This window comes from Cytobacillus sp. BC1816, from assembly GCF_051353635.1.
Lineage (GTDB): Bacteria > Bacillota > Bacilli > Bacillales > Cytobacillaceae > Cytobacillus > Cytobacillus oceanisediminis_C.
This window is the reverse complement of the sequence record NZ_CP195611.1, coordinates 533679-590308: the sequence shown is the minus strand read 5'-3', so window position 1 is coordinate 590308 and position 56630 is coordinate 533679. Positions and strand designations below refer to the sequence as shown.

Here is a 56630-nt window from a genome sequence, read left to right as displayed (position 1 = left end):
TTAAAAGTCTATTAGAGCTGGAGAAAAAAAACTCGTCAGTTTGACGAGTTTCCTGGATTAGAATTTAATTAATACATCCCTAATGTTACTCCATTCATATATAAGAAGATTCAATTCAGCACCTGCAATAGTAATCTTTTCAGTTTTATATAAGACTGCACCATAATACTCATAGAAATGACGGGTTTTATTATCTTCCAGTACCTCAACAAAAATTCTATTGAAGCCAAGTTCTTCAAATTGCAGAAAAACCTTCCTTAATAGGCTCTTGCCAACTCCCTTACCTTGATATTCCTCCAGGAGGTAAATGGCAGTTAAGTCACCAGATTCCGGAACATGATTACTGCCTCTCTTGCCGCAATCAGCAAATCCGATGATTTCTCCATCGCTATTTTCCGCGACAAACACATAATTTCCCTCTTTTGTAATATTCCCATTCCATAAATCCGTACGCCTTTCATAAGATAAGTTACTTAAAAATGAATCAGGAATAATATTTTTATAGGTTGTTCTCCAGCTATCAACATGTACTTTCGCAATACCCTTTGAATCAGCTAAAACCGCTTTTCTAATGTTCATGAGCTTCACCTCTGAAAAAGGATAACGTTTATATTCCATAGAAACACAAATAATCCCTTTCCTGATTCAGGAAAAAATTCCAAACAAAAAAAGGAGCAGCAGCTGCTCCTTTCCAGATATTAGTTTCTAGGATCAACATAATCCGGATAATCGGTAATGATGGCGTCAACTTCCATTTTGAACAGGAAGTCGGCGGCTTCCTGGCTGCGCACTGTCCATGATCCAATTTGCATGCCAAGAGAGTGAACCTGATTTACTAATTCTTCGGTGACAATTCCATAGCTTGGATTAAACCAATCTGCATAAGCTGAAAATTCCTGTAAAGCTTCCGCTGTAGTATCCGCACGATTAGATGTCAGAACACCAATCGGAACTTTAGGCAGAAGCTGATCCATTGTTTTCATGGATTCAAAGTTAAAAGATTGGATAATGATTTTTTCATTTTGCGGTTTATCAAGATTTCGTTCTTTTAATTTATCCGCCACTTGTTCTTCAATGCCAGGGTAAAGCTCTGGAGCCTTCAATTCTATTAATATTCCAACCTTACCATGGTAGCGATCCAGAATCTCTTCAAATGTCGGAATTGGTTCCCCCGCAAATTGTTCCCCTTTCCAGCTGCCGGCATCGAGACTTCTTAAATAGTCAAACGTTAAATCCCCTACTTTTCCGGTTCCATCTGTTGTACGATCCACAGATGTATCGTGGATTACCACTAATTCGCCATCTTTGCTCCTTTGAACATCAATTTCGATATAATCAGCTTTCATGTCTACAGCCAGATCAAAGCCGGCTATCGTATTCTCCGGTGCATACCCTGTTGCACCTCGATGCGCTATATTATCCACTTGTTTCCTTTCTCCTATTGTCGGTTCTTCTGCGAACGCCTGGCTGATTGGGCTAAACAGCAGTGACAAAGCCACCCCTGTACCAATTAATAGTTTTTTGTTCATTCTCTCCATCTCCTATCTAAATATGTATTCAAACATATTTTAGATAAGGAATATTGAAATGGTGTGTGATTATTCTTATGGGTAAATAAAGATCATGTTAACAAAAATCGGCCATTTTCCTTACGATTTTTTACAAAACGGTTATTTGAAAATGAATAAAATTACCCTTTCACACCTTTCAGCGGGGAAAATTCCCCGCTGGTAAATGTTTTAATCCAAAGCCTTTATTGTCATCTCCGCCGTCTTTGCAATCAGGGCATTATCGTATTTGGCATCCTTTGAATCCCGGCTGGAAAGGATCGTCATGATAATCGGCTCCCTGTTTGGAGGCCAGACAATTGCAATGTCATTCCGGGTGCCAAAACCTGCAGCACCGCTCTTATCAGCCACCTCCCAGCCGCTTGGCACACCAGCACGAATTAATGGATCCCCAGTAACGTTCCCCCGCATCCAATCGGTTAAAAGGTTCCGCTTTTCTTCAGACAGAAAATCGCCAATCAAAACTTTTTGAAGACTTGCTGCTAGTGCTTTAGGTGTACTTGTATCCCGGACGTCCCCTGGCTCTGCCTCATTTAAATCTGTCTCGAAGCGCTCAGGCTTTGTGACAGTATCCCCCATTTCTTTCAAAGCTGCTTCGAATCCATCGGGGCCACCTAATTCCTCTAAAATTAAGTTGCCTGCGGTATTGTCGCTAAACCGGATTGCCGCTTCACAGAGTTCCCTTAAAGTCATGCCAGTCTTTACATGCTTTTCTGTAACCGGAGAATATGTAACCAGGTCTTCACTTGTGTATGTAATGATTTCATCCATTTCCTCCAGTGATCTTCTCTCCAGCAATATTGCAGCTGCCAACGGCTTGAATGTAGATGCGTAAGCAAATCTCTCATTAGACCTGTAAGCAATAGTCCTTTTCGTTCCTGTGTCATATGCATAAACGCCAAGCCGTGCGTCAAACTCCTTCTCCAGCTTTTTGAATTTTTGGTTGGTATTTACAGAAGTTTTTTTGGAGTTTTCTGCCGCACTGGCCTCTGATGGATGATTGCCATTTGCACATCCAGTCAGGGCAAGAAGCAGAACCAAACTGAATAACCGGACTGCTTTTAACATATTCCTACTAGTAATAGATTGATATCGTTTCCTCAATTTTATTACCTCTTTTCTTATTAATTTTGAACTTATATTTCACCATGTAGACTACAAGTGTAATACAATACTACATTTGTAGTCATCGTTTGTCAACCGCTGATAAAAACCCCTGATATTATGGTATTTCACAAGATCCCCCTGATTTGATAAAGTAAAAATAGGATGCTAGAATGGTTGGTATTCATTTTGTCTAAGGGATTAAAACTAGATGTCAAATATTGCGAGGAAGGTCTGAGGATGATCACAAGCTCACAGTCTTTACCTGTTTTTTTGGAATGTCTGCTGGTGTCTTCTTTTACAATCGGAGTCATTCTTCTGTTAAAAAACATTTTAAAAAAACATTTAACAGCACAAGCCCACTATAATCTTTGGTTTCTATTATTGCTTGCTTTACCACTGCCTCTTATTCCAATACAACTCATGACTTTTTCCGATTCATTTTCCTTTTGGAATATCAAGAGCAGCGTCCAACCTCAAACTGCACCAGCTGCGGAGAGTCCTTTAAGGCAAAATAATTGGATGGAAGACATAGCCGTTTCGGTGGAACGCTACGACTTAACATTATTAAATCATGTTCTATTCTATATCTGGATTTCGGTGGTGGCTGTTTTAGCTGTATTTACGCTGATCGCAAGGCTTAAAATCAGTAAAATAAAGAAACATACAAACAGCCTGAGAAATAGCAGGCTTTTATCATTATTCGAACACTGCAAACACAAACTGAAGATTTCCAGAAGTATTATTGTTGGAGAGTCCTCTCTCGTTAAAACCCCAATGACGTTTGGATTTTTTAAGACTTATGTGGTGCTTCCCCGCCATTTTGACAAGTGGCTTTCTGAAAAGGATATAGAATATATCTTTTTGCATGAACTGAACCACTATAAAAATAAAGATGCTGCAGTCAATTATTTAATCGTGATTTTTCAAATACTATATTGGTTTAATCCTCTAGTTTGGCTAGCTTTTAAGAGAATGAGGCTGGATCGGGAAATTGCCTGTGATGCGGCGGTTTTAAATTCTTTGGATGAGCAGGATTTTATGGAGTATGGAAACAGCATTATTCATTTTGCCCATAAAGCCTCAAGGGCAGTGACAGTCGATTTGGCAGACCATTTAAACGGGTCAAAGAAACAGATCAAAAGGAGAATCGAAAAAATTGCCTGTTTTAAGTCGGAATCAAAACTGCTGAGATGGAAAAGTGCGGCTATACTCATTTTTGCGGGGATATTTATTGCAGGCCAGGCTCCATTTATCTCTGTAATGGCTCATGAAAATAGCAGCTATAAATTTAAGGATGATAACATTATTTATGAGGATTTAGGTAATTATTTTGCAGGATATGATGGAAGCTTTGTATTGTATGATAAAGAAGCAGACCACTATCTTATTCATAATAAAAAACAAAGCACATTAAGGGTTTCACCAAATTCTACTTATAAAGTTTATAGTGCGCTTCTTGGTTTAGAGTCAGGCATCATAACGGATGAAAACTCCTTGGCCAAATGGAACGGACTTAAATATCCTATTGATTCCTGGAATGCGGATCAGGATTTAACTTCGGCAATGAAAAATTCCGTTACATGGTATTTTCAGACGTTAGACCGGCAAGTGCAGTCCGGTACGATTCAAACTTTTCTGGACACAATCAGGTACGGGAATCGCGATCTATCTGGTGGAATAGACGAATATTGGCTGGAATCTTCCCTTAAAATTTCTCCAGTGGAACAAGTTCAGCTGCTTAAAAAATTTTATGCCAACGAATTTGGTTTTAAAGAAAAGAATATCCAAACGGTGAAAGATTCCATTAAACTAGAAGGAAAAGAAGGGTCCCTCCTTTCAGGAAAAACAGGTACAGGCACTGTAAATGGAAAAACCATCAATGGATGGTTCATCGGGTATGTTGAGTTAGGGCAGGACACATATTTTTTTGCAACGAATATACAGAATGAAGATAACTCCAATGGAAGTAAAGCAGCTGAAATTACATTATCCATTTTGAAGAAAAAAGGTATTTATTAATTCGTTCATCTCATTAAAGAAGGAGGGCGGTAATATGACTGATAGGATTCCCAGCATTTCAGAATCCGAGTGGGAAGTCATGACAGTCCTTTGGCACGGCGCACCCAAAACAGCTAATGAAGTCATTCTATCCTTACAAGAGTGCACAGACTGGAAGCCCAAAACAATCCGAACTCTTCTGGACAGGCTTGTCCAGAAGAATGTAGTGGGCGTAAATAAAAACCAGAGAATCTATACCTTTTTCCCGTTATATTCACAGAATGAATGCCAGCAGGCAGAAGCTCAATCCTTTATCAAGCGAATCTATGGCGGAACGGTGAAATCCATGCTAGTCCAATTCATCCAGGAAGACTCCCTGTCTGATGAAGAAATTAACGAACTGCGGACGATTTTGGCAAAGAAACAAAAGAAGGATGAATAACCTTCATGCTAGACCCTCTTTAATTGCAGGGGTTTTAGCGCCACTTCTTTGACGCACCCAAAAACAGCGACAGCCCCTGCTTCATTTCCGCTTTAATAAAATGGGCCCACCAATCCCTACAAGCAGAATGATGCACGCCATAGCACAAGGATTTCATGTCCACTTAGACACTTAATGGACTGTCCAAGCCTTTGCACTATACTTTATAATTATAAAAACAAATACTAGCGAATGACTGCTGCGGGAGAGAACGTATTGTACGTCACCGAAGGGGCAAATCTATAGGAAAGATGAATCTCTCAGGTAAGAAGACTGCAGCCGGACGCTTCTCTGGAGAACGTATCCCGCACCCACGGGGCAGGCCTTCTAATATAGAATAGGTAAACCTCTAAAGGTACAAGGACAGAGATACTTGATTAGGGGGATTGTATGGTTTGGGATGTATTGAACGTAATTGGAACCATTGCATTTGCAATGAGTGGGGCAGTCGTTGCACTGGAAGTAAAATACGACATTATGGGCGCCTATGTTTTAGGATTAATTACAGCATTTGGCGGCGGGGCTATTAGGAACCTTTTGACCGGCATTCCGATCATAGAATTATGGCAGCAAACGACTCTTTTTATCGTTGCCCTTATTACCATCAGTATTGTCATCCTATTGCCAAGCAGCGCAGTTCAGCTTTTGACGAAATGGAGTATTTTTGACTCAATCGGCTTGTCAGCTTTTGCCGTTCAGGGAGCTATGTATGCACAATCAATTGATTTACCCTTATTTGCTGTTACGTTCTCAGCTGCCATAACAGGTGCCGGCGGAGGTATGATCCGCGATGTGCTGGCTCAGCGAAAGCCCATTGTTTTACGTGATGAAGTATATCTTTTATGGGCCATCTTTGCCGGGTTTATCATAGGCCTGGATTGGTTATCAAAGTCTTACCATTTTTATATTCTTTTTACTGTTACTTTAATTCTGCGAGGAATATCGCATCATTACAGCTGGAGATTGCCTATCAAATCTATTCAAAAACAATAAGAAGTTACAAGCAGAATTTCTTCAAACATAAAAAGCTCACATCAGCGTGAGCTTTTGTTTTCTTTCACATTGATATAATTGCAAACAACATATCCCACTGATTTTGCGGCAACTAACAACGAACCTTCATCTATATCAAATTTAGGGTGATGATTGAAGTAAGGTTCTTCTGTTCCCTTTGGCGTGCATCCAATATAAAAATAACAGCCAGGGACCTTCTCCAAATAATACGCAAAATCATCCGATGGTGTCATTTTAGGAAATTCCTTGATCTCGATAATGTCTTTATCCCCGGCCGCTGAAAGCGTATCTGCGACAAACCCTGTCAATTCAGGATCATTATACAGCGGCGGATAGTCGGGTTCATACTTTAGCTCACAGCTTACCCCAAATAACTCCTCAAGACCATTTACAATGCGGTGAATTTCTCTATTCATCACATCCTTTGTTTCATCATTGGAATAGCGTACATCCCCCTCAATTTCGATATGATCCTTGATCACATTAAAACTCCCTTTACCGTCAAATGAACCAATTGTCACTACACCGGCATGAAACGGATCCACTCTGCGGCTCACAACTGTTTGGATAGCTGTTACAAAATAAGCTCCTGCAACAATAGCATCGTTGGCCTTATGCGGAGAAGAACCGTGTCCGCCGCTTGCCTGTACTCTCAGTTTAAAATAAGCGCGGCCATTAAAGGAATATCCGCTGTGATAGCCAACAGTTCCAGCAGGGGCGATCGGCAAAACATGTATGCCAAAAATTGCATGGACATCATCGAGAAATCCTTCCTCAACGATGCTTTTTGCTCCGCCTGGAGGCTCTTCTTCCGCATGCTGATGGATTATTTTCACGGTTCCATGGATCTTATCTTTTAATAGGATCAAACAGTCAGCCAAAACCAAAAGGTATGCTGTATGTGCATCATGGCCGCAAGCATGCATGATACCTTCCTCTTTTGATTTAAACGGAACATCCAGTTCTTCTTTAATAGGAAGCGCATCAAAATCAGCCCGAAGTGCCACGGTCTTTCCCGGCTTTCCGCCTTCAATAGTGACAACAATGCCATATCCATTCCCTGCATTTGTTATAAGATCAACATCTTTCCCTCTGTAAAAATCAGCTATATAGGCTGCCGTTTTTTCCTCTTTAAATGAAAGCTCAGGATTCTGATGTAAATAACGGCGTATCTTAATCATCTCTTCTTCTCGTTCTTCAAGCATTTTCATTAATTCTTCAATCATTAAAATCATCTCCTATCCTACTTTGACCAGAATAGAACCTCACTAAACACAACAGTTTTTTGAGAAACTATTTATATCATACGTATACAGCTGACATTCTAAAACGACCGGGACAAGAAGGCTGCCAGGCATTTTAGAACGTGTGCACCATTGTCTTTATTAAAAAAGAAGGAGAGCACTTCAGCGCTCTCCTTATCCATTATTCTCGGTTTTATCGGCTTTTAACTGTTCACTATTTTTTTAGGATATTCTTCGCCATCTCCGTATCCTTCTTTTTCAATACTTTTCATTCTAAGAGGAGCGTAAAATAATACAGCAATTAGAACCAATCCAAGATAACCTATCAGCGGGTAGAAGTAGCTAACAAGATCAGTAAAACCTATGAAGCTTGCTGCAAATGCTACAATCATGGTTCCCGCGAATAACCTTTTAAAATGTGCGGTATCAACCTTGGAAAATCGGGCCACAAAAGAGAAAAACATGCTTATAGCTGTATTGAAGATCATTGCAAAGAGGACAACCGACATGATCGTACCTAATGCAGGTGAAATATTATTAACAATGGCCAGCATTGGCATATCCATACTGCCAACACTTTCAATCTTAGAGAAAATAGCCAGATGGCTAAGCAGAATAAGAACACCGAGCCCAAAACCTCCAACTAATCCACCTAACGCGGCAGTTTTACGTTTATTTTCAGCTCCACCCATCACAATGGCCATTGAAGCACCTACTGCCGTGTTAAAGGACACATAATTGATGGCAGAAATAAACCAGTTTGGCAGAGTTGTCGGAGTTTCCTTGGCTACATCATTCAAAGCAAGGAATGATCCATCAGCATTTATAAAACTATAGATAGATGTGATGATGACAAACAGGATTAGAAATGGGGTAATCCCACCGATGATAGCAACAACACGGTCAACCTTTAACATTCCCGTTAATAGAACAAGAATCGTCATCACACTTGTCCCAATTATGACAGGCAATCCAAATTGCTGATTTAAGTTTGACCCTGCACCTGCTATCATGACAACACCTACACCAAACAAAGTAAAAATAAGGATATAATCAATAATGAACCCTAGATATCGGCCACTTATCTTATAAATCACATGCTTATGTGAGGAAGTTTTCATGCTGCTCCCTAACCACACCAATATCATGCCGACATAAGCAAATAAAGCGCTTGCAACAATAGCAGCAAAAATACCCATAATGCCAAAACTGGTAAAATACTGAAGAACTTCCTGCCCCGATGCAAATCCAGCACCCACAATTACACCAATAAAAGCGCTTCCAATTTTTAAAATGTCTTTCATATAGTTCCTCCCTGAAGTTGTCTACTATGCTTAGTATATCAATTTAAGAACGAAGTCGATTTGTGAAAATATTAAAAAATCTAACAATTCAATTGTTAAACTCCCCAAATCATTTTCCAGATTTATACTAAAATTTTGACGCAACCTGGTTAGAAACTTCTTTCTATTAAGAGGTAAAAACTGAAGTTCCTCTTTTGCTGGCAAATAAAAAGCGTTAACCGCCTCTGGTCAACACTTTCTATAACTCCTTAATTTAATGATATCCTGGTACTCTATAGCCTATCGCACTGGGGAGGCTTCTTTTCTCCCTCTGCAAAATCGCAGCCATCTGCAACTGATTCCAGCCCGTAGTCTGGATTGCTAATCTCAATTAAATCTTCGTTTTGACCGTTGTTTTGCGTATTCTCAAGTTTTTCTTTATTATCTCTCATGACTTTCCTCCAAAGTTTTATTTAACAGTTTTCTCTAATAGGAATAATGTTATTCGTTTCGTGCGGAATCCATAGGGCCAGCTTATTCTCATCGCTGAACTTCAGCGCCTGATTCCTGCAGAAAGTCACCGTATAGAGAAGAATTAACAAACCAGCCATCTGTTGTAAAAAAAAACAGTTTGCTTTTTTTCAGTCAGTCACCTAGCTTTAAACAAATTGGGAATCACAGAAAAATAGTAACCGCGGAATAAACCAGCATCATACACATCACGAGCCGAAATAACTTGTCATAATGGATGAAAAACTTTTTAAATACCGAGCCAAACCCTGACCACAAAAGCAATGCTGACCACCCAAGAATAATGGCTAATGTTAAATAAAAAACAATGAATTGAAAAGAATGATAGAAAGGAAGTATAAAACCACTCATGACAGTTAAAAAGAACAAAATGCTTTTTACATTTATGATTTGAAAGATAAAACCTGATAAAAAGGATGATTTCACATCTCTAACTTGCTCCCCGGACCATTTAGGCAGACCTACCTGCCAGGCTAAGCAGAGCAGATATATAGCACCAGCTGTTTTTAAATAAGGCTCTATTACTGGAATTAAAGTATATAGACCTGCTGTGAATACACCGCTCAAGATCCCAAGTACAGCAAACCCTGCCAGGATACCCGCCGTGAACCTCCACGACCCTGCGAAGCCAAATCTCCTCGCTTCATTCATGATTAAGATATTGCTTGGACCAGGCGTAATGGATGTAATGATTACATACGATAGAAACGCTACTATACTCATAAACTCACCTTCTTTACTCATTTACGCTTTAACAGTTTTTATTGTATGATGACTTTATTTATAAATAAAATTGAAATTAAAAATATCATTATCATTTTTTTCGATACAAAAGGAGAGACGGCATGGAAATCAGACATCTAATAACCTTTCAGTCCATTGCAGAAATAGGCAGTTATACAGGAGCTGCTGCGAAGTTAGGGTATACCCAATCGACCCTAACCGCCCACATACAGTCACTTGAACAGGAGATTGGCGGGGAGATTTTTACTTATAGCAATAGAAAGCTGCAGCTTACTCCTTTAGGCAGGGATTTAATCCCTTTAGCTGAGGATCTTCTTTCTGCTCATGAACAGATTAAAACAATGCGAAGCAGCCGTGAAGTGAGCGGAATATTAAAAGTGGCTGCACCAGAGTCTTTAACCATCTCAAGGCTTGGACCTATCATAAGGGAGTTCTCATTAAAATATCCTCATGTCAAGTTAGTCTTAACCAATGGTACATGCGGACAAAACCAAAGTGATTTAATGAGCGGACGGGTAGATGCGGCATTCATGGTTTATCCCGAAATAAAACCTGAAAAATGCATTCACTATCCCTTGTATCAAGAAGAAGTTGTCCTTGTGAGCGGGAATAATGGACCTGACCATTTTGATGAATATAAAAACAGTCAGGCCAGCCCCTTTTATATCACAAATGAAGAAGGCTGCAGCTACCGGTCAATGTTTGAAAGATATCTTATAAAGCATAGCATCCAGCACTTTCAGACCATGGAACTATGGAGCATAGAAGCAATCAAGAAGATGGTCATGAGCGGACTTGGATTTTGCGCTTTGCCTTACATCACTGTTAAAGAAGATATAGAGAACGGAAAGTTAAAACTATTAACGCATTCGGAGGAGTTCGAACCCTTTTATTCTCATATGCTGATTAAAAAGAAAAAGTGGCTATCTCCTGCTGTAGAGGCTTTTATAGATCTGGTATTAAAATCTGTAAATGGACTGGACAAAGAACATTTGAACAAAAACAAAAAATAGAGTCAGATTCCTCCTTACACTGAAACATAAGAAAAGCCAAATCCACAATGGGAAATGGCTTTTCTATTTATGGATGCTAAGGAGTATTTAAAGCTCTATTTGTTTAATTACTTTAGCTGGATTTCCGCCAGCTACCACATTACCGGCACATTTTTCACAACAACCGCTCCTGATGCGATCACAGTATTATCTCCTGCTATTACACCTGGATTTATTACGGCACTTCCGCCAATCCATACATTGTTTCCAATCGTAATTGGCTTTGCATATTCTCTGCCTGAATTCCGTTCAGCAGGATAAAGCGGGTGTGTTGCCGAATAGATTTGCACTCCGGGTGCAAGCATGCAATTATCTCCAAAACGGACTTCACAGACATCTAAAATCGTGCAGTCGAAGTTCGCAAAAAAGTTTTCACCTACATGCGTATTATAGCCATAATCCAATCTGATAATTGGCTCCATATATACGTTTTTTCCAGTGGAGTTTTAATTTTAAAGGCCTTCTTTGAAAATTACCTAATTTGTGTGAGAGGCAGCATCTGCTGAGTTTTTAATCTCTTTCTTATTCAGCAGGCGGTTCAGTTTTTCAGAACTTAAGAACATTGCTGCAGCAAGCAGAACAATATATATCGGAAAAATCCCAATTGTTGAATGAGAGGCAATGAAGCCTAGAACAGGCGGCATAAAGGTACTGCCTGTATATGCAACAGCCATTTGATAGCCCATTATAGTCTGAGAATGCTTCTTCCCAAAACGCGCCGGTGTTTCGTGCAGCATACATGGAAAAATCGGTGCCAATCCTAATCCAATCAAAATAAAGCCTGCAAGCGCGAATGCGGATGAAAATGGCAGGAAAAGAAGGATGGCACCAGTAAGTGCAAGAATTTGTCCCAACCGAATAAGAGTACGATTATTCACTTTAAACGTAATGAAGCCAGTAATAAATCGGCCAATTGTAATGCCTGCGAAATAAAAGGAAACCCATTGGGCAGCAGCCGCTGCCGGCAGATCCTTCACACTTACCAGAAAGCTGCTTCCCCAAAGTCCCATAGTGGCTTCAGCACTGCAATAAAACAAGAAGGAAATTAAAGCTAATTTAACTCCTTTGATTTGGAGCGGTTTTACATTTTCCGCATGATCCAATCTCTCTTCTGATTCTTCTGCCTCTTCACTTAGACCTTTATTATTATTCTTCCCTTTATTCCATAAAGGCAAAGTCAGCAAAAGGATGATTGCCAGCACAAATTGTATTCCTGAAATGGCAAAATACCCCTTGCTCCAGGAGTTTCCCCCTGCAATATACTGGGCCATGATGATCGGGCCAATAGTGGCTCCGACTCCCCAGAAGCTGTGCAGCCAGCTCATATGATGTGCTTTGTAATGTGCAGCAACATAATCGTTTAGTCCTGCATCGATTGCTCCTGCCCCCAATCCGAGAGGTATGGCACATAGAAATAGCCAATAAACCGATGGAGCAAAATAAAAGCCAAGTAACGCGGCAGCAGTCATTAACGTACTGAAAAAAGATACCTTCCCAGTTCCAAACCGTTTGAGGATTTTTCCGCTGACTAAACTCGAGATGATTGTACCGCCAGCTATTGTCATAAAAAGCAATCCGGCAGTCTCAAGCGCGGCGCCTAAGTCTGCCTGCATGACAGGCCAGGCCGCCCCTAACACTGAATCTGGCAGTCCCAGGCTAATAAAAGCCAAATATATGATCACCAAAAGGATTGTTGCCATGCTTCAGCCTCACCTATTTTCTGATAAATTTTTCGGGCGAATCAAGCATAAGCGCCAGACCCAGACTCTGCAATCCGTATAAATAGTCCTGTTTCCAATCACTTATTGCCAGAACAGGGAGGTGTTCTGGCGGAATATATTTTGAGCTTGCTGCAGCAATTTTTTCTATTAGGGTCCCCTCCACTTCATCTTTGCAGAAGATGAACGTATGAGGATTAATGATAGCCGTAATCGAGGCTACTAATCTGCTGATAGCATCAACCTGATTATCTCTGGATATCAGCACCTCTTTATGACTGGTTCCATTTTCCAGAGCTTCGCGGAAGTTCCGGTCATCATATTGAGGAACGAATGAGATTTCCCCGGCAAAAAATGTGTTTCCCCGCACAACATCCCCGTTGATCATAAACCCTGCACCAGGACCATTTTGACCGGAATATAAATACACAAGGGATTGATGATTTTTTATCCCCTTAGAATGGTGATATCCAAGAACAGCAGCATTCATGTCGTTCTCAACAACAACTGGAATCGAAAAGAGATTCTCAAAATATCCTTTAATATCGAAATCTTGAAACTGTTCATAGCCGGGCATGTAAAAAATCCGGCCATTCTTAACGGAACCAGGCACCCCAATGGAAAGCGAACGGATTGCCTGATTGGCCATCAATAAGGCTTCAATCGAACTCGTTAATAAATGCATCCCGCTGTCAGTCAATACACTTTGTATGGTTCCTTGTTCCTTCACTTCTCCCGCACAATTAAAAATGGCATAATTCGTCTCTGTCTTCTCTAAGAAAATTGCCAGACCCAGCATATAGTCAGGATTGTATGTATATCTTTTGGCTCTTCTCCCTCCGCTGGATTCATCCAGTCCCGACGACAGAATTTCCCCATCCTTCTCCATCTGTGACAGGAACTTGCTTATCGTCGGGAAACTGATTCCCAATTTATCGCTTAGTTCCACTTTGGTTGCACTTCCTAGGTCTAAAAGCGATCTGCGTATACCAGAAAGAATTAACAGCTTTAAAGATTTTGGAGCGGTCTTCATTATTCTCACCACCTGCCAATCATACTTATTTAAAAGATTTAAAAAGTATCCATTAATAAACTTATTAAAGGCGTTTAATAAGTTTATTAATGGTAATATATCATTTTAATTAACCGAAAACAACCTTCCCTTTATCAGGATGTATTATTTCAGCGGACTGTCTTTACAAGGTTCCTCATTCAGCTTGAATACTAATTTTATAGTACGTTCCTAGGCTCCATAAAGAATCGAGGAACTCAGCTATTCCTTCCAATATATGACTCCCGGCTATATAATAATACTAAGAACGAATCTTTAAAGGAGCAGATTCAGACATGCAAAAACTTACTTTGGCTGAAGCAGTAAAATTAAAAAGTGTACTGGCTAAACGAATTCACGAGTTAGAAGAAGAAATGGACCGTGTCGCATTTGCTGATCTTGAAAAAGGCAGCAAGCTTCCTGAGATGCCAAGATCTCTCGCCATGGTGGAAAAAGAGATGGATGAAGTCCGTAAAGACATGAGACTGCTGGATAAGCTTGTATATAAAGCCAATATTGAAAATGACATCACCTTTAACAATGAATCATTGCCAATCGTAGAAGCAATTGAGCTTGCCACCCAATATCGGGCAAAGGCCCGCAAATTCAAGGAATATGGCACAGCAGCCAGGGAGGAATTCCTTTATACCGTGTCGGAAAACGTGTCGATGGTGAAAATGGCACTATTTGATCCAGAACAGTACCGGTTAAAGGGCCTGGAAGCAGAACGCCAGGCGAATCGCCTGTCCAACTTAATCAATAACAAGAATTATTTAATAGAATTAGAGTTTGACAGCGAAAAGTATTTCTAGACCTTGAAGTGGTGAGACTCTGCTTCAAGGCATAGAAGGAACACCCTCCTATTGTGTACAAAGGTACCTTGTAATGGCAATGGCCAACCGATTATCCATGACCCATTACAACTTCATCCGTAACCAATAACCAACCATGGCTACTTGAGGCCGACGGCCATTCATCCGTAATCCCGGTTCCTTCTATGAGCCTCCATTCAATTTGAATGGAGGCTTTTTATTAATCTAATGATCTGAGGGGGACACATTTTCTCTGAAAGAACAGTAAAAGGGACAGTGTACCTGTCCCCGTATCCCTTAAAGCAGCAGTTCCCATGTTTCTCCAACTAAATCGTGCCCAAAGCTATGATGCTTTTCCTCCTTAACAAGCTGAAATCCCTTTTTCTGATAGATATGCCGCGCTTCTTTAAGAACACTGTTTGTCCATAGAACGAGTTTCTTATATCCTGCTTGTTTGGAAAAGTTTATGCATTCTTCAACCAATTGTGAACCCAGACCCAATCCTCTCGCCTTTGGGTCTACTATTAATAGACGAAGTTTAGCCGTATCCTCACTTCCTTCAACAACAAAAATAGAACCAACTGTTTCTCCGTTCATTTCGGCAATCCAGCAGCGTTCCCGCTTGGGATTATAGTTATTAATAAAATCTGCCGCAATTTGAGATACAAGAGCTTCAAATCTCCCATCCCATCCATATTCTTGTGAATACAACAGACCATGCTTGTGTACAACCCACCCCATATCACCAGGTTCATGCTGACGAAGAAAATATGGGCCTGAAAATTTTAGGCTTTCATTCTTGCTTATCAGTCCTTCAACGGTTTTCATAGCGTTAATTAATTGCTGCTGTTCACTTTCCGACAATTTTCCAAGAAGATCCGCTATTTCATTGTATGAACGTTCATTTAGTTTAGAAAAGGCTTTTTCTCCCTCTGGCGTAAGCTTTAAAATGCGCTGTCTGGCATCTTTAGCAGAACGTTCTTTCTTTATAAGCCCTCTCTCTTCAAATCTGGCTAATATTCGACTTAAATAACCTGGATCTAACCCCAGCTCTTGAGTTAAATTTGATGCTTTAGGGTCCTCGTTAGTGGCAATTTCAAACAGGATTCTGGATTCTGTCAGCGAATAGGGGCTATGTAGTAACCCCTCACGCAAAGCTCCTATTTGTCTAGTCATAAAACGGTTAAAATGGCGAACAGCACTGATTCTTTCTTCAAACGAGATCATTGACAAAGAATTCACTCCTTAGAATATAGTTGCCTTTGTCAAATATAATAATCAATTTACTTGCCTTAATCAACTTACTTCCAGAACAAAGAGGAAGCTTTTTAAAAGAAAAAGCGCCCATTTCTTTAATTTGAAATTGGCACTTCGTTTATTTCCTGATATTCGTTTAGCGTGATGCTTTAGGCGGCTGGCACACATCACATTTGCGCTGGTGATTATTTTTAAATTTCGTAAATGTTTTTTCAAACTCACTGCCGCATGTACATTTAAAAAGCAGTTTTTGTGAAAAACCATGATATTCCGTCGATAACAGCTTACTATCTGAATTTTTCTCAACAAATTCATTAATTTTACTGATTGTCCATCGTTTATTCATACTATACACCTCCATATTCAATCACTTGGCGGAGGCTTTTCTGCGCATCCGTTCCACTATGAGCACTACTCATAATTCCTAAGTTCCTCATTATAACATGGTCCAGGGACAAAGCAACAGTTTCATTTTTCTATCCATCCCAGTATCACTGATCGTTTAACATCTTACATATTTTCGTTTAAAGCCAAGCTTCCCTCTATCCGCTTCCTTTTGAATATTTTCCGAGGCATGCAGGAAACTGCTCTTTTTCTTGTCCCGCTTCATTTCTACAGGCCCGATGGCTTTTGCGGTCTCAACTGCCTTTTCATGGAGCGGCAAATAAGAAACACCCACTGTATAAACAAAATTATTCATGGCGGATTTTGTACGCTCCGGAGAATCATGGATGGTGTCTTTCACTTTATCAAGCATTTTGGCCAGCTTCTCTTCGGAAAATTCAGCGTCCGGACGATTCCCCAAAAGCCAGCAGTAGCAGCTCCAGCCCCCTGACATCCGCAGCTCTTCCCCGCTTTCGATCCATTTATCGGCAACAGCCTGTGCAATATCTGCTTCAGCTAATGTAACAGCCACCACATAATCGGACAGCATATAAAAATATGCATCATCCATCCAGCGGTCAAAATCCGCTTCGGTCATGGCTTCTGGATCTGCAATAATGCCTGCAAAGTACATGGCATCATAGTTCCCCGTAGCGTATAGCTCCTCTGCCAAAGGCTGATTTCTTTTAATTTTTTTGGCGATTGGTTTCATTGCGCCTGTTGCCACTCCAAAAAGCGGCTCGTGCGCGCCATTTGATATGTACATTTTCTTGGTCCGTTCTTTGCTGAGAGCTTCGAGCTCCTGCATAACCGTCTGTAAATCCATCTTTTAGCACTTCCTTCCATTTTAATAATGTTAACTTCACTTGTGCGCCTCAAGACCCTAAGTATTCTGTTTTCAGCTCAATCTCTTTTACTTCTATATCGAAATAGACCTTATAGGCCCTGGCGGTAGGTCTTGAGCTTACGATTCGGCTGACTTCCTCCTCAATAAAGTGGATAGCCACTCCATCATCCGCTGCAATTCCAGGCTTTATCTTATCAGAAGCCAAAAGCTCATGATAGGCAGGCCTTCTTTCCGCTTCTCCATCGTAATGAGGGCAATTGCTTCCTTTTAAAAAGCCCAGGCATGTTAAGGGCTCCAGTTTATCTCCATAAGAATCTGTAACTCCTTCTTCAAACCAGCAAATGGAGCCCGCGCTGATGCCGGCTAATACGATCCCTTGATCCCATGCCTTTTTAAAATCTTATCTAATCCCCATTCTTTCCATAAAGCCAATAAATTCTTCGTATTTCCGCCTCCAACATAGATGATGTCTTTTTCCAGTATAAAACCTTCTATATCTCTTGTTGGCGGTTTAAATAATGATAAATGAGAGGGCTGGCACTTCTGTTTTTCGAAAAAGTCATAAAACCATTTAATGCAAATATCGGAATCTCCTGTTGCAGTAGGCACATAACAGACTTTAGGATTTTCTTTACCTGACTGATGTAAAATATATTCATCCAGTAATGGATTCTCGGGCTCCATGGAGAACCCTCCTCCTCCAAGTGCGATAATTTGCCTCATTTTTCTACTCCCCTCAATTGTTGTTACGTATAAATATTCTCCTTCAGTACTGTTGTTCCTTGTTTTCACATAAAAATAGAGCTGTCAATATGACAGCTCTATTTTAAAAGATTCCTTAAGATTCACTCAGCGCAGGCTTCCCCGCTTCCAGAAGCACCTGATCTCGGCCTAAAATGACCGCCAAAAGGATAATCAATGCCCCTGTTCCCACAAGAAGCCATTCGATGGCAATGATATCTGCAATCGGGCCAAATATCAGCATGCCAATCGGCATCATGGAAGTAGAGATCATCCCCATGACACCAAACACTCTGCCTAAATAATTCTCTTCAATTTTTTCCTGCAGCAATACAGTTGTCGGTGTATTGAAGATTGGCATGGCAACCCCGAATAAAGCCATGCACACTAAATAGATCCAGAAAACCGGAACGATGCCAAGTGCCAGGGTGCAAATCCCCATGATAAGACTGGCTAGGGTCATGGTTTTAATTTTATTTGGATATCCTCCCCAGGAAGCAATGATTCCGCCGCCAGCCATCATGCCGACTGAAAAAGCAATTTCAATGGCTGTCAGCTTCCATATATCCCCCCCAAAGGTGCGGGTAACCTGCAGCGGCGTCAAAAAGGCAGCAGGTGCCATCAGCACGAAGAAAACCGCAAAGAATAGGAAGAATTTCTTCAGGAAAGGAGTACTGTTTACATATTGCAGACCTTGTTTAAAGTCGCTGAAGTAGCTCGTTGACTGTTTGACCGCTGCTTTTTCGTGCACAGCGACTTTGACAAATGTCATCAAAGTGACAATGGCAATCGCTGCTGTGATCACATCAATGAAGAAGATGACTTCAAGCGATGCCATCGCCAGCAGCGCAGCGCTGACCATTGGCGAGACAAACATGATGACTGCTTGTATGCTCCCATTTGCTCCATTTACCTTTGTGAGCTTATCCTTCGGAACAATCTGCGGCAGAATCGCCCCGACTGCAGGAGTCTGAATCCCTGTTCCAAGGGCACGAATCGCCGCCATGACAAACAGCAGCCAGATGGATTCATATCCCATTAAAAAGAGGATAGCGAGAATCAGCGTCGAAAATGCGATAAGTCCATCTGCTAAAATAATCAGCATTTTCCGATTGTACCGGTCTGCCCAAACACCTGCAACCGGTGATAAGAAGAAGGTTGGAATAAAGCCGCATATAATGTAGAGCGTCATCATTAAACCAGATTCTGTCGTTAACGTAATATGCCACATAATCGCATATTGAACAAGGGAAGATCCAAATAGCGATATCGTCTGACTGCTTAAGAAGAGAATAATATTCTTCAGCCAATTATCCTGCAGTTTAGGATTTACTGTACTCATGAATTAATCACTCATTTCTATATTTAATAAAAACAAGCTTTGCCTATATTCAGTTGATCAATCCGCTCTAAACATTCTATTTCTGTAGACAGCAAAAAAGAGGAGAAATTCATCTCCTCTTTTAAAAATAACCGTTAAATTCAGGTTTCCTTAAATAGACAGACCAATCCCGTTGCTCAGAACATAGGCAGAGCCTTCAAACGTATTCAATTAACGATTGAAAAGCGGGTTTCTTAATCTCATTGATGCTGTCAAAAGGAAAACCTCCATTTCATTATAATTATATTTATTTTACCAGCGCAGAGCCGTTCATGCAATAGGGACATAGGGAGAGGTTCCATGTCCCAGGCGGCGGGCGGGAACGTGTACATGTCCTCTCGTCCCTACTTATAAACTTCCTCTCTGGAATGAAACCCATCTGCAATAATAGTACGATCCATATTGTATTTATCGACAGCAATCGGCGAAAGAAGGACGGAAGGCACCTCGATTTTGCCATTATTAATTTTTCGGTTTGCTTCTATATGTTCACCCTTCGCCATTCTGACCGCTAGTTCAGCAGCTTCCTTGGTCAGCGTACCGATAGGTTTGTATACTGTCATCGTCTGCGTACCTCTAATGATCCGCTGGGCAGCGGCAAGCTCGGCATCCTGCCCGGCTACTGGAATTTTCCCTGCCAGCCCTTGCACTGCCAGTGCCTGGATGGCTCCGCCTGCAGTTGCATCGTTTGCTGCGATCACGGCATCTATTTGATTTTGGCTGGCTTTAAGAGCCTCTTCCATATTCACAAATGCATTCGCAGGCGTCCAATCTCTGGACCACTGATCATATACAATCTGTATATCGCCTTTTTCAATTAAAGGCTGAAGCACGTTAAAGACTCCTCGTTTGAATAAATGGGCGTTATGGTCAGTGATTGCTCCGCCAATATACACATACTTCCCTTTAGGAACCAGTTTGGCGATGGCCTTTGCCTGCAGCTCGCCAACCTTTTCATTATCAAAGGATATGTATAAGTCGATATCGGCATTTTTCACAAGCCGGTCATATGAGATGACCTTGATGCCTGCCTCGTGAGCTTTTTTGACGATCGAAGCGGTGGCTTCAGCATTATGGGGAACGACAACCAGCAGGTCGACCTTTTGTTTTATCAATGTTTCTGCCTGTGATATTTGGACCGCATCATCCCCATTCGCAGCCATGATCTCCACTTCGGCTCCAAGCTCTTCTACAGCCTCTTTGAACAGATCTCTATCCTTCAGCCAGCGCTCTTCCAATAAAGTATCCATTGAAAAGCCGATCTTAATGGGTTTCTCCCCATCCTCTTCTCCTTCCACTTCACCTGCAGCAGGAATTGCTTTCCCGGGATTTTTTTCGAGTACTGTTTCCATTTGGCAGGCTGACAGGAGGCAAACCAGCAACAGCACAGCCAGAGTCCGCTTCCATTGAATTCTATCCATCTGTTTTGCCCCTTTTTCTTCCATCATTCTTTTTTGCCCAGAAGGGTTTTACGGAATTCCGTCGGTGACTGGCCACACATCTTTTTGAAAACCTTGCTGAAATAGTTCGGTTCATGATAGCCCACCTCAAAGGTGATTTCTTTCAGACTTTTTCCGTGATCCGCCATCAGCTTCTTTGCTTTTTCAATACGGCATTCAGTCAGGAAGTCGATATAATTTACCCCGAGTTTCTCCTTGAACATTTTACTGATATAGATCGGGCTTAGCTCCACTTTCCTTCCCAACGCTTCAAGAGAAATATCCTCGTGGGAATGTTCGGTAATATATTGCTTCAGCTGGTGGATAGTATCTGCCTCCAGCCTGTCGTAATGCTCCATATACGACTTCTTCATTTGCTTCAGCAATTGATTCGTTTCAGCGCGCAGCTGCCGGAAATCCTGGGTTTGATACGCAAAAAATGGTGCAGGAGCTTCAACCCCGATCTCACTCATTACACGTGAAGCAATCCAGAGCAGCTGCAGCACCCGCTGCTGCGCTTGAATCACCCCTTCCCTTTCTGTTTCACATCGCTGGATCATTTCCATTACACTTAAGCTGATTTGCTGCCATTTGCCAAGCCTGACTTGATCAAAAAACTGTTTCTCCCGCTCTTTGGCCAGCTGTAAATCTTCCCCTGTGCTAAGCACTGGAACATCGGAATAAAATCGGTATTTAACAGGGAGCGTTGAATCCAGGGTGGCAATAAGAGATTCCTGATAGGACTGACGGATTGACTGCAGGGAACCGCAAGCGTTCCCAATCCCGACGAACCAGCCTTCTGATGAGCCTTTTTTCACAAGAGACAAAATTTCGCCGGCTATAAATATAGCCTGTGAACGGAATGATTGCTGTTTTTTCCGAAAAACGATGATTGGAAGCTGGTGGCCATATAGTGCACCTACCCATGCACTGCCTGCTTGCCTGATCTTCTCTTTGACTGAGGTATAGAGGTGTTCTTGTCCATCAGGAAGCAGGATGCTCATGACGAACTGTTCATCCGTTGAGCGAATATCAAGCATTTCAACCAGCATATCCAGATGAACCTCATGGACATGATCGAACAGCAGCTGTGTCACGACATCCGTCTCAATGACCGGAAGAGCCTTTTGCAGCGCGACCTGCTGAAACTGCGTCATTTCACGGAATCTCCGCTCTTCCTCAATCTGTTCAAGCACCTTCCTGACTGTTGCTTCAATTTCCGTGATCTTGCTTGGCTTCAGTAAATAATCCTTGACCCCAAGCTTTATCGCCTGCCGGGCATAATCGAATGTATCGAATGCTGTAATCATAATAAATTTAATATGCGGATCATCTTCGCTGATTTGCTTAATAGCTTCCAGGCCATTCAGCCCTGGCATTTGAATGTCCATAAGGATTAAATCAGGGTTAGATTCTTTAGCCAATTGAACGGCCATCTTCCCATTTTTTGCCTGGCTGATTTCAACGTCAGGAAAAGCTTTCCGGAGAATCACTTCCAGCCCTTCCCGCTCAATTTGTTCATCATCCGCGATCAGGAGTTTTGTCATGCCGCCCCCTCCTATCTTTCGGTATTGTCATCACTACTTTTGTGCCGGCAGCACTGCTCTCAATGTTCATGATATCTTCATAGCCGTAAAAAAGACGCAAACGTCTGACAACATTGGTGAACCCGATGCCTGTTGAGTTTCCACCTTTTTGAATGAACTGCCCTTGAAGAATCTGTTTAATTTTATATTCCTTAATACCTGGACCATCGTCTTCCACTTCTATAATCACACAGTCATTTCCATCCTGAATGCGAAACCAGATATTTCCCCCATCTTCTCTTGGCTCGACTGCATAGTTGACAGCATTCTCGATGATCGGCTGCAGTGTGAGACCCGGAATGTCCACATTCAGACACTTTTCATCTATTGACATTTTCAAATGCAGGCGATCTGTAAATCTGGCTTTTTGAATATCCATGTATTGCTGCAGGACCATCACTTCTTCTCTAAGTGTTACTGGCCTATCAAGCCTTTTTAAGTTATAGCGCAGCAGGCCGGCAACACTAACAAGCAGGTCACTGGTTTCATGAGACCCTTCCAAATAGGCTTTTTTGGAAAGGGTATTTAATGTGTTAAATAAAAAATGAGGGTTAATCTGGCTTTGCAGGTTCAAGAGCTGGCTTTCCTTCAGCAATAACTTGCTTTCCTGCAGCTCATGCTCCAGCTGTGCCTTTTGCTGGATTTCCGAAATCAGGTTATTGATATTAATTCGCATCCGGTCAAAGGTCTTGGCAAGAAAGGCAATTTCATCATTCGAATCAACCTTTATCGGCAAGTGAAATCTGCCCCTCGATAACTCATTAGCTGCCTGGGTCAGCTTTTGTACAGGCTTCGTAATGCTTAAGGAAAAACCATAGGTCAAGAACATTAAAAGGCAGGTTATCATCAGCATCAGCCCAATCCCCAGTTTTTTGATTTCTTCGGATTGTTCAATGATCCCCCGGTAAAACCGTTCATACGTATTCAGTTCACTATCGATCAGCGTCAGCGTCATCTCGGAGATATACATCGATATGCGCGTCGCTTCGGAGAATTCCTTTGCCGAATCCTCTGTCTCCTTTTCATTAAAGAAAAGAAGGGAGCGATCAGTTGTCTCAACCAGGCTGTCAATCAAATTCATATAATTTGTCAAAGCAAAATCATTTTCTGAATTTCGAAGATATGAAACATCCTTTTTTACATGTTCCATTTTTTTCTTGCTGTTGTTTAGTTTGTTCAGATTTTCGGGAATAGGCGTTATGAAGTAGTTATTCAAGTCTGCAATCATCTGCTGGCTTGTCCTTGTAACTTCATTCATCCGAAGGTATCGCTGAAGAATATCGTTATATTGATTCTGAGTTTTCTGATTATAATAGGTGAGTGTGAGCCATATGCCTGCCATAATCAATAGAATTACAGTCGTGAGTGTCCAGATTTTCTTATGAATTTTGTTCATTGCTTTTCCATCGCCTTTAATATCCTGATATCGGTAAGATAGCCATCAGATTTCAGCGGCACTTCTTCATCCCTAAGCCATTTCAAAATCAGCTCTACACTGAGGCTTCCCATCTTCTCAGGAGATTGTTCAATGATTCCATCAAGTTTTCCCTGAGTAAGCAGAGATATTGAATCCGGACCATCGTCAAAAGAGTAGATATAATAAGGTTCTACCTGTGATCGCCTGCCTATTTCCTGAACCATTGCTCCTGCTATATTGGCCTTAATAGCTATAAAACTATCAGTATCCGGATTTTGATTCAGCATGTTCTGAGTCGCAGCGATAATTTCCTCCCTAACATCTGTCGTTTCCGCATAGACTGTCTGGATATTTGGATATTCCTTCAGTACTTCATGAATGCCATCAAGGCGCTGCTGCTGATAAAACTCTTTATGCTTGTCGCCCATTAGAATGACTTTTCCCTTATGGCCCATATCGTCAAGAAGCTGTTCTGCAATTAACTGCCCGGCCAGATATTGATCCGAGCCGACGTACGTTTTTCTCAAACTTTCAGATTTTGGCACGTCGTTGGCCACTGTAATAATCGGGATTCCATAAAAAGCAGCTTTAATCTTTGCTAAATCTGTGAATTCCTGCGTGTCCAGACCCTGAACAATGATGCCGTCCACTTTTGATTGAATGGCTACCTCTAACTTTTTCAAAAATTCCTCTTGATTTTTTCCATAGCTTCCCCAGACTTCCAGGCTTGCCCCATCCTTCCGTGCTTGTTCCTGTGCAGCAATACCTGCCTTATCCCAGAAAGGGGTCTCTAATTCCTGCGTTATCAGGACCAGCCGATATTTCACTTCCTGGCCATCTGATGCAGCAGGGAGATCCCATTTGGATGTAAACGCTTTCTCGGATAGCGTAAATGTAAAATAACCAAGGACGATACATGTAAGACAAAATACTAGAATACCCGTTTTACGCAAGGCTGTATCTCCGTTTCCTAAGTATGAATAGCTAAATAATTTTAATCATATCACCTTTTTAAGGCTTATAGAAGAGAGAGAAAGAGAGGGTTGTCTGTTGTTAACATGAGGATAATCGGTGCTTTAGGGATGCTGCCCAACTGCATCATAAGGGCACCCTCTTGCCGGATGCCCCATTTTCAAAACGGCTAATACAGGAAACTGGTAATCTACCCTCTCTTCTTCCGGGTCATGACATCAAAGATCACAGCACCTGCCAATACGCCTCCGCGGATCATGTACTGGAGGGAAACCCCTACCCCGAGCAGATTCATCCCGCTTGATAAAGAGGCCATGACTACAGCACCGATAATGGCACCGGTGATTTTGCCCACGCCCCCTGCAGAAGAAACTCCGCCGACGTAAGCAGCTGCAATGGCATCGAGTTCAAATAATGTCCCAGCTGTAGTTGTCGCTGACTGAAGGCGCGAGGTGAATAATATGCCGGAAAGGGCTGCCAGCATCCCCATTGAACCAAATACTATATACGTAATTTTATTTACATTGATTCCACTCAGATGTGCCGCTTCCGGATTGCTTCCGACAGCATATATATGTCTGCCAAGCACGGTTTTCGTTGTCAGGAAGTGATAGATGACAACCACTAAAAGCATAATGACAACCGTCCAGGAAAATCCGTTGTAGCCTGCCAGGATCCAGGTAATATAAGAAATGATAGCCGAAACAAAAACTAATTTGACAATAAAAATCCCTTTTGACACGACCTCGAATTGATAGTTGATCTTGTTTTTCCGCGTGGAAATTTCACTGTATATATACAGCAATATGGCCAGTACACCCAGAATTAGTGTAAGGAGATGCAGCCCATTCACTTGCACAATCGAAGGAATGAATCCGTTTCCGATGGCGTTAAATCCATCATCCTTGACGATAATAGTCCCGGTTTTCTCTGTTACCTGAAGAAGTGCACCTCTAAAGATCAGCATTCCTGCAAGAGTAGCTACGAAGGATGGGATACCGAACTTTGCAACTAGAAGGCCATTGAATAGTCCGACAAAAATACCCAGCACCAGGATAATCGGAATGGTGATATAAAAAGGTACTCCCATTCCCGTCAGGAGAATTGCAGCAATGGCCCCCAAAAATCCAGCGACGAACCCGACTGAGAGGTCAATGTGCCGGATCACGATAACCAGCGTCATCCCCACTGCCAGGACAGCGATATATCCCGTTGAATCCAGCAGATTGCTTATATTTCGCGAAGACATAAACAGCCCGTCAGTCATAATAGTGAAGGTGAGCATAATAACGAATAAGGCAATGTACATGCCATAGTCACGGATATTATCTTTAAACAGCGTCTTCGCTTCGTTAATAAATTCCATTAGTTTAACCTCCTATTGCGTGGCGAGCTGCATGATGCTTTCCTGGTTTGCTTCTTCAATCGACAGCTCGCCTTTAATTTCGCCTTCCGCCATGACATAGACACGATCACTCATCCCAAGAACTTCACCCAGTTCTGAAGAAATCATAATAATGCTCATGCCTTCCTCAATCAATTGATTCATAATCGTATAAATCTCGAACTTAGCCCCAACATCAATGCCCCGAGTCGGCTCGTCCAGGATCAGTAATTTTGGCCCGACGAATAGCCATTTGCCCAGGGACACTTTCTGCTGATTTCCCCCGCTCAAATTGCCGACAGCCTGTTCAAGGGAAGATGCTTTGATATACATGGACTTTTTATATTCCGTTGTTTCCTTTACTTCTTCGTTATCATTAATCACTCCATTTACAGCAACCCGTTTGAGGTTTGCCGCAGAAATGTTGTTTTTAATATCCTGTATTAAAAACAGGCCGTCCCCTTTTCGGTCTTCCGTTACGTACGCAATCCCTGACCTGATGGCGTCACTCGGATGCTTCAGCGTTTTTGGAACGCCATCCACCAATAGTTCGCCTTGTAGTTTATAGAATTTTGGATTTCCGAAAATACTCAGAGCAAGTTCAGTCCTGCCTGACCCCATCAAGCCCGCAACCCCGACAATCTCTCCTTTTTTGACATGAAAATTAACATCTTTTACAACCTGCCTGCCCAAGTGCACAGCATACGCAGACCAGCTGCGAAGCTCAAGAACAGGATCGCCAAATGTTTTGTTCGGCCTCTTTGGATAAATATCTTCTATCTCCCTGCCGACCATGTTTTTTATAATGACATTTTCAGAGATTTCCCCTTTTGCAGCGTCCAGGGTACAAATGGTTTGGCCATCACGAAGCACAGTCGCTTTATCTGCAATCGAGATGACTTCTTTCAGCTTATGGGAGATCATGATGCAGGTAATTCCCTGCTCTTTCAGCTCGCCTAACAGATCCAGCAGATTTTCGCTGTCATCCTCATTAAGTGCTGCAGTCGGCTCATCCAGGATAAGCAGTTTCACATCCTTGCTTAAAGCTTTGGCAATTTCGACTAATTGCTGTTTTCCAACGCTCAGGTCTTTTACGAGTGTTTCAGGGTTCACATCGAGCTTAACCTTATCCAGCATTTTTTTAGCTTCAGCAATGGTCCGGTTCCAATCGACGATTCCGCCCTGCTTAATTTCATTGCCCGCAAAGATATTTTCATAGACTGTGAGATCCGGAAACAAGGCAAGTTCCTGATAGATAATGACGATTCCTGCTTTTACACTGTCACTGATCTTATTGAATTGCTGTACACTGCCCTCAAATACAATATCACCCTCATATGTGCCATAAGGATATACGCCGCTGAGCACCTTCATCAGAGTGGATTTACCCGCTCCGTTTTCACCGATCAAGCAGTGGATCTCACCTTTCTTCACCTTGAAATTGACATTGCTGAGCGCTTTGACACCTGTGAATTCCTTGGAAATCCCGTGCATTTCTAAAATATTTTCGCTCATTATGCTCCCCCCTAGCCAAACAGCTATTCAGAAGGAGAAATAGTGATAGACGCATCTATCACTATTTCTCGCCCTTTATTGATTAAAGTCCTGTAAATTCATCTGCTTTATAGTATTCAGAATCAATCAGTTCTTTTTTCACGTTATCTTTGTCAACAACGATTACATCTGTTTGCTTTGCTTTTACTTCAACCTTGCCGTTGTCGTAAGAACCAGTTGTCTCAGGGTCTTTGTCTTCAAGGATATCGATCGCCATGCCCATTGCATCTTTTACGAGAGTACGAACATCCTTGAATACTGTCATGGATTGCTTTTCATCAATAACGTATTGAATGGAAGCTTTCTCAGCATCCTGACCTGTTACAAGATAGCTGGATACTGCACTGTCAGTTCCAAAAACATCTGCAATGGAACGGGCAGTTCCGTCGTTCGGAGCAAGAATTGCCACATTGCCCTTCATATCGTCAGAAGCAGCTGTTAAATGTGTTTGTGCCTTGTTCTTCGCTTCGTTTGGATCCCAGTTCGTTGTCACCTGGCCAATGATTTTGCTTAGCTGGTCACGGGACAGATCAGCTGTCTCTTTCAAAGCTTCGGCTTCGCTTGAGTTAGCAATCTTGAATGTGCCATCTGCAATCTTAGGCTGAAGTACACTCCATGCTCCCTGGAAGAATAAGAAAGCATTATTATCAGAAGCAGCGCCTGCATATAGATACAGAGGCACGTTCTTGCCCTTTACGCTGTCTGCCAGGTATTGTGCCTGTGCAGCTCCTACAGCAAGGCTGTCAAAAGTTACATAATAATCAATTGCATCTGTATTGGTAATTAAACGGTCATAAGAAATGACTTTTACGCCATCCTTCTTTGCAGCTTCAACCGCTGCAGCAGCTGCATCGCCATCTTGCGGACAGATAATCAGCACATCAATACCTTTGTTCAGCAATGTCTCTACATTTTCTTTTTCCTTAGCCGAAGATCCCTGGCTAAACAAAATCTCAGTTGTATATTCCGTTCCTTTTAACGCATCTTTAAATCTTTGCTCATCCTGAACCCATCTGGGCTCATCTTTCGTTGGCAAAACGATTCCGACACTTACTTCACTGCTGCCGCCGCCAGTGCCCTGGCTGCATCCTGCTGCAATAAACGCAAACATCATAACCGTCAGCATAAGAGAAATGACTTTCCACTTTCTTTTCATTCTTTTTCCCCCTTTATAATGGATAAAAATTACCTGCCTACAGGAAAAATTATAACTTTATCACCAGTTCATGAAAGCGTTATCACTAGCACTCTTTTAATATCACCTGTAATTTTTTATACTTAATCCGTTCTCAATTTTTTTGTTTTTCCATAATAAAAAAAGACAGCCGCAATAGCTGCATTTTTATGTCCATAAAAAAATGCGTTAATCCAAAGATCAACGCATTTCTCTTTATAAAACTTCACCCTCAGTTTCCTTCTTACCCGGTGCAAACCAGCCAAACAGGGCAATGGCCACCAATACGCCATAAAAGACCAGTGTCCAGCCTGTACTGTGAGGAAAATGATGATCAAGGACACCGATATCCTCATGGGCAAGTGTAATAACAGCAAGCTTGACACCAACCCAGGCGACAATCGCATAAGCGGTTGTTTCCAATGCAGGGCGTTTACCAAGGAGCTTAACAAACCAGGTAGCCGCGAACTTAATCAGGATCAATCCGGCAATCCCGCCCAGCACCACTACAATAAACTGTCCGCCATCCATGCCGCCGAAATCGTTAAGCGGTGAATCCGGCAGACCTAGTGCCAGCGCAACAGCAGCAAGAATTGAATCGATGGCAAAGGCAAGATCGGCTAATGCAATCTTCCCTACTGTTGGCCAAAATCCTTTCCCGGCCGCTTCTTCCTTTACATCCTCACGAATATTTTCATTTTCTTTTCCGAACCTGGCCTTAATCACATGTTTTAAACCAAGGTACAATAGATAGGCCGCCCCAATCGCCTGGATCTGCCAGACGTTTGCAATAAAGGAAATGGCAAAAAGCGCACCAAACCGGAAAACAAAAGCCATAATGATTCCATAATTAATCGCCCTTTTCTTCTGATCTTCGGGTAAATGCTTCGCTATGACAGCTAAGACAAGAGCATTGTCAGCCGACAGCAAACCTTCCAGTCCTATTAATATCAATAATGCCCATGCATACTCGAGCCAAATGGACTCCATCCGCGACACTCCTTTTCTGCAACAAAATGCTCTTCATTGATTCGATAACTATAGATTCCCCAAAAATGCTGGAGGAAACCTTAAAAATATATAATAAAATGGCGTCCTATATTCAGGACGCCAGAAGAAAAAACTAATTATTCAAATCAAAAAGCCCCGGCGCATGCTCATTCGGCATATCAGGCATTTCAGGAACAGGATAGCCTTTAGGCGGTTCTACCACGGCAAGATCTCCGCCATTTCTGCTTGGAGTGGTCCCCTGGAAAACCTCACCGATCCGGGTATCATCAAGCCTGAAATTAAACTGGGCATTGTGGAAGCCCATTTCCACATATTTTCGGCATTCAGGGTATTTATTTAAATCGTAATTTGGAATCGGGAATATTTTGCCCCAATTCACTCCTAACGTTTCAAGTGCTTTTGCGAATGCATTTTGATGGGCATTATCCCGGACAATCAGGAAGGCAATCGTCTCTCTAAGCGTCTTATTGCTGCTCATCTCGTAAATCCTTGATTTCTGGAGAACACCTGTCGATTCAAGAACCACATTATTCAGAAGGTTTGCCACCAGGTTGCCGTGGTCATATACCCAAGAGCCATTCCACGGGTTCCCGCCAGCATCAACAGGAAGAGAAGCCTTTGCCCCCATAATAAAATGATGAGGGTTAGCGCCTCCTTGAATCACATCATCCAATGGAGCCCCATCTTCAGCCTGGTTGCCTGGCATACTTCCCCCAGCATCATTTAGAAGCTGATTAATCGTAGTTTGAACGAGTTCGACATGGCTTAGCTCTTCCAAAAACACACCTCTGATCAGATCACGATATTGCTTCGCTTTCCCTCTGAAATTGGCACTCTGGAATGAAAACTGCATCAGCGTCCTCATTTCGCCAAACTGACCGCCCAACGCTTCCTGCAGCACTTTCGCCGCATGCGGATCCGGCTTATCCGGCACAATCATATTAATTAAATCTTCTTTATAAAAGTACATGTTCATCAATCTCCTTATTCCGGCACTCTTAATTAGAATGCCTTGCCTTAGGCAGGCTATTCATCAAAGAAAGCAGATTGATCCAAGACTCATTTATTTGGATAGATAAATTAATTAAAAAGCAATGACCCTGAAAAAAAACACTGTAAGCGAGCTTGCAAAAGCTGAATAAATTACCTTTTACATAACTTCACTTGCCAGGTTAACCAGTACCATTATGGCCATGACAACTTGCATATAGATTAAAAACTTCATACATTACTCTGATCACGCTTAAAATAAATAGGCGGCTTAACCTTCCTGCAAAACATAATGCCGTCATAGTGCTTTTGCGGATGGATGGAAATGGGCAACAGCCCCATCATGCCAGCTTCGAGAAGCTGCCACCTCCGATTCAGCCAGTTCCGCTGTGGAAGCCCCTTTTCACATAAAGGAATAAAACTGTCATGCCCACAGGCCTCCATAAGCAAACTTTCTAACTGCTTATTTGACACATTAATAGGAAAGTTCACTCTAAGCAGGGAGGCAAGCTCACCTTCCCCGGCATAAAAACCTATGGAGTAAACTTGATCCCCATAGCATTTCGATAGCTGCTGCCCGACGTTCGTGATACCAAACAGCTTAGAAGTCACTGTTTTGCTTTTTCTAATATGAAAATTATGAGCCCATACAATGACCTTTTCACCCTTGTAACACTCTTCCATTAACCACTGCAGATTTCCTGACATATGCCTTCCCCGTGTGACGCCAGAAGCAATCCAGCTTTTTGTATTGATTTCCAGCCACTTCAGCCGATTTTCGAGTCCCTTCCCAATAATGTGAAAGATCTTTTCTTTTTCCGGATTATCTTCTTTCCATCTGCTCTCAAACAGCTCTAGACTTGACTGATATAAATTCATACACACTTCTATCTGTTCTCTAATCTGCTTACGTATTTTCGTTCGTCCCCTTATCTCCTCATCAATGTTGAAAAATACTGTTTCTGCCTGATAAATGGAAGCATATAGTTCTGCATCTGTATGAATCTTAAGCCATTCCAGCATGTTTTGCGATATCAGCTGGTATGCAGGCTGAATATCCATACCGGCGAGATGCAGACCTTTCGCCCAGGATTCCAGAAATAAAGGCAGCATTTCTTCATTATGATAAATATCCAGCAGTCCATGCTGGATTTGTTCCCTGGCAGGCAGATCTTTCAGCAGCTTCCTGCAAAATACGGCTTCAAGCAGACCGCTCTCCACTACAATCACATTATATCCATGTGCTTTATGCAAATACTTAATCATATTTATTTTGCTCGTGTAAAAATCCCCAACTCCATGGCTGCTCTCTCCCAGTAGCACAATCCTTTTCCCCTCAACGTATGGATCCATACAGGTGAAATCTGAAGGATCCGTTATCTCACTGCTCTTGCTGGCTATTTGATCTATCCAAAGTGACTTTGTTTTTCGTGTTATAAAATTCATTAACAAGCCTCCATCATAGGCGGAGTATATCTATGAATACGATTTGGAAATAAATTGGTTTCACTTTTTCTTTTATTCATCTACTTGGCAAAAGGAACCTTCGAAAGGGTAAAATGAATTGAATCCATTCGGAGAAGAAACGGGGAGGCTTTATGAATGCTTATTTACTTTTAGCATTAGCCATTGTAAGTGAGGTGTTTGGCAGTTCCATGCTCAAAGCAGCAAACGGATTTAAAAAGCTTCTGCCATCTCTTGGGGTAATCATTGGATACAGCATCGCTTTTTACGCGCTATCTTTATCGTTAAAAACGCTGCCGCTCGGAGTGGCCTATGCCATCTGGGCTGGCCTCGGGACCGTGCTGACAGCCTTGGTCGGGATTACCGTCTATAAAGAGAATGTAAATGGCAAGAAAATCCTTGGATTGGCCTTAATAGTTGGAGGAGTAATCTTATTGAACAGCGGTGGAGGCTATTAATATGAGGGGTTACATTTATTTAACAATCTCAATCGCCGGGGAGATTTTTGCCACCACCATGCTCAAGTTGTCAGATGGATTTACCGTGCTGCTTCCATCTGCAGGAGTCATGTTTGGCTATGCACTTTCATTTTATTGCTTATACCGTTCCATTAAGTCTGGCTTATGCCATTTGGTCAGGAGCAGGAACAGCATTAACTGCGTTAATCGGCACCATCCTATGGGGGGAAGCATTCAGCAGCCTCAAGATACTGGGAATCATACTGATTATCGGAGGAATAATCGCATTGAATTCTTCCAGCAATGCAGAAACTGCAAAAGAGCCATCACGCTAGGGCTCTTTTTTTGATTTCATCATGTATGGCGAGATTGAGCAGAGGCCGCACTCCCTTTATTAAATATCCTTTAAGGCCCTCAGCGTCTTATCCCGAATCTTAACACGGTTCATATAATCCTTTGCAACAAGTTCTGTGTACAATAAATCAAAGAGCAGAAAAAGAGGGAGCGTTGGAGAAATGTTCTGGCCCATATGCATACTGCTTTTACTCATAACCAGAAGGGATAAATCTGCTAACTGGGAAAGTTCAGATGTTTTATCACTTGTGATGGCAAGCACTGACGCACCTTGCCGCTTGGCAATTTTAACTGCATCAATGACTTCTTTTGTTTTCCCTGAAACCGAAATGCCAATGACAAGATTTCCGTCTGAGCTTAACGCAGCATCCATCACGGCTTGATGAGGGTCTGTAATCGACTCAACCTGGATTCCAATTCTGAAAAACTTCCATTTGAACTCCTGCGCTGCAATTCCTGAGTTGCCGATGCCGTATACATGCACTTTCTTTGCATCCGTTAAAAGTGAAACGGCCTGCTGAATATCTAAATAAGTCATTTTCCGAAAAGTCGTTTCGATAATCTCCAAATGATTTTGATAGAGATTGGAAAAATAATCAATCTCCTTGATATCACTGGACACAGCCGGTTTGTTTCTTAAATCGATATATCTTTTTAATTCATGCTTAAATTCATTAAAACCTGAAAAAGAGATTTTCTGACAAAAACGGGTGATAGTAGCTGGGGAAATATGAATTTTTTTAGCGATTTGATTAATCGACATTTGGCTGATTTCATCCGGATTTTCGATTATATACTTTGCCAATTCCGACTCAGAGCTTGTGAACTTTTCCATGGTGCAGGCTATGCCATGCAGAAGATTCTCACCGAGATATTCCATACTCTTTCTCCTCTATTAGATAATCCATAGATACATTATACAAGATACTTTCCTTACTTTTAGATTATTTGCTAAAAACTATGAAATACCCTTAACTAGCAGCACAAAATCAAAAAGCTGAAAACAACCCAGTCGGCAGCCTGGGCTATTTTCAGCTAATCTTTTATTTTTGCATAGCGTCTACAAATCTTTTCGTAATGATCTGCGGTCTTGTAATCGCACCGCCTACCACAACTGAGTGAACATGAATATCCAGCACAGAGCGTGCGATTTCCGGGGTTGATACATTCCCTTCAGCTATTACCTTTGCATGCTTCACATCTTTGACGATTTGTTTGATCACGGCGTAGTCATGATCATCAATTTTCAGTCCTTTAGTTTCTTCTGTATATCCGTATAATGTTGGTGCCACTATATCAAATCCCAGCTTATCGGCAAAAACAGCTTCTTCCACTGAAGAAACATCTGCCATCAGCAAAATCTGTGGATACTTTGACCTTATCTCCTTATAAAACGATTCTAAATCCCTGCCATCCGGCCGGATCCGATTAGTTGCATCTGTTGCAATGATTTCGGCACCCGTCTCAGCTAAGGCATCGATTTCTTTCATGGTTGGTGTAATAAAGACAGGATGGTCCTTGTATACCTGTTTGATGATACCGATCACAGGAAGATCGACCAGTTCTTTAATTTCCCTAATATCAGGGACGGAGTTTGCCCGAATGCCAGCGGCTCCTCCCTCCTTTGCAGCCAATGCCATGCGTCCCATAATGAACGGACTATGAAGCGGTTCTCCATCTAAAGCCTGACAGGATACGATTAGTCCATTTTTGATCTGTTCCAGCACTTGATGCATTTAAAAACACGTCCTTATTATTTATTACTGACCTAAATACTCTTCTACTTCGTTTTTAACAATGGTGACTTGAGGTCCATAAATAATTTGAACACCCGTTCCTTTTTTCACAATTCCTTTTGATCCAGTCTGTTTAATGACATCATCTTTTACCAGGGAATCATCTTTAACAGTTACCCGCAGACGAGTCGCACAGCAATCAACAATATCAATATTATTTGTTCCGCCTAATCCTTCTACAATTGTTTTGGCACGGTCTGTAGCTGAAACTTGCTCTGCTGCCTGTTCTTCATCTTCACGTCCAAGAACTTTGAAGTTCTTTTTTCTGATTAGGAATTTAAACGTAAAGTAGTATAGGAAGAACCATGGAATACCTACCATCAATACATATGGCCAATTTGTTTTATCGGCACCTTGAAGAATTCCAAATAAAATGAAATCAATAAATCCCCCTGAGAAGGTTTGACCGACCGTAATATTGAAAATGTCTGCCATCATAAAAGCTAAACCATCGAAAATCGCATGCACTAAATAAAGTAGAGGTGCCACGAACAGGAAGCTAAATTCAAGAGGTTCTGTGATACCAGTCAGGAATGATGTTAACGCTGCTGATAGCAAAATACCTGCTACCACTTTTCTGTTTTTCTTTTTAGAGCAATGGTAGATGGCCAATGCGGCTCCCGGCAGGCCAAACATCATTGTAATAAAACGGCCTGACATGAATCTGGATACCCCTTCGTAATATTGTTCAGTCGATGGGTCACCCAATTGCGCAAAAAAGATATTTTGTGTACCGCTGACTAATTTTCCGCCAATCTCCAGTGTTCCGCCGAGAGCGGTTTGCCAGAAAGGAAGGTAAAAAATATGGTGCAAGCCAAGCGGTCCAAGCATACGTAATATAAATCCATAGAAAAGGGTTCCGATTTCCCCGGTGCCTGTAACCACTGACCCAAGCCCATTGATTAACGCCTGGAAATAAGGCCATATCACAAATAGAATCGCTCCTACAAAAATCGAAGCAAATGAAACGACTATAGGAATAAAGCGAGAACCCCCAAAGAATCCTAACACTTGAGGCAGCTGAATTTTATTGTATTTATTATGCAGGGCAGCTGCTGTAATCCCGATGATAATTCCGCCAAATACACCAGTTTCCAAAGTCTGAATCCCGACAGCCAGACCTTGACCTGCTCCTGCCAGGTTATCCTTGGCCAGGTCTCCGGTTAACGAAAGCAGTGCACTGATGGTACTGTTCATAACAAAATAACCGATCATGGCTGCTAAACCAGCCGTTGCTTTATCTGAACGGGCTAAACCGATCGCTACCCCTACCGCAAATATGATCGGCAAGTTGGCAAATACGATTGAACCTGCCGCACTCATGATCGTAAAAATGGCTTGCAGCCAGCTGATATCTAAAAATGGATAAGCTGAAACCGTATTCGGGTTAGACAGCGCTCCGCCAATTCCTAATAATAAACCTGCTGCCGGCAAAACAGCTATTGGCAGCATAAACGATTTACCAAATTGCTGTGCCTTTTCAAAAGCTTTTTTCATTGATACTGACCCCCTTTATCTTGATGAGAAGCTTTACTGCTTTAACCTTCTATCCGTATCATATATTCACAGCTGCAGCAGTTCAATGGAATTGAAACCGTTTTCAACCCTTTTCATTATTCTGCCGCCAACGCTGAAAATACGTTCAATTGCAAAAGTGCCCAAAAAAGCATATAGCGAAATTCGGATGCCAGTAAAAGGAGAAATAGTTAACAATTAAGTTTTATTCCGTTAAATTTTCATTTACAATACTAGACCAGCCAGAAAATATCTGGCTGGTCTTTTGAAATTGAAATATCGCTAACAGGGCCTTCTTTTTAAGGAGAGTGACAATTAGCCATTAACCTGCAAAAGGAGTTGTCTACTAAACAGCTAGGCAAGATTATTAAAAGAATTAACCTTGATTCGCCAAATCATATGATGAGCCCCTTCTCCCCAATAATCCTTTAACAAATAATCCGGTTCTCCAAATTTTCTTCTCCAGACTTTTTGTGAATGTTTATATCCTGAATCTAAACAGAATTCTTCTACTCCTTTATTCCTTAAGGTCAAATACATTGATGCTAACAATTGATTGCCTATGCCTTTTTTCTGATAGTCAGGATGTACAAAGACTGTACCCACTTCATAAAAGCCATTAAGTGCCTGATCCGAACCTCTGATTATTAGCTCACTGGCTGGACCGCATTCTATTGAACCAACGATTTTATCGCCAAGTAAAGCGATTAGAAAATACCGTTCCTTACCGCCGCTTTTCATATCCATATTCAAATAGTTTTTCTTGGCTATAATTTCTTCTTCCATGTCTTCCAGCAAATCACCAATACCTTCTTTAAGAAACGTATCGGTTATTACCACTCTAAAGAAACTATTTAGTACTCTTACATCCTCTGCTTTTGGCCTTCTTATCATGATACTATTCATTATTAACTCCCTTTCGCGGCTATGGCTTACCTGGCCAGCCGGCCAATATTTCCTGCATATTCTCCGATCAGGCCGCAGTCAGCCATTTAAAAAATGCGTTAATCGAGGATTAACACACTTCTGATCATTTACTTCTATACTTTTTGAATAACCTAATCGTAAAAGCCGTTTTCCCTGGTGCACTCTCCACATCTATGTACCCGCTATGAAGATCGACGATGCTTTTGGAAATCGCAAGTCCCAAACCCGAACCACCTGTATACTGGGATCGTGACTTTTCAACGCGGTAAAAGCGATCAAAGATATGCGGAATATCAATGCGCGGTATGGCCTGGCCATAGTTAGCAATTTCAATCTCAATCATGTCTTTTCTATCATGTATCGCAGCATCCAGATACCTGCCGTCACTTCCATAGCGGATTGCATTCTGGATAAGGTTTTCGAATACACGGGCCAGCTTTACCCCATCCCCCTCTACAACAGGATCATTAACAGATGAAAATAATCGGAATTCCATTCCTGCTGCTTCCAATTGCACCTTTGTCTGTACGGCCAGCTGATTAAGCATTTCCTCGATATTAATAACTGCCTTATGCAGCTTGATCTGCTGGTTCTGCATATAAGTGAATTCAAAGATATCATTAATTAACGCATATAAGCTTGATGTCTTATCATGAATGATTTGAACATAGTGGCGAAGCTCTACCTCATTACTGTACCGGTCATTATTAATAAGATCCAGATATCCTATAATGGACGTAAGCGGGGACCTTAAGTCGTGCGCTACACTCGTTACAAGCTCATTTTTTAGCTGCTCTGTTCTTTTGACTTCCTTAATTGCTTCCTCCGATTTTTCAATTATCTTTTGTATGCCATCTGCGAGTGCCTGAAATTCAGGCTGCACGCAAAAACCTTCTGAAGCATACTCCTGCCTCACCCATTGCTGAACATCCTCTGTCACTTTAATAAGATTAATGGCAAGATATCGTTTCCGCTCAAACTGATAAAATATCAGCAAAAATAACCCGGTGGCCAAAAGATAGAAAACAAGGAAGATGAATTCACGAAAATAGGATAGGATGAAAAACAGGCTCTCAAAAAATCTGGTATTGTCCTCTAAAAACCATACTGCCGGCAGGAGAACAGCTCCTATAACCACCGCCAGGAAAAGTGACAGCAGGATATACATCATGACTTTCCACTTAGGCAGATATCGCAGCAGATTCATAATATTATTTTTCAATTTTATACCCCACTCCCCAAACGGTCTGAATGATCGATTCACCCGGCACGGCCGCTTCCAGTTTTTCGCGAAGATTGCTGATATGAACCATGACAGTCTTGTTTGAGCCTTCACCAGGTTCATTCCAGACCTTTTCAAAAATTTCCTCCGATGCATACACACGGCCGCGATTCTTAGCCAGCAAATATAAAATCTCAAATTCACGCGCTGTTAGTTTTATTTCGCTTCCCTCAGCGGTAACGCCATGGCTCCGCTTTTCAATGGCGAGAGATCCGATATATAATACATCATCATCTTTTCCGGTTGTTTTATAATTTGCCCGGCGGAGCAATGCTTTTACTCTCGCTGCCAGCTCCAAGGGATTAAACGGCTTAATCATATAGTCATCGGCACCAGTCATTAAACCCATGATTTTGTCCATATCCTCTGCCTTGGCGCTGACCATCAGGATCGGCACCTGATTGTTTTTTCTGACATATTTGCAAAACTCAAGTCCATCCATCTTCGGCATCATGATATCTAAAACAATCAGGTCAGGAGAAGCCTGTTCCAGTTTCTTAAGTGCTTCTATGCCATCCCCGGCTTTATCAATGATATAGCCATCATTCTTCAGATATACTTCTATCAAATCAGCAATTTGCCGATCATCATCAACGATCAGGATTCTTGTCATTGCCTGTTTCCTCCCATCAGCTAAAGCTGAAACTGTTTGAGAATACTATTTAAAGGAGATACCTTAAACATGCGCTTAACAATCAGATATCCAATAACTGCTCCAAGAGTATTCGCAAGCAAATCATTGATATCCGTGCTTCTTCCGCTTCCCAGTGTTACCCGTATGATCAGCTGCAGAAGCTCAAAGGAAGCACTCAGCAGAAATCCAAGCTTTGCAGCTTTCTTAGCACTGCCTTTCGACTTTATTATAAACGGTAAATACATGCCAAAAGGAATCAGCATAATAATATTTAACAAAAACGTTTTCAGATCAATTGTCAAAATGGGAATAAAATTGATTGCCTTATACCACGGCGTCCGATTTGCATAAATCCCTATATTCACATCAATTGGGAAAAACACCAGGTGCAGGACGCAAAGCAAGTAGATTCCCAAGGATATCAGAACGGCAATTTGTAACGGCCTTACCTTTTCCTTACGGCACCTCGTCCAGATCCAGAGCCCCATTAATCCCAGTAAAGCGGCTGGCAGAAGTACATACCATGATGGAATTGAAAACATTATCGACATTGTTTCTTTCAATTTAACTTCCTCCTTATCTTTCAATAAACACAGTATAGGAAGAAATTCTAAAGAGTTTTTAAAGAAGAGATTAAGAATCAGTAAAAAAGTTAGTGAATAAATAAAACCCGCCCTGATTGGCGGGTTCTGTATTATGGAATTTAAAACAATCTTTAAATTTTGCATACAGATGTTAAAAAACAAATGACTAATCGCATCCTCCGCCATCTCCACCAAAGCCGCCTCCAAAACTATCACAGTTATGTGAACTGCTATAGTCTCCTGTATGGTGATAGGAAGAATGACTTTTACCGCTGGCATAAGAACGATTCGATGGTCTGGAACCACCAATAACGATCATGATAATAAGAAGTAAACCAATTATAATGACTCCTGACATTTCCATCACCCCTTAATTTTATATACGGATGATGGTTTGTTTAGTTTCAGAAAATTTAAATAAATTAATCGATGCATTTATGAGTTTAACAATAGGAAATTATTGCCGAAAAAACTATTATGATGCCTTTGAATAACTAGAAAGAAAGAGGATTTTAAGATGAAAGAAATGCTGGTTTACAGATATGAAGATGTTATCCATGCCCCGATTGACTTGGTTTTCAAATACGTAGATGATGATGAAAAAATAAAGCTATGGAATACTATGCTTATCGAAAACATTTATGACAATAAGGAAGATAAACCGGTCCCAGAGCCTGGCACCAAGTTTGTCACTGTTCAGAAACTGGATAAAAAAATCATCAAAATCGATTCCGAATTGATTGAATATGAAGCTCCTCATAAAGTTGTTATGCACTCTCATTCCAAAGAAGGCTTAAGCATTTCAAAGTATCTCTTATCAAGAGAACATGACGGGACGCGATTGATTGTGGAAGCAAGCCTTGTTCCAAGCAACTTCTTCTATAAGCTGACAACCAAACTTTTAGGATGGACATCTAAATTTGTATTTGAAGAGCAATACCAGAACTTGAAGAGATATGTGGAAAATGAAGCGGTTGAGGATGAATAAAAAAGGTGTCCTAAAAACGTGACACCTTTTTCTGTAAAAGCTTTTTACTCTTCCTTCTTCACCCATTTATCATCATTATTCTTCTCATATTTCTTCTTCACTGCACTCCAGGCAACCTTAAAGGCCGTTTCTTCCTCGTTATATTCTTCACTTGCAGAATTAAACGCTTCCTTAAAAATTTCCTGAGCGTGATGCGGAAGATTATCCTTGACGGAATCAGGCAGATCGCTTAGTTTATCATAAGGCATTTTTGCTTCCTCCCCTGCACATTTACTTATATGTATTTTTCCTGATTAATTGCACCTTAAACACTGCCCTTGGAAATACATGCTGCCCGTCATCCAATTACTCGGAAGGATTATTAATCAGTTCATCATAATACTCCTGCGGATTAGAAATATGGTTATCAATGAAAAACTTAGCCTGATCTTTGAACATATCAATGTAAGACTCTCTGCTAATGGCTAAATCCCCTAAATCAGCAGTGTCTCCTTGAACTTGTACTGTATCTGCCTTTACGTCAACAACAACGGTCATATATATTTTATTCTTGTAAAGAACAGTTCCCGTCACTCGTTGTTTCACTAAGTCGACAAGAGGAAATTCATGGCGTACACCTGTTGGTTTAAACAGTGTAAAGCCTGCATTAGGTTTATCTTTATGATCATTCATGATTCCACCTCATCATTTCTTCTACTGAAGGCTGATAGCTGTGCATAAAAAACGGAATAGTATCAATAATTTTCATGGATTAGATCCAATTTTTCACATAAGCCACTAATCCGACCACAGAACCAATTACAGCGCCAAAAAGCACATAATAACGTGTTTCGGGCCGCACGAGCTTTTTTGTCAAATTAATCCCTCCTGACCTTGGTTCCTGCTTTCTACGTTAATTATTGGAAAAGGTTTCAAGTTTTCGTTAAAGACGCTACTCCTGTATCGGCAGCACCGTCGAATCCTTAATCTCCCTAAGTGCCAGGCTGGTCTGAATCTTCGTGATTCCCAATTCATTCAGCTTCCTGATAAACATCTCCAGCCCCTTGCGATCCCTGCAGGCTACTTTCAATAGATAATCATACTCCCCCGTTAAACAATGACATTCTAAAACTTCCTTCATGGATTCCAGCGTTTTTTCAAGAGATTCCAGTTTTTCAGCCTGGTGCATGTTGGTGCTCATGAACACGAAGCATAATAAATCAAAGCCCAGCTTCTCATGGCTTAAAATAGCCACATGCTTTTGGATATACCCTTCCGCTTCCAAACGCTTAATCCTTGCGTGTACAGCTGGAGCAGACAGATTCACCCTTTTCGACAGTTCCAGATTGCTAATCCGCGAGTCCTTTTGGAGCAAATCCAATATTTTTATATCCAGGTGATCTAATACCTTGCTTACAATCGATTCCACTATCCATCAGCCCTTTTCAATTATTCCAAAACACTGATCAAATCACTACTCAGGATGAATTTTCTATACTATTAATCTAATATACTTTTAATTATTTCGAATTAATCCTATTATACAAAATTATCTTTTGTTTTAATTAATAAATGTTAAAATTATTCATATAAACAATGTCATTGTGCACAATGGCTCTGAAAAGGAGCTAAATGACGTGAACTATTATCTTCTCCTTCTGTTAACAAGTTTTCTCTGGGGCGGAAATTTTATTGTAGGAAAAACGCTCGTGGATCACGCATCTCCTATTACCTTAACCATATTAAGATGGGCCATCGCCATTATCTGTCTCGTTCCTCTTGTCTGGCATAAAGAGAAACGGCTGCTGCCTCCGAAAAATGCCATCCTGCCATTATTGCTAATGGGCATCACGGGAGTAGCCTTGTTCCAGGCACTGCAATTCATGGCACTGGAAAAAACATCGGCCACCAGCGTTGGCTTAATCTCTACATTAAATATGTTTTCCATTGCTGCATTCTCTTTCATTTTTCTAAAAGAAAAAATAAACATACTGCAGCTCATGTCCATGTTCGTTTCATTGTTTGGCGTACTGCTGGTCCTTTCAAAAGGAAGCCTGGAGATGCTGGTCTCACTGCAGTTTAATAATGGGGATCTTAATATGATGGCCGCAGTGGGCATGTGGGGAATCTATTCGGTCTGCAGCAAATGGGCCATGTCTTTCGTTACACCCATGATGTCCATCTTATACTCAGGCATATTTGGCCTTCTTGTGCTTTTGCCGTTCAATACTGCTGGTTTCACCGTTACAGATGTCAGCGCTTCATTTCTTTTATCCATTTTGTATACGGGTCTGATTTCAACAGTCCTATGCATGGTGCTCTGGAACATCGGGGTCAACCAGCTGGGACCAAGCACTTCCGGCCTGTTCCTAAACTTTAATCCGATTTTCACAGCCATCTTAGCTTTTATCTTCTTAGGAGAGGTCATGAACTGGATACAAGCGGTCGGAAGCATCATTGTCATTGCGGGTTGTTTCTTATTCTCTGCACTTAAAAGCAGGCCTGGAATAACAACAATAGGGATTCCCGCGCCAGTGTTCATTAGGGAGCCAGTTAAGGAGAGATAAAAAAAATAGTGCCTGTTCCGTTAAGAGAACAGGCACTTTGGAGCAGGACAGAGGGAGAGGGGCAGGTTCCTCGTCCCAGTTGAAAATTGGGGACAGAATACCTGTCCCCTTGTCCCTTCAAAACAACTGATTTTTATTGATCCGCTCAATTCATCTCCACCTTTCTAATTATTAATGCGATAATGAAAGTGGTATCAAATAAAAAACCATAAATATACTAAACACGCATAGCAGAATTAACATCGCATAAAAAACGTTTCTCCAAAATCCGCTTACGAAGTAGACACATACTAAAAAGTAATAGAATAATGCACTTCCAAAAATAAAAAGAAGAAACTCTTTGGCTTCTTCCTTTGCAGGCAGTGGCGTTGTCACATTTGTTAAGGCCAAACCACCAAAAATAAATAGGCCTATACTATATAATAAATTTTTCAGGCTTACTTCTCTTTTATCATCTTGAGTTTTCAAGATAACTACCTCCTCTTAAATAATGGTACGAATTTCCACAGAGAAAGTTTCATCAAACACCCTTTTTTCGCATATCTCAAACGGAGGCAGCATATAAATTAGGTAGCTTATTTAAAAGAACTAGAAGCAGTTAAGACACACTAACTGTTTATATATCCATATTAAGGGGGTGCTGAACGCAATGCGGTTTGCACCCCCAATTAATATTTCTTCCTTTGAACCTGTTATCATGTTTACAGGATTTCTTAATACAATTCTTTTAGAGGTGATAAAAAGTGCCAAGAGTACAATATACCGACAGTGACGTGGCTTTAATGGCAAGGATGATGAGGGCGGAAGCCGAAGGTGAAGGAAAACTGGGGATGCTTATGGTCGGAAATGTTATAGTCAATCGAAGAATGGCTGATTGTCTCGATTTTATAGGTCTCCGGACAATACCTCAAGTCATATTTCAAGTGCAGGGAGGAAATTACTCTTTTGAAGCCGTACAGAAAGGAAATGTTTTTTACAACAGGGCCAGAGGTATAGAGAAACGATTGGCAAAACAAACCTTAGACTATTGGAGGCAGCATCCTTCCAAGTTTGCTCTCTGGTATTTCAATCCATATGCTCCATGTCCGCCTACATGGTACGATCAGCCTTTTTCAGGGCAATTTAAACAGCATTGCTATTATGAACCCCAAGCTAATACATGTGAAAGTGTTTATAGGTGACCATACCCCCACGTTCAGTGGGGTTATTTGTCTTCCTTTAGTGTATGTAAATCCCAAAAGAAAGCTCTTAGTTACTATCCACTTTCTCAAGAGCATCCGCATAATAATCATCTATTACCAGCATCGGCTCCTTTATAGATTCCAGGAGACTTTCTATTTTGAGACTCCTTTTCCATTTCTTCACTAACACTTCTATAATCAGGTGCATCATCTCCCATGTCAAAAACAGACATGGCAGACAAATAGGAGTTAATACTTCTGCTCTCTCCGTTAGACTGTAAGGCAATATAAAAAAAAGTGCCTGAATCTGCCTGCTTATAAGCAGACGGACACAGGCACTTCCCCAGATTTTATTTAATATCCTTCACAAGTTCTCTCATCGAGTTAAGCTTCGAGGTCAATTCAAAAAACCATTCTTCATCTCCAGTGGAAAGCGCAAGGTCAATCAGGAAATGGATCTGTTCTTTATTGGCTACTTTTGCTGCCGGCATCTTCTTAACCTGTTTGCTAAGCAGGGGAATGATTTTACCTTCAATGGTTTTATTATCACTTGAAATAACTTTTGTCTTAATAATTCCTTCTTCAAGGGTTTCGATATAGCCAACGATTAATTCCCCTTCATGGGATTTTCCTTTAATCCAATCTCCCGCTTTTAAAATGGCATTATTGTTGGACATCATATTTATTCACCTACTTAAATTAGATTTTAAAACTGTAATATTTTTAATTACATTTTAACGAATGGAAAGCTTGTTAGCTCCCAATTAATTTTCTTTATAAATCAAATCAACAATATCCTTTAATGTATAGTGCTTTAAATATTCACCTAAATGTTCCTCTGCACCTAGAAAGATATTGATCAGAACTCTTTGCATATTTGCACCAACTACACACGCTTCATTTGAATCCGGACACTTGGGCTGCAGTGCCCCTTCAGAAGTAATCTTATAAATATCCCAAAGATTCACTTCGCTTAAATCCCGGGCAAAAATAAATCCGCCGCCCGTTCCCTCTTTTGATTTAATAAATCCATGTTTTTTTAATAAACTCAGGACTTTTCGGATGCGGACCGGATGGACACCTGCACTTTCAGAAATCGCATCGCTCGTTGACATGCGATCCAGCTGCAGGGCGAGATAAGTTAGACTGTGAATGGCAAGAGTAAAATCGCTATTCATGGCCGGCCTCCTATATTTTCTCATACTGTACTGTAATACTAAGTGTTACAGATTAACTTGTCAAGAATTTACAGTCTGGTTAATTTGCCAATCTTTGCAGTTCATTGTATGAAAACGTGCGAAACTTCCGTGGAAGGAAGCTGCGAATTTCGTCCTCGTTAAAGCCGACCTGGAGTCTTTTTTCATCCAGAATAATCGGTCTGCGAAGCATTTGCGGATTATCGATAATCAATTGATATAACTCTTTTAGCGGCATGGAATCGATATTCACGTTTAACTCCTGGTACGCTTTTGATTTAGTTGAAATAATCTCCTCAGTCCCATTTTCTGTAAGGCGCAGAATCGATTTAATTTCATCCACTGTAAGCGGATCTGTTACAATGTTCCGTTCAACATACTCTATTTGATGCTCCTCAAGCCATGCCCGGGCTTTCCGGCAGGAACCGCAGCTTGATGATAAGAATAAATTCACCATTTAAAAAACACTCCCTCTATTGTATTCATCTTTATAAAAATGTAATAATAAAAATTACAGTTAATACGCAACTTAAGATGCATTCATTTATGCTACAGGATATACTGTAATAATAATATTTACAGTTGTAAAAGTCAACATGAACTTTTACTCAATCCTGCAGCCGATAATTTTTTTAAGAGCTGATATAATATTACATAAATCATTTTACAAGAGGATGTTTCAATTGGATTGGAAACCTGATAGAAAATCAAAAACACCTATTTATAAGCAGCTGGCGATGTATATAGAAAACGGAATAGCAGATGGCACATTCCCTCCTGACAAACCGCTGCCTTCAGAAAGAGGATTAGCAAAACAGTTTGATATCAATAGAAGCACGGTTGTTGCTGCATATGACGAACTGGAGTCAAACGGGATCGTTGAACGAAATCGGGGAAGCGGTACGATGGTCAGCAAAGATATTTGGGGAATAGCCAAAAGACGTATTCCAAGCTGGAACCGGTATATTGAAGCAGGCTCCTTTTTGCCCAATTTGCCAGTGACACAAAGGATCCATAAAGAACTGGCAGAGACAAAACTGATCAACCTGGCCAGCGGTGAACTCTCCCAGGACCTCTTTCCTTTGGCTTCGCTAAGAGAGATTACTTCCAATCGCTCTTTTATCGGGACACTGGGGTACGATCACCATCAGGGAAATGAAATCCTGAGAAAAACACTGACTGACCATGTAAAAAAGTTCCGGGACATCGAGACCAGCCCTTCTTCCATACTTATTACATCCGGTGCCCAACAGGCCCTGCACCTTGTCGTCCAATGCCTCTTTAAACCCGGGGACTCTGTTGCCATCGAGGATCCCTCTTATCACTACAGCCTGCCAATCTTTAAATCAGCCGGAGTCAAAACTTATTATTTAAAAACAGGCAAGGATGGAGTAAATCCTGATGATATTATAGCCTTATATAAAAAGCATCGAATTAAGATGATCTTTTTAAATCCTATTTTTCAGAACCCAACAGGCACATTGCTTCCTGAAGACAGGCGCAGAAAAATTCTTGAATTGTCCTCTGAATACGGGATTCCGGTGGTAGAAGATGATCCTTACAGCCTAACATCCTTTACCGGCCAAAAAATGAATACACTCAAATCCCTGGATTACAACGGCATTGTTTTATATATAAGCTCTCTGACCAAAATTGTCGCTTCCGGGCTCAGAATCGGCTGGATCATTGGCCCCAGATCAGTAATTGAGAGGTTATCTGATGCTAAGCAGCAGGTGGATTTCGGTCATGGAAGCTATTCGCAATGGGTTGCGAATGATTTTATTGAGTCCGCAGGCTTTGAGTCACATTTAAAATTTCTAGCCAGGCAATTGGAGCAGCGGAGAAACTCAATTGTTTCAAGCCTGGATCATTTCCTGAAAGACCAAGTGGAATTCAGCACTCCGCAAGGTGGAATCCATCTTTGGTGCCGGATCAAAAAAGATCACAATGAAAATCAGCTGCTTGAGGAATCAATTAAACGGGGTGTCATCTATGTTCCCGGAACAACCATGGGATCTGAGAATGGATTCGTGCGTTTTACGTTTGGCAGGGAAAATGAAGAGAACATCCATGAAGGGATTAAGCGGTTTGCTGAGGCTCTGAATAATCTCGAATAATGAAAAAACGCCTGATTTTCAGGCGTTTTTTCATTATAAAGTAATGCAGAATTCTGCAACAATTAAATCTTCCATTCATTAAAGCAGCGTATCTCCTTAACCAATTCACATCTCCGCAGGGTTTTACATATAAAATTATGATGTCACAGATCTAAAGAAATCAAAAGGTGTTTATTTTCTTCTGAATGAATGGAGGAACTGTGTTATGACAAACTCTGTTTTGTTCCCGATAATACAAACATAAAGAAAACAAGCGGAACCCCAAATCTTTTTTTTTGACACAAGGGACAATGTTTTTTTCGAAAGAGACCCTGACAATATTGCTTATGAAGTAACTTCGACGCAAATGCCGGCCATGGTGGGCGGAGCTTTTGTGGATCTCTATCTTACAAAAGGACATATTCGGGAACCGCATAGGCACCCTAATGCCTGGGAATTGGATGTGGTGGTTTCAGGTGAAGCGATTATCTCAATTGTTGATCCAGATACGAAAAAGCTGCATAATTATCGAGCTAAGCAAGGCCAAGTCGTTTTCATCCCAATGGCTTGGTGGCATTGGATTAGGCCTGCATCAGATAAGCTGCATCTCCACCTCTTTTTTAACAATGATCAATTTGAACCCGCAGAAGGGTCGGATACACTGCGCCTGACTCCTCCAGAAGTTTTCCAGATGGCCTATGGTGTGGATTCCAGTAAAATAGCAGATGCCCTATCACCAATTAAAGAGTCTGTGGTAATTGGGCCCCCTGCAAAGAGAGAGCCTTCAGAGCCTATCACAAATTACTTAAATTCAGATAGTGCAAACAGAAAAAATGATAGAATATCCATAAATATCAATCATAAATCTATTGATATTTAAAAGGACCCAAGAGTATGGAAAGTCCATGCCTTTCTTAGATTTTATTTAGATACTTAAATCATAATGATAAAATTGCTCATCTCGCTTAAACCCGATTTTTTCATAGAGTTTTTGTGCAGAGAAATTATCAGGAGCCGTACTGAGGCTGATGCTTACCGCATCTGTTTCAGCAGCGAGCTCTTTTGCTTTGTCTATAAGCTTTTCCCCTATTCCCTGTTTCCTTGCCTCTGCATCCACATACAAGTCATTCAGGATCCAGGCTCTTTTCATAGATATAGATGAAAAAGTTGGGTAAAGCTGAGTAAATCCAAGATACTTCCCTTCCTTCTTCACCACATATATGACAGAATCCTTCGTCTCTAAGCGCTCTTTTATGTAATCGGCTGCCGCTTCCAAATCGGGTGCTTGTTTGTAAAATACGCGATATAAATTAAATAATGCGGAAACTCCTTCCAGATCCTCCATTGAAGCTTGATAGATTTTCATATTTAGAACCACCTTTTTAGCTATAATTTACTAATTATAAAAAAATTAAAAAAACTTGTAAACTCCAAGGAATATTTATTTTTTTGCAAGAAACAAATTATAAAATCTTTTCAGGATTCTTCACTCTTAAAAATTTTATATAGCCGCATTTAACACAAAAACAGGCTTCTACCTCAGAACATTTCAGGAATTGCATTTTTCTTAAACAGTGAACCATACCCTTTGAATTCACCTATTTCTGTTTTGGTTGACCTGCATTCTGAACATACTCCAGGGTTATCCATAATCATTCACACTCCTTCTTACAGATTGCTTACATGTGTTTGGCAGGCTTTATAAGATAGAAATATGGATACCAGCAGTGTATTAATCAGGACAAAAAAGAATCCAATAAGAACTAGATTCGCTGGCAGAAACACACAGAAAAGCATGATTAACCCTCCGATAATCAAAGGGAAAGCTAAGGGACGAACAGCGATATTCCATGCTTGATGAGAAGATTGGGTTAATTCTGAAGAGGTGCGGGAAATTTCTAATTGAAATCTGGGAAGAGTATTTGCTGTAGCGATAAGGACAATCCCTACACTTAATGGCACTAATAAAATTAAGTTGACTTCAATGCCAAGCACTAAAAGAATGAAGCCGGAATGAAGCATTGCCAATATTATGTTTATAGACAAATATATACTTTCAAATCCTTTTTTATATCGCAGATAGGCACTATGGGTTTTTATCATTTTGGGAAGAAAAAATAAGCTGCTGTTTACAATGATCATCGTAAAAGGAATACTAAATAATATTACAGGCAATGGCCCATATCCCGTTGCTTCTAATGCCAAATTTGAGCCATATAAATACATGCTTACACCAAAAGTAAAAAGAATTAAAATAATGATGAAGAATTTTTTTAGCATTAATCATTCCCCTTTGTATTTGTTTGAAATTGAACAATCCATTTTAGAACTTCCTGAAATACTGTTGAATTTAAAGAATAATAAACATATTGCCCCCTTTTCACGGAATATACCAGCTCAGCATTTTTCAAAACAGACAAATGCTGAGATACACCTGCTTTACTCATTTCAAAATGCTGAGCAATTTCTCCCGCCGTTAAATCTCCATGCTTTAAGAGATCCAAAATCCTCCTTCTGTTTTCGTCAGATAGTGCCTTAAATAATTCGTTGATGGCCAAGTATTAAACCTCCATTAATATTTAAGTATTTACTTAATTACTTAAATTATAAATATAAATGGATTAATATGTCAATATTTTTCCCAATTTGCCTATGAAATTTGAAACCCCAAGAGATAACTAAGTCTCTTGGGGCTTTGTTAAATTACTAGCTACTTCCCGCTCCATCGAAAGAACCGCACAGCAAGCACAACAGACACGATAGCAATCCCAATCAAAACAGCTGTCTCAAATCCATATTCAGTTATTGGCGCTTCGGTCCATGTCCCCCTCAGCAATTGAATCACATAATAAAGCGGAAGGATTTTAGCTGCATATTGAAGGACTGATGGCATCATCTCAAGAGGAAAAGTCGCACCTGAGAGAAACAGCATCAGGTTCAGGAATAAGGAACTGATGGCTGCTGCAGACTGTGCATTTTTAGCTAAGGATGTCAGGAATAAAGCAAACGGAAAAAAGGCCAGGATGCTGATCAGCAAAGAAAGCAGCGTACTTCCGATATATTCGGGCAGAGTTAGATCATACAAAAGCATCCCAAAGACCATAAGCAGCAAGGCTGATATGGCAAAGATGACGGTCCCTTGAAAGGTATGAGCAGCGAGGATTTTCCATGGCTGAAGCGGAGTTGACTGATACCTCCTTAAAACACCCGTTTCCCGATAATTGGTTAAAACGGTTCCCAGTGTGAAAAAGGAGGTGGTTACTATGTTGACACCGATCCATGAAGGAACAAAGTATTCCGCAAAAGCCTTTTGGCTCATGTTGTCTCCAACAAACATGGAACCGAACAGCCAAATCATGACAACTGGAAACAGGAACGTCCAGAACATGCTTAACCGGTCCCTAAAAAACATTTTCGTTTCAAGGCTGGCGAGCTTTACAATTGCATTCATCCGATTTTCTCCTTTTCTAAATACTGGACAAATAAATCATCGAGTGAGCCCTTCTCAAACTTAAAGTCAGCCAAAAGTATCCCCTTTTCCTGGCAGTGAGCGAAAATGTGATAAGCTGTTGTCTGCTGATCATCGCAGTACACTTTAAATTCGTCCAGATTATTTTCCACTCGTTCAACACCAGGAAGGGATTTTAAATATTCCCGGCTAAGTCCGGCACTCGTAAAGGCAAGGCAGTCAGCAGCCCCTTCATTCAACAATTCATGCGGTGTATTCAGTGCTTTCAATTGGCCGCTGTAGATCATTGCCACCCGATCACAAAGCTGCTCAGCTTCTTCCATATAATGCGTGGTCACGACAATGGTGCTGCCCCGGTCCCTTAACAGCCGGATCAATGACCACATTTCCCGCCTTGCTGAAGGGTCCAGCCCCATGCTCGGTTCATCGAGAAAAAGAATTTCTGGTTCATGCAGGGTGGCTAAGGCGAGGGTCACCCGCTGTTTCCAGCCGCCGGATAGGTCATCAAACTTTACGCTCATTTTTTCGCTTAAACCAAGCAAGTCTATTAAATAATCTTTTTGCGTCGGTCCTTCGTAAAAAGAAGAAAAGAGTTCCAGCGCTTCTTTTACTTTCATATTCTTCTGAATAGAAGTGGCTTGAAACTGCACACCGATTTTTTTGTTTAATTCACGCAGCTGTTTGCTTGGAACAAGACCAAGCACTTCGACCTCCCCTCCGCTCGGGACAGAAATCCCCTCTAGTATTTCAAGTGTTGTCGTTTTCCCTGCTCCGTTCGGTCCTATAATTCCGAAGATTTCCCCTTTATAAACGGTAAGGGAAAGATTCTTTACTGCCCGGGTGGCACCAAAATTTTTAGATAAATTTTTTACAGAAATGACACTTTCCATCCGGATCCTCCTTTAATCTTTATATAATCAGTATAGGGGTGCCATTTCCAATTGTCACCAATCGAAAGGCGACACGCAGGATGAGTATGATAAGATGCACAAATCGGCTTCCGACCTGCAAATTTCATGATTCTATATGCTGAATTTCAGTCAGTATGACTGTTTCAAAAAAATAATGCCTGCACTACTTATGATAGTGAACAGGCATCTTTTCTACTTGATGGAAGCTGCAATTTCCAGTGTTCTTAGTGCTCCTTCAGCTTTCTCGATCTTATAGACAGTTCGGTCCTCCTGCCAGACGAGAATTTGATCGCGGGAATGCTCACTCATTGTGTCAAATTTGCCGGTTCCATACATTTTAGGAGCCGGCAGCGTGCTGCTTTCTAAGAATTCAACTATTTTTTTGGAGTCAGTCAGGAGATTATCAGGATCTTCTGTTCGTGCCCGTAATGAAAATGCCCATCTTCCCTCATTCCAGCTAAGGTATACGGAACCGGCCCCTGCATCCTGGTAGCCTGTGATGGAATATCCAAGATCAACCGGTTTTCCGCCGATCTCCTCAAAATTCTGGTATGAAATTTGTTCCAAGGCAGCTTCATTGCTGTCATAATTCTGCCCAGACAGAACCGCAAGAATAGAAGCGTCACTCAACTGATCCAATTTAGCATTGTTTATTGGGATTACATCTTCTGTCTGGAAGAAAATAATTTGGTAAGAGTCCTGATCAGAGACGGTCTTGGCTGTTAAATGATATCCCTCGTTCAAGTTCAGCGTATCAGGCAGTTTTATTGGAACATCAGTGCTTAATTGCTTTTCTGTTTCAGCTATTACTTCCTCTGAAGTTAATGCTTGCTTTTGAGCGGTTTCGGGATTTTCAGTCTCCGTGTTTTCAGTTTCCTGATTGCTGCTCTGGACTTTTCCATCGTCTGTTTGTTCCGTCATGTCAGGTTCACTGGTGCAGGCTGAAAGAATAATAAGTAATGCCGCAGTACTAATTGCCTTAATCTTCATGAATCCTCACCTCATAATTTTTTTCCCTTATGTCTATTTACAAAACGCCCAGGATATTCTCCTCGTTTATTGGCAGAGCCGCCTGTATGACCATTTTGCACTTAAAATTCGTAATTGCTCACCACGGCCGTTTCTCATTCGAGGCACTCCAGATCCTTATTCAGCTTCTTCGATTCGTTTTTAAAGTATAGATAAAAGCAGATCCAGCATAACGCGTAAACCAATAGTGAGATTGCAAGATAGATGAAAAAGTTCTTTACTCCGATCGGAATCCAGCCAATCCAAAGCCCAAGTGTGAAATAAACAATCGTTACGGTAAGATAGTGCAGGGCTGTCTGCATGGGCAGGCGAAGTGAGCGGATTTCAAAATAAAGCGGAGTAACCGTAAACAGCCAGCCGCTTAAAATAAAGCCAAATGCATTTATGATAAATTTTTGCCCATCTAGCGCAGGTTGACCGCCGAAATAAATTAAGGCTATAGTTGCCGCTGTAGAAATGAATCCCCCAAAGAATATGCCGATCATGCTTCTGTACAAAAATGTCCTCACTTCGTCTCCCTCCTGTTCATTCTTAAAATTTCCTTTATCCGTCCGACATAATGGCGGGAAGCATACTCCTTCTCCCCCGATTTAAAGTGAACACAGAGTGTCCCGTTAAAGGATGGCTCAAAATGGCTCATGGCGTAAAGGTTCGCTATGACAGACTTGGATATCCTGATAAACCGGTGGGAAGGAAGGGATTGTTCAAGTTCATAAAGTTTTTCCTTTACTTTAAAAATCCCTTCTGGGGTGGCGGCTGTTACTGTGTCGCCTTCTGAACGGAAATATTGAACTTCATCAGGCTTCAATAAGTGCTGATTCTCTCCATCCTTTCCGACAATCAGGCCGGTTTCATTCTTTTTGAGGTACTCGAGGATTTCCTGGATGGCCGGGGTGATTTCTTTGCAATGGATGGTCACCGATGTTTCTTCGTTGCGAGGGTCCATGTCAAGCACAATTTTCATGAAGGGCGCTCCTCCTTTCCATCAGTTTCATTACATTTAGTATAGATGTCTAATTTCCAATTGTCACCGGAATTAAGGCAACACGCATGATAAGCACGACAAGCTGCAGTTAATTACATCCCTCCTGCCGACACAAAAAAGCCTAAATCACTAAGGATCCAGGCGTCTATTTGATGTTCTTATTTTAACTGGCCTTGATTGCCAGAGAACTGCTTTGCAGGCTATCAGAAATCAGGCTGTATGCGATGACCTTTTTTCTGCGCTGTTTGACCACATCAATGCGGTCCTTATAGCTAAATACGAACAGCGTGTCATCTCTTTCCAGAAACTCGATAACTATAGGTGTTCCACTGATCTCAGGGTGTAAAAAAAGCTGTTCGTTCCCAGGGTGGATATAATGTTTCTTAATAAATATTCCTTCATTGAACTGATTGATAAACTGAAGTTTCTCCTCATCTTCCAGCCTATTATCACCAATTGTGACTGTAACCTCTTTTTCATCAAGCTTGGAATGAGTTTCAAATTTCCGGATCAGCCAATTAACCGTGCCGGTCGGCATACAGGTCAGCACGATTTTCAGCAAACTAACGAGAATAATTGGAACCACTACTGCCCATGTCATCTTTCTTCATCTCCATCTGTATTTAGATCCGCCAAATATAAACTCCAAGAGAAGCTAATCCGATAAAAATAATAACCACATATATTAGGGTTAAATTGGTTGTGTTCCGTTTTGTTGAACTTCCATAGTTATCATCCGCCTTGCCTGTCAGCAGCAATGTCGAAACCACAGCAAAAATTAAGATAATTAGAACCAGCCCTAGCATTATTCCCATGCTGCGCACCTCTTCTTATACATTATAATAAACTTATATAACTAAATAATACCGTAAACCAGCCAATAGATAACCATCCAATTCGATATAAAATTAACCATCCACTTTTACCAAAAAAAATGCCGCTCCCAGCTTCTAATAGGCACGGCAAAATATAATTGAATCCCTACTTAGGCATAGAAAAGGACGTTGAACCATTTTCTTCATCCTCTAATTTTTTATGAATCTGCTTAACCACTTCCAACGCTCTTTCATAAGAGTCATATTCACCCAGGACCCTGCTCCAATATACAAAGAAACTCCTGCTGATTATTCCTTCCACTGTTTTACCTTTAACGATTACCTCTTTCACATTGACTAAACTTCTTTTATCTTGCGTCAAAACCCACAGCATTCATTTCCTCCTAACGGCTCCTCTTTAAATCTATAAAACCCGCCTTTTCATCTGCTTTTCCTCTTTCCTTCCATACAATGAAAAAAAGAAGTTCGTCTTTCTGGTCATAATAACCGCAGTCACAGCACGCCCAATAATAGTTTCCATTATTATCGAAATCCGGATAGCCCCCTTCATAATCATCCGGGAAAATTCTATAATCTGCACGCTCAACGGTCCCTGACCCTTTATAGCGGATCTTTATGGAGTGACTTCCTTCAAGTGCAGCCAGCTTAGCATTAATCACAACTGACCAATCCCCGTTTTCACCCGTATAACGAACTGTTTTGTTTTTTAACATTACTTCATAAATCGTAAAAATCAAAACTATAACCACACACAGCCATATTAGCTTCTTTTTCAAAATATACACCTCTGTATAAGAGATGTCCTTATCTACCTAAATATGACTATTAATCTATTGAGGCAATTTCATAAAATATTCTCTCAATTCATCTGGCAGCTCTTCTACGGCAAGTACTTTTAACTTTTCAGTGCCTGGTGATGTCATGATTACAAGGGTCTTGCTCTCATATTCCAATAGAGTAAACTGGCTTATTCGATCAGGCGATGTATCCGCTCTATTTATGTATTCAAAACCCTCTTCCTTGAAGTTGTTTTCATATCCCTCCAGAACAATTTTTTGAGCCTCTTCAAAGTTTTCTGCAAAGGCAATCTCCTGATACAGCTCAAGTGAATTCTTTGGAACCAAAAAGAATTCATAATAGGTTATTGCACTTATAATAATGAATGCCATAGCCATCAGTCTAGTCCAACCCTTTTTCATAAACATCCCCCCATGTTTTATTATAATAGCTGGCAGTTAAGTCTTTTGAGTAAAATCTGGAAAAATTATGTTATTATTATCAAAGACTATTTTTAAGCGGGGATTATAATGAAAAAGCTAATGAGATTGATCATGGTAATAAGCTTTCTTACTTAGGTGCCTTAACAGTATTACTCTTCTTTATATCGAGAGGATTTTGGTCAGACATGCCGTTAATGGAATATATGAAACTTTCCTCAAACTTTGTGCCCTTTAAAACAATTATTGGGTATGTACTAGCTATTTCCAATGGAAGCATGAATTTAATCATTCCTATAAAAAACCTTGCCGGCAATATGGCTGCATTTTTGCCAATGGGAATTTTTCTGCCCTATTTTATTAGAGCGCTAAACAAACTTAAATCATTTGCAGTTACCATGGCTGTTATGATTCTTAGTGTG

Annotated in this window: 64 protein-coding genes, 4 pseudogenes and 1 riboswitch (1 of these 69 only partly in view); of the genes and pseudogenes, 13 read left to right on the top strand and 55 right to left on the bottom strand. The window is 41.0% G+C overall.

Features of this window, described 5'->3' with window-relative positions:
* Window positions 1-57: 57 nt before the first annotated feature.
* From ACR42H_RS03225 to bla, 3 genes are all read right to left on the bottom strand, one after another.
* Window positions 58-579: an N-acetyltransferase family protein gene (locus tag ACR42H_RS03225; RefSeq protein WP_436374699.1), complete on the bottom strand. Its 522-nt coding sequence runs from the start codon at window positions 577-579 to the stop codon at window positions 58-60.
* Between the two features lie 119 nt (window positions 580-698).
* On the bottom strand, window positions 699-1529 hold the full coding sequence (locus tag ACR42H_RS03220; RefSeq protein ID WP_436374698.1) for a glycerophosphodiester phosphodiesterase: 831 nt from the start codon (window positions 1527-1529) through the stop codon (window positions 699-701).
* A 210-nt stretch (window positions 1530-1739) separates the two neighbouring features.
* Entirely contained in the window at window positions 1740-2636 is an 897-nt protein-coding gene (gene bla / locus ACR42H_RS03215; protein WP_436374697.1) for a class A beta-lactamase, read from the bottom strand.
* A gap of 276 nt (window positions 2637-2912) precedes the next feature.
* On the opposite strand from bla, the gene ACR42H_RS03210 reads away from it, so the two are divergent.
* From ACR42H_RS03210 to ACR42H_RS03200, 3 genes are all read left to right on the top strand, one after another.
* Entirely contained in the window at window positions 2913-4694 is a 1782-nt protein-coding gene (locus tag ACR42H_RS03210) for a BlaR1 family beta-lactam sensor/signal transducer (RefSeq protein ID WP_436374696.1), read from the top strand.
* 34 nt (window positions 4695-4728) lie between these two features.
* Window positions 4729-5115: a penicillinase repressor BlaI gene (gene blaI / locus ACR42H_RS03205; protein WP_436374695.1), complete on the top strand. Its 387-nt coding sequence runs from the start codon at window positions 4729-4731 to the stop codon at window positions 5113-5115.
* Window positions 5116-5346: 231 nt separating this feature from the next.
* Window positions 5347-5440, top strand: a riboswitch (glycine riboswitch).
* A 104-nt stretch (window positions 5441-5544) separates the two neighbouring features.
* On the top strand, window positions 5545-6147 hold the full coding sequence (locus ACR42H_RS03200; protein WP_436374694.1) for a trimeric intracellular cation channel family protein: 603 nt from the start codon (window positions 5545-5547) through the stop codon (window positions 6145-6147).
* Between the two features lie 41 nt (window positions 6148-6188).
* Here ACR42H_RS03200 and ACR42H_RS03195 read toward each other — a convergent pair whose 3' ends face one another.
* From ACR42H_RS03195 to ACR42H_RS03175, 5 genes are all read right to left on the bottom strand, one after another.
* Window positions 6189-7394: an amidohydrolase gene (locus tag ACR42H_RS03195; protein WP_436374693.1), complete on the bottom strand. Its 1206-nt coding sequence runs from the start codon at window positions 7392-7394 to the stop codon at window positions 6189-6191.
* A gap of 221 nt (window positions 7395-7615) precedes the next feature.
* Window positions 7616-8716, bottom strand: coding sequence for a YkvI family membrane protein (locus tag ACR42H_RS03190; protein ID WP_436374692.1), 1101 nt, complete (start codon window positions 8714-8716; stop codon window positions 7616-7618).
* 272 nt (window positions 8717-8988) lie between these two features.
* Window positions 8989-9147: a hypothetical protein gene (locus tag ACR42H_RS03185; protein ID WP_436374691.1), complete on the bottom strand. Its 159-nt coding sequence runs from the start codon at window positions 9145-9147 to the stop codon at window positions 8989-8991.
* A 21-nt stretch (window positions 9148-9168) separates the two neighbouring features.
* The gene (locus tag ACR42H_RS03180; RefSeq protein WP_436374690.1) at window positions 9169-9306 is read right to left on the bottom strand and encodes a hypothetical protein; all 138 of its coding nucleotides are present in this window, start codon (window positions 9304-9306) and stop codon (window positions 9169-9171) included.
* A 64-nt stretch (window positions 9307-9370) separates the two neighbouring features.
* The gene (locus ACR42H_RS03175; RefSeq protein WP_436374689.1) at window positions 9371-9949 is read right to left on the bottom strand and encodes a LysE family transporter; all 579 of its coding nucleotides are present in this window, start codon (window positions 9947-9949) and stop codon (window positions 9371-9373) included.
* A gap of 122 nt (window positions 9950-10071) precedes the next feature.
* Between ACR42H_RS03175 and ACR42H_RS03170 the strand changes: the two genes are divergently transcribed.
* Complete coding sequence (locus ACR42H_RS03170; protein WP_436374688.1) at window positions 10072-10983, top strand: LysR family transcriptional regulator; 912 nt, start codon at window positions 10072-10074, stop codon at window positions 10981-10983.
* A gap of 87 nt (window positions 10984-11070) precedes the next feature.
* On the opposite strand, the pseudogene ACR42H_RS03165 reads toward ACR42H_RS03170, so the two are convergent.
* From ACR42H_RS03165 to ACR42H_RS03155, 3 genes and pseudogenes are all read right to left on the bottom strand, one after another.
* Window positions 11071-11465: pseudogene (locus tag ACR42H_RS03165) on the bottom strand (DapH/DapD/GlmU-related protein); the annotation flags it as partial.
* 33 nt (window positions 11466-11498) lie between these two features.
* Window positions 11499-12722, bottom strand: a complete 1224-nt coding sequence (locus ACR42H_RS03160) for an MFS transporter (RefSeq protein WP_436374687.1) — start codon at window positions 12720-12722, stop codon at window positions 11499-11501.
* A 13-nt stretch (window positions 12723-12735) separates the two neighbouring features.
* Window positions 12736-13773, bottom strand: a complete 1038-nt coding sequence (locus ACR42H_RS03155) for an ROK family protein (protein ID WP_436374686.1) — start codon at window positions 13771-13773, stop codon at window positions 12736-12738.
* 314 nt (window positions 13774-14087) lie between these two features.
* On the opposite strand from ACR42H_RS03155, the gene ACR42H_RS03150 reads away from it, so the two are divergent.
* Window positions 14088-14603 (top strand): hypothetical protein, encoded by a 516-nt coding sequence (locus tag ACR42H_RS03150; RefSeq protein ID WP_113884203.1) that lies wholly within the window; start codon window positions 14088-14090, stop codon window positions 14601-14603.
* Window positions 14604-14900: 297 nt separating this feature from the next.
* Here ACR42H_RS03150 and ACR42H_RS03145 read toward each other — a convergent pair whose 3' ends face one another.
* The 15 genes and pseudogenes from ACR42H_RS03145 to ACR42H_RS03075 all read right to left on the bottom strand — a co-directional run bounded on the left by ACR42H_RS03145 (window position 14901) and on the right by ACR42H_RS03075 (window position 32186).
* Window positions 14901-15830 carry a bifunctional helix-turn-helix transcriptional regulator/GNAT family N-acetyltransferase gene (locus tag ACR42H_RS03145; RefSeq protein WP_113884313.1) on the bottom strand — a complete coding sequence of 310 codons (930 nt, stop codon included), beginning with the start codon at window positions 15828-15830 and terminating at the stop codon, window positions 14901-14903.
* A 166-nt stretch (window positions 15831-15996) separates the two neighbouring features.
* Window positions 15997-16206, bottom strand: a complete 210-nt coding sequence (locus ACR42H_RS03140; RefSeq protein ID WP_113884204.1) for a hypothetical protein — start codon at window positions 16204-16206, stop codon at window positions 15997-15999.
* Between the two features lie 156 nt (window positions 16207-16362).
* Complete coding sequence (locus tag ACR42H_RS03135) at window positions 16363-17070, bottom strand: DNA alkylation repair protein (RefSeq protein ID WP_436374685.1); 708 nt, start codon at window positions 17068-17070, stop codon at window positions 16363-16365.
* Window positions 17071-17119: 49 nt separating this feature from the next.
* Window positions 17120-17814 (bottom strand): annotated as a pseudogene (locus tag ACR42H_RS03130) (Type 1 glutamine amidotransferase-like domain-containing protein).
* Between the two features lie 115 nt (window positions 17815-17929).
* Window positions 17930-19174 carry an MFS transporter gene (locus tag ACR42H_RS03125; protein ID WP_113884207.1) on the bottom strand — a complete coding sequence of 415 codons (1245 nt, stop codon included), beginning with the start codon at window positions 19172-19174 and terminating at the stop codon, window positions 17930-17932.
* Between the two features lie 383 nt (window positions 19175-19557).
* Entirely contained in the window at window positions 19558-20661 is a 1104-nt protein-coding gene (gene xylF / locus ACR42H_RS03120) for a D-xylose ABC transporter substrate-binding protein (RefSeq protein ID WP_113884208.1), read from the bottom strand.
* The gene (locus ACR42H_RS03115) at window positions 20658-22199 is read right to left on the bottom strand and encodes a response regulator (protein WP_436374684.1); all 1542 of its coding nucleotides are present in this window, start codon (window positions 22197-22199) and stop codon (window positions 20658-20660) included. The genes xylF and ACR42H_RS03115 overlap by 4 nt, the downstream gene beginning before the upstream one ends.
* Window positions 22174-23634 carry a sensor histidine kinase gene (locus ACR42H_RS03110; RefSeq protein WP_436374683.1) on the bottom strand — a complete coding sequence of 487 codons (1461 nt, stop codon included), beginning with the start codon at window positions 23632-23634 and terminating at the stop codon, window positions 22174-22176. Before ACR42H_RS03110 ends, ACR42H_RS03115 begins: the two co-directional genes overlap by 26 nt.
* Window positions 23631-24608 (bottom strand): sugar ABC transporter substrate-binding protein, encoded by a 978-nt coding sequence (locus ACR42H_RS03105; RefSeq protein WP_113884211.1) that lies wholly within the window; start codon window positions 24606-24608, stop codon window positions 23631-23633. Before ACR42H_RS03105 ends, ACR42H_RS03110 begins: the two co-directional genes overlap by 4 nt.
* A 209-nt stretch (window positions 24609-24817) precedes the next feature.
* The gene (locus ACR42H_RS03100; RefSeq protein WP_113884212.1) at window positions 24818-25993 is read right to left on the bottom strand and encodes a sugar ABC transporter permease; all 1176 of its coding nucleotides are present in this window, start codon (window positions 25991-25993) and stop codon (window positions 24818-24820) included.
* A 12-nt stretch (window positions 25994-26005) separates the two neighbouring features.
* Complete coding sequence (locus ACR42H_RS03095) at window positions 26006-27526, bottom strand: ATP-binding cassette domain-containing protein (RefSeq protein WP_436374682.1); 1521 nt, start codon at window positions 27524-27526, stop codon at window positions 26006-26008.
* Window positions 27527-27608: 82 nt separating this feature from the next.
* Window positions 27609-28721 carry a sugar ABC transporter substrate-binding protein gene (locus tag ACR42H_RS03090; protein WP_113884214.1) on the bottom strand — a complete coding sequence of 371 codons (1113 nt, stop codon included), beginning with the start codon at window positions 28719-28721 and terminating at the stop codon, window positions 27609-27611.
* A 234-nt stretch (window positions 28722-28955) separates the two neighbouring features.
* Window positions 28956-29729, bottom strand: a complete 774-nt coding sequence (locus ACR42H_RS03085) for a TerC family protein (RefSeq protein ID WP_113884215.1) — start codon at window positions 29727-29729, stop codon at window positions 28956-28958.
* 133 nt (window positions 29730-29862) lie between these two features.
* The gene (locus tag ACR42H_RS03080) at window positions 29863-30720 is read right to left on the bottom strand and encodes a manganese catalase family protein (protein WP_258756248.1); all 858 of its coding nucleotides are present in this window, start codon (window positions 30718-30720) and stop codon (window positions 29863-29865) included.
* A 251-nt stretch (window positions 30721-30971) separates the two neighbouring features.
* Window positions 30972-32186, bottom strand: a complete 1215-nt coding sequence (locus tag ACR42H_RS03075; protein WP_436374681.1) for an erythromycin esterase family protein — start codon at window positions 32184-32186, stop codon at window positions 30972-30974.
* Window positions 32187-32338: 152 nt separating this feature from the next.
* Here ACR42H_RS03075 and ACR42H_RS03070 point away from each other — a divergent pair, with 152 nt between their 5' ends.
* Both ACR42H_RS03070 and ACR42H_RS03065 read left to right on the top strand, forming a co-directional pair.
* On the top strand, window positions 32339-32662 hold the full coding sequence (locus ACR42H_RS03070; protein ID WP_436374680.1) for a DMT family transporter: 324 nt from the start codon (window positions 32339-32341) through the stop codon (window positions 32660-32662).
* A gap of 67 nt (window positions 32663-32729) precedes the next feature.
* Window positions 32730-32997: pseudogene (locus ACR42H_RS03065) on the top strand (DMT family transporter).
* 59 nt (window positions 32998-33056) lie between these two features.
* Here ACR42H_RS03065 and ACR42H_RS03060 read toward each other — a convergent pair.
* The 8 genes from ACR42H_RS03060 to ACR42H_RS03025 form a co-directional block, all read right to left on the bottom strand.
* Window positions 33057-33896 carry a MurR/RpiR family transcriptional regulator gene (locus tag ACR42H_RS03060; protein ID WP_436374679.1) on the bottom strand — a complete coding sequence of 280 codons (840 nt, stop codon included), beginning with the start codon at window positions 33894-33896 and terminating at the stop codon, window positions 33057-33059.
* A gap of 163 nt (window positions 33897-34059) precedes the next feature.
* Window positions 34060-34752: an N-acetylmannosamine-6-phosphate 2-epimerase gene (locus tag ACR42H_RS03055; RefSeq protein ID WP_436374678.1), complete on the bottom strand. Its 693-nt coding sequence runs from the start codon at window positions 34750-34752 to the stop codon at window positions 34060-34062.
* 24 nt (window positions 34753-34776) lie between these two features.
* Entirely contained in the window at window positions 34777-36309 is a 1533-nt protein-coding gene (locus ACR42H_RS03050; protein ID WP_113884222.1) for a maltose/glucose-specific PTS transporter subunit IIC, read from the bottom strand.
* A 372-nt stretch (window positions 36310-36681) separates the two neighbouring features.
* Window positions 36682-37233, bottom strand: coding sequence for a GNAT family N-acetyltransferase (locus tag ACR42H_RS03045; protein WP_436374677.1), 552 nt, complete (start codon window positions 37231-37233; stop codon window positions 36682-36684).
* Window positions 37234-37357: 124 nt separating this feature from the next.
* A complete protein-coding gene (locus ACR42H_RS03040; protein ID WP_436374676.1) occupies window positions 37358-38476 on the bottom strand; it encodes a sensor histidine kinase in 1119 nt (372 codons plus the stop codon).
* Window positions 38466-39149, bottom strand: coding sequence for a response regulator transcription factor (locus ACR42H_RS03035; protein WP_113884226.1), 684 nt, complete (start codon window positions 39147-39149; stop codon window positions 38466-38468). Before ACR42H_RS03035 ends, ACR42H_RS03040 begins: the two co-directional genes overlap by 11 nt.
* A 20-nt stretch (window positions 39150-39169) precedes the next feature.
* Window positions 39170-39733, bottom strand: a complete 564-nt coding sequence (locus ACR42H_RS03030; RefSeq protein WP_113884314.1) for a VanZ family protein — start codon at window positions 39731-39733, stop codon at window positions 39170-39172.
* Window positions 39734-39920: 187 nt separating this feature from the next.
* On the bottom strand, window positions 39921-40112 hold the full coding sequence (locus tag ACR42H_RS03025; RefSeq protein WP_113884227.1) for a hypothetical protein: 192 nt from the start codon (window positions 40110-40112) through the stop codon (window positions 39921-39923).
* Between the two features lie 159 nt (window positions 40113-40271).
* On the opposite strand from ACR42H_RS03025, the gene ACR42H_RS03020 reads away from it, so the two are divergent.
* The gene (locus tag ACR42H_RS03020; RefSeq protein WP_436374675.1) at window positions 40272-40742 is read left to right on the top strand and encodes an SRPBCC domain-containing protein; all 471 of its coding nucleotides are present in this window, start codon (window positions 40272-40274) and stop codon (window positions 40740-40742) included.
* 44 nt (window positions 40743-40786) lie between these two features.
* Here the strand turns inward: ACR42H_RS03020 and ACR42H_RS03015 are convergent, their stop codons facing one another.
* The 3 genes from ACR42H_RS03015 to ACR42H_RS03005 all read right to left on the bottom strand — a co-directional run bounded on the left by ACR42H_RS03015 (window position 40787) and on the right by ACR42H_RS03005 (window position 42150).
* Window positions 40787-40990 (bottom strand): ChaB family protein, encoded by a 204-nt coding sequence (locus tag ACR42H_RS03015; protein ID WP_113884229.1) that lies wholly within the window; start codon window positions 40988-40990, stop codon window positions 40787-40789.
* Window positions 40991-41087: 97 nt separating this feature from the next.
* Complete coding sequence (locus ACR42H_RS03010) at window positions 41088-41414, bottom strand: hypothetical protein (RefSeq protein ID WP_113884230.1); 327 nt, start codon at window positions 41412-41414, stop codon at window positions 41088-41090.
* A 259-nt stretch (window positions 41415-41673) separates the two neighbouring features.
* Window positions 41674-42150, bottom strand: a complete 477-nt coding sequence (locus tag ACR42H_RS03005) for an Lrp/AsnC family transcriptional regulator (RefSeq protein ID WP_113884231.1) — start codon at window positions 42148-42150, stop codon at window positions 41674-41676.
* 208 nt (window positions 42151-42358) lie between these two features.
* On the opposite strand from ACR42H_RS03005, the gene ACR42H_RS03000 reads away from it, so the two are divergent.
* A complete protein-coding gene (locus ACR42H_RS03000; protein WP_436374674.1) occupies window positions 42359-43288 on the top strand; it encodes a DMT family transporter in 930 nt (309 codons plus the stop codon).
* Window positions 43289-43459: 171 nt separating this feature from the next.
* On the opposite strand, the gene ACR42H_RS02995 is transcribed toward ACR42H_RS03000, so the two are convergent.
* Window positions 43460-43756, bottom strand: coding sequence for a hypothetical protein (locus tag ACR42H_RS02995; RefSeq protein ID WP_436374673.1), 297 nt, complete (start codon window positions 43754-43756; stop codon window positions 43460-43462).
* A 275-nt stretch (window positions 43757-44031) separates the two neighbouring features.
* Between ACR42H_RS02995 and ACR42H_RS02990 the strand changes: the two genes are divergently transcribed.
* The gene (locus ACR42H_RS02990) at window positions 44032-44469 is read left to right on the top strand and encodes a cell wall hydrolase (protein ID WP_436374672.1); all 438 of its coding nucleotides are present in this window, start codon (window positions 44032-44034) and stop codon (window positions 44467-44469) included.
* A 67-nt stretch (window positions 44470-44536) separates the two neighbouring features.
* On the opposite strand, the gene ACR42H_RS02985 is transcribed toward ACR42H_RS02990, so the two are convergent.
* From ACR42H_RS02985 to spxA, 4 genes are all read right to left on the bottom strand, one after another.
* The gene (locus ACR42H_RS02985; protein WP_436374671.1) at window positions 44537-44755 is read right to left on the bottom strand and encodes a hypothetical protein; all 219 of its coding nucleotides are present in this window, start codon (window positions 44753-44755) and stop codon (window positions 44537-44539) included.
* 64 nt (window positions 44756-44819) lie between these two features.
* Window positions 44820-45149: an IDEAL domain-containing protein gene (locus ACR42H_RS02980; protein ID WP_113884236.1), complete on the bottom strand. Its 330-nt coding sequence runs from the start codon at window positions 45147-45149 to the stop codon at window positions 44820-44822.
* Between the two features lie 84 nt (window positions 45150-45233).
* Window positions 45234-45647 carry an RrF2 family transcriptional regulator gene (locus ACR42H_RS02975; RefSeq protein WP_113884237.1) on the bottom strand — a complete coding sequence of 138 codons (414 nt, stop codon included), beginning with the start codon at window positions 45645-45647 and terminating at the stop codon, window positions 45234-45236.
* Between the two features lie 79 nt (window positions 45648-45726).
* Window positions 45727-46122 carry a transcriptional regulator SpxA gene (spxA, locus tag ACR42H_RS02970; protein ID WP_076260056.1) on the bottom strand — a complete coding sequence of 132 codons (396 nt, stop codon included), beginning with the start codon at window positions 46120-46122 and terminating at the stop codon, window positions 45727-45729.
* 226 nt (window positions 46123-46348) lie between these two features.
* Here spxA and ACR42H_RS02965 point away from each other — a divergent pair, with 226 nt between their 5' ends.
* Together ACR42H_RS02965 and ACR42H_RS02960 are read left to right on the top strand one after the other, a co-directional pair.
* Window positions 46349-47782, top strand: coding sequence for a PLP-dependent aminotransferase family protein (locus tag ACR42H_RS02965; RefSeq protein WP_436374670.1), 1434 nt, complete (start codon window positions 46349-46351; stop codon window positions 47780-47782).
* 189 nt (window positions 47783-47971) lie between these two features.
* Window positions 47972-48641: pseudogene (locus ACR42H_RS02960) on the top strand (cupin domain-containing protein).
* Between the two features lie 45 nt (window positions 48642-48686).
* Here ACR42H_RS02960 and ACR42H_RS02955 read toward each other — a convergent pair.
* The 13 genes from ACR42H_RS02955 to ACR42H_RS02895 form a co-directional block, all read right to left on the bottom strand.
* Entirely contained in the window at window positions 48687-49127 is a 441-nt protein-coding gene (locus ACR42H_RS02955; RefSeq protein ID WP_436374669.1) for an N-acetyltransferase family protein, read from the bottom strand.
* 302 nt (window positions 49128-49429) lie between these two features.
* Window positions 49430-50041 carry a hypothetical protein gene (locus tag ACR42H_RS02950; RefSeq protein WP_436374668.1) on the bottom strand — a complete coding sequence of 204 codons (612 nt, stop codon included), beginning with the start codon at window positions 50039-50041 and terminating at the stop codon, window positions 49430-49432.
* Window positions 50041-50313, bottom strand: coding sequence for an autorepressor SdpR family transcription factor (locus ACR42H_RS02945; RefSeq protein WP_243509212.1), 273 nt, complete (start codon window positions 50311-50313; stop codon window positions 50041-50043). The genes ACR42H_RS02950 and ACR42H_RS02945 overlap by 1 nt, the downstream gene beginning before the upstream one ends.
* Window positions 50314-50471: 158 nt before the next feature.
* Window positions 50472-51212 carry an ABC transporter permease gene (locus ACR42H_RS02940; RefSeq protein ID WP_436374667.1) on the bottom strand — a complete coding sequence of 247 codons (741 nt, stop codon included), beginning with the start codon at window positions 51210-51212 and terminating at the stop codon, window positions 50472-50474.
* Window positions 51209-52120: an ABC transporter ATP-binding protein gene (locus tag ACR42H_RS02935; RefSeq protein WP_436374666.1), complete on the bottom strand. Its 912-nt coding sequence runs from the start codon at window positions 52118-52120 to the stop codon at window positions 51209-51211. The genes ACR42H_RS02940 and ACR42H_RS02935 overlap by 4 nt, the downstream gene beginning before the upstream one ends.
* A gap of 213 nt (window positions 52121-52333) precedes the next feature.
* Window positions 52334-53131 carry a hypothetical protein gene (locus tag ACR42H_RS02930; RefSeq protein ID WP_436374665.1) on the bottom strand — a complete coding sequence of 266 codons (798 nt, stop codon included), beginning with the start codon at window positions 53129-53131 and terminating at the stop codon, window positions 52334-52336.
* Between the two features lie 134 nt (window positions 53132-53265).
* Window positions 53266-53679, bottom strand: a complete 414-nt coding sequence (locus tag ACR42H_RS02925; RefSeq protein WP_436374664.1) for a DUF3021 domain-containing protein — start codon at window positions 53677-53679, stop codon at window positions 53266-53268.
* Window positions 53676-54134: a LytTR family DNA-binding domain-containing protein gene (locus ACR42H_RS02920; RefSeq protein WP_113884244.1), complete on the bottom strand. Its 459-nt coding sequence runs from the start codon at window positions 54132-54134 to the stop codon at window positions 53676-53678. Before ACR42H_RS02920 ends, ACR42H_RS02925 begins: the two co-directional genes overlap by 4 nt.
* 184 nt (window positions 54135-54318) lie before the next feature.
* The gene (locus ACR42H_RS02915) at window positions 54319-54756 is read right to left on the bottom strand and encodes a YfmQ family protein (RefSeq protein ID WP_436374663.1); all 438 of its coding nucleotides are present in this window, start codon (window positions 54754-54756) and stop codon (window positions 54319-54321) included.
* Between the two features lie 22 nt (window positions 54757-54778).
* The gene (locus ACR42H_RS02910) at window positions 54779-54970 is read right to left on the bottom strand and encodes a hypothetical protein (RefSeq protein WP_113884246.1); all 192 of its coding nucleotides are present in this window, start codon (window positions 54968-54970) and stop codon (window positions 54779-54781) included.
* 166 nt (window positions 54971-55136) lie between these two features.
* Window positions 55137-55364 carry a hypothetical protein gene (locus ACR42H_RS02905; RefSeq protein WP_436374662.1) on the bottom strand — a complete coding sequence of 76 codons (228 nt, stop codon included), beginning with the start codon at window positions 55362-55364 and terminating at the stop codon, window positions 55137-55139.
* 10 nt (window positions 55365-55374) lie between these two features.
* On the bottom strand, window positions 55375-55776 hold the full coding sequence (locus ACR42H_RS02900) for a hypothetical protein (RefSeq protein ID WP_436374661.1): 402 nt from the start codon (window positions 55774-55776) through the stop codon (window positions 55375-55377).
* Between the two features lie 45 nt (window positions 55777-55821).
* A complete protein-coding gene (locus ACR42H_RS02895) occupies window positions 55822-56190 on the bottom strand; it encodes a hypothetical protein (RefSeq protein ID WP_436374660.1) in 369 nt (122 codons plus the stop codon).
* 206 nt (window positions 56191-56396) lie between these two features.
* On the opposite strand from ACR42H_RS02895, the gene ACR42H_RS02890 reads away from it, so the two are divergent.
* Window positions 56397-56630, top strand: the 5' portion of a protein-coding gene (locus ACR42H_RS02890) for a VanZ family protein (protein ID WP_436374659.1). Its footprint extends 141 nt past the window's final position; 234 of the gene's 375 nt are visible here — the first part of the coding sequence; it begins with the start codon at window positions 56397-56399; the stop codon falls past the right edge of the window.

Excerpts from the sequence above, each read along its gene's own strand:
- ACR42H_RS03225 (WP_436374699.1), bottom strand. The coding sequence starts at position 579 with ATGAACATTAGAAAAGCGGTTTTAGCTGATTCAAAGGGTATTGCGAAA.
- ACR42H_RS03220 (WP_436374698.1), bottom strand. The coding sequence starts at position 1,529 with ATGAACAAAAAACTATTAATTGGTACAGGGGTGGCTTTGTCACTGCTG.
- bla (WP_436374697.1), bottom strand. The coding sequence starts at position 2,636 with ATGTTAAAAGCAGTCCGGTTATTCAGTTTGGTTCTGCTTCTTGCCCTG.
- ACR42H_RS03210 (WP_436374696.1), top strand. The coding sequence starts at position 2,913 with ATGATCACAAGCTCACAGTCTTTACCTGTTTTTTTGGAATGTCTGCTG.
- blaI (WP_436374695.1), top strand. The coding sequence starts at position 4,729 with ATGACTGATAGGATTCCCAGCATTTCAGAATCCGAGTGGGAAGTCATG.
- ACR42H_RS03200 (WP_436374694.1), top strand. The coding sequence starts at position 5,545 with ATGGTTTGGGATGTATTGAACGTAATTGGAACCATTGCATTTGCAATG.
- ACR42H_RS03195 (WP_436374693.1), bottom strand. The coding sequence starts at position 7,394 with ATGATTGAAGAATTAATGAAAATGCTTGAAGAACGAGAAGAAGAGATG.
- ACR42H_RS03190 (WP_436374692.1), bottom strand. The coding sequence starts at position 8,716 with ATGAAAGACATTTTAAAAATTGGAAGCGCTTTTATTGGTGTAATTGTG.
- ACR42H_RS03185 (WP_436374691.1), bottom strand. The coding sequence starts at position 9,147 with ATGAGAGATAATAAAGAAAAACTTGAGAATACGCAAAACAACGGTCAA.
- ACR42H_RS03180 (WP_436374690.1), bottom strand. The coding sequence starts at position 9,306 with ATGGCTGGTTTGTTAATTCTTCTCTATACGGTGACTTTCTGCAGGAAT.
- ACR42H_RS03175 (WP_436374689.1), bottom strand. The coding sequence starts at position 9,949 with ATGAGTATAGTAGCGTTTCTATCGTATGTAATCATTACATCCATTACG.
- ACR42H_RS03170 (WP_436374688.1), top strand. The coding sequence starts at position 10,072 with ATGGAAATCAGACATCTAATAACCTTTCAGTCCATTGCAGAAATAGGC.
- ACR42H_RS03160 (WP_436374687.1), bottom strand. The coding sequence starts at position 12,722 with ATGGCAACAATCCTTTTGGTGATCATATATTTGGCTTTTATTAGCCTG.
- ACR42H_RS03155 (WP_436374686.1), bottom strand. The coding sequence starts at position 13,773 with ATGAAGACCGCTCCAAAATCTTTAAAGCTGTTAATTCTTTCTGGTATA.
- ACR42H_RS03150 (WP_113884203.1), top strand. The coding sequence starts at position 14,088 with ATGCAAAAACTTACTTTGGCTGAAGCAGTAAAATTAAAAAGTGTACTG.
- ACR42H_RS03145 (WP_113884313.1), bottom strand. The coding sequence starts at position 15,830 with ATGATCTCGTTTGAAGAAAGAATCAGTGCTGTTCGCCATTTTAACCGT.
- ACR42H_RS03140 (WP_113884204.1), bottom strand. The coding sequence starts at position 16,206 with ATGAATAAACGATGGACAATCAGTAAAATTAATGAATTTGTTGAGAAA.
- ACR42H_RS03135 (WP_436374685.1), bottom strand. The coding sequence starts at position 17,070 with ATGGATTTACAGACGGTTATGCAGGAGCTCGAAGCTCTCAGCAAAGAA.
- ACR42H_RS03125 (WP_113884207.1), bottom strand. The coding sequence starts at position 19,174 with ATGAGTACAGTAAATCCTAAACTGCAGGATAATTGGCTGAAGAATATT.
- xylF (WP_113884208.1), bottom strand. The coding sequence starts at position 20,661 with ATGATGGAAGAAAAAGGGGCAAAACAGATGGATAGAATTCAATGGAAG.
- ACR42H_RS03115 (WP_436374684.1), bottom strand. The coding sequence starts at position 22,199 with ATGACAAAACTCCTGATCGCGGATGATGAACAAATTGAGCGGGAAGGG.
- ACR42H_RS03110 (WP_436374683.1), bottom strand. The coding sequence starts at position 23,634 with ATGAACAAAATTCATAAGAAAATCTGGACACTCACGACTGTAATTCTA.
- ACR42H_RS03100 (WP_113884212.1), bottom strand. The coding sequence starts at position 25,993 with ATGGAATTTATTAACGAAGCGAAGACGCTGTTTAAAGATAATATCCGT.
- ACR42H_RS03095 (WP_436374682.1), bottom strand. The coding sequence starts at position 27,526 with ATGAGCGAAAATATTTTAGAAATGCACGGGATTTCCAAGGAATTCACA.
- ACR42H_RS03090 (WP_113884214.1), bottom strand. The coding sequence starts at position 28,721 with ATGAAAAGAAAGTGGAAAGTCATTTCTCTTATGCTGACGGTTATGATG.
- ACR42H_RS03085 (WP_113884215.1), bottom strand. The coding sequence starts at position 29,729 with ATGGAGTCCATTTGGCTCGAGTATGCATGGGCATTATTGATATTAATA.
- ACR42H_RS03080 (WP_258756248.1), bottom strand. The coding sequence starts at position 30,720 with ATGTACTTTTATAAAGAAGATTTAATTAATATGATTGTGCCGGATAAG.
- ACR42H_RS03075 (WP_436374681.1), bottom strand. The coding sequence starts at position 32,186 with ATGAATTTTATAACACGAAAAACAAAGTCACTTTGGATAGATCAAATA.
- ACR42H_RS03070 (WP_436374680.1), top strand. The coding sequence starts at position 32,339 with ATGAATGCTTATTTACTTTTAGCATTAGCCATTGTAAGTGAGGTGTTT.
- ACR42H_RS03060 (WP_436374679.1), bottom strand. The coding sequence starts at position 33,896 with ATGGAATATCTCGGTGAGAATCTTCTGCATGGCATAGCCTGCACCATG.
- ACR42H_RS03055 (WP_436374678.1), bottom strand. The coding sequence starts at position 34,752 with ATGCATCAAGTGCTGGAACAGATCAAAAATGGACTAATCGTATCCTGT.
- ACR42H_RS03050 (WP_113884222.1), bottom strand. The coding sequence starts at position 36,309 with ATGAAAAAAGCTTTTGAAAAGGCACAGCAATTTGGTAAATCGTTTATG.
- ACR42H_RS03045 (WP_436374677.1), bottom strand. The coding sequence starts at position 37,233 with ATGAATAGTATCATGATAAGAAGGCCAAAAGCAGAGGATGTAAGAGTA.
- ACR42H_RS03035 (WP_113884226.1), bottom strand. The coding sequence starts at position 39,149 with ATGACAAGAATCCTGATCGTTGATGATGATCGGCAAATTGCTGATTTG.
- ACR42H_RS03025 (WP_113884227.1), bottom strand. The coding sequence starts at position 40,112 with ATGTCAGGAGTCATTATAATTGGTTTACTTCTTATTATCATGATCGTT.
- ACR42H_RS03020 (WP_436374675.1), top strand. The coding sequence starts at position 40,272 with ATGAAAGAAATGCTGGTTTACAGATATGAAGATGTTATCCATGCCCCG.
- ACR42H_RS03015 (WP_113884229.1), bottom strand. The coding sequence starts at position 40,990 with ATGCCTTATGATAAACTAAGCGATCTGCCTGATTCCGTCAAGGATAAT.
- ACR42H_RS03010 (WP_113884230.1), bottom strand. The coding sequence starts at position 41,414 with ATGAATGATCATAAAGATAAACCTAATGCAGGCTTTACACTGTTTAAA.
- ACR42H_RS02980 (WP_113884236.1), bottom strand. The coding sequence starts at position 45,149 with ATGATGTCCAACAATAATGCCATTTTAAAAGCGGGAGATTGGATTAAA.
- ACR42H_RS02975 (WP_113884237.1), bottom strand. The coding sequence starts at position 45,647 with ATGAATAGCGATTTTACTCTTGCCATTCACAGTCTAACTTATCTCGCC.
- spxA (WP_076260056.1), bottom strand. The coding sequence starts at position 46,122 with ATGGTGAATTTATTCTTATCATCAAGCTGCGGTTCCTGCCGGAAAGCC.
- ACR42H_RS02955 (WP_436374669.1), bottom strand. The coding sequence starts at position 49,127 with ATGAAAATCTATCAAGCTTCAATGGAGGATCTGGAAGGAGTTTCCGCA.
- ACR42H_RS02950 (WP_436374668.1), bottom strand. The coding sequence starts at position 50,041 with ATGCTAAAAAAATTCTTCATCATTATTTTAATTCTTTTTACTTTTGGT.
- ACR42H_RS02940 (WP_436374667.1), bottom strand. The coding sequence starts at position 51,212 with ATGAATGCAATTGTAAAGCTCGCCAGCCTTGAAACGAAAATGTTTTTT.
- ACR42H_RS02935 (WP_436374666.1), bottom strand. The coding sequence starts at position 52,120 with ATGGAAAGTGTCATTTCTGTAAAAAATTTATCTAAAAATTTTGGTGCC.
- ACR42H_RS02930 (WP_436374665.1), bottom strand. The coding sequence starts at position 53,131 with ATGAAGATTAAGGCAATTAGTACTGCGGCATTACTTATTATTCTTTCA.
- ACR42H_RS02920 (WP_113884244.1), bottom strand. The coding sequence starts at position 54,134 with ATGAAAATTGTGCTTGACATGGACCCTCGCAACGAAGAAACATCGGTG.
- ACR42H_RS02915 (WP_436374663.1), bottom strand. The coding sequence starts at position 54,756 with ATGACATGGGCAGTAGTGGTTCCAATTATTCTCGTTAGTTTGCTGAAA.
- ACR42H_RS02910 (WP_113884246.1), bottom strand. The coding sequence starts at position 54,970 with ATGGGAATAATGCTAGGGCTGGTTCTAATTATCTTAATTTTTGCTGTG.
- ACR42H_RS02905 (WP_436374662.1), bottom strand. The coding sequence starts at position 55,364 with ATGCTGTGGGTTTTGACGCAAGATAAAAGAAGTTTAGTCAATGTGAAA.
- ACR42H_RS02895 (WP_436374660.1), bottom strand. The coding sequence starts at position 56,190 with ATGAAAAAGGGTTGGACTAGACTGATGGCTATGGCATTCATTATTATA.